The following is a 57,671-nucleotide window of genomic DNA, read 5'->3' as shown; positions in this document are numbered from 1 at the left end:
AATCAATCGATTGATTAAATGACAGAATTTGGACAGATTTATTTTTTTTTAGGCTCTATTTTTGGAAACAATTCGCAATAATTGAAGCATTTATTTATTTCGATTTTTTCGAAACCTGGAAATTAAAATTTAACACATTACAGAAAATAGTCCATGAGAAAAGTAACAACTCTCTTTTTTAGCATAAGCATTGGTTTGCTTTTAGCATCCTGCGGAAATGATGATGAGGCCAAAAAAGCTGCAGCAGCAGCCGCAGCTGGTCCACAAGCCTACCCAGTTTTTACTGTTAATGCACAAACAACAGAACTTAATTCAGATTACCCCGCAACTTTAGAAGGTATTCAGAATATAGATATCCGCCCAAAAGTTGATGGTTTTATTCAAAAAATACTGGTTGATGAAGGTTCGGTAGTTAAAAAAGGACAATTGTTATTTACCATCATGGCTCCGCAATATGAACAAGAGGTTAGAACGGCAAGGGCGGCAATTAGCAGTGCAGAAGCAGATGTAAATGCAGCACAATTGCAGGTAAATAAAACCCGACCTTTGGTTGAGAAAGACATCATTAGCAAATATGATTTAGATGCAGCTCAATTAACCCTTCAAAGTAGGAAAGCAGCTTTAGCGCAAGCAAGGGCAGCTTTAGCCAATGCAAGAGTAAATTTGGGTTATACATCAATTACCAGTCCTGTTGATGGCGTGGTTGGAAGCATTCCTTTTAGAACAGGTAGTTTGGTAAGTAGCTCTAGCACCGAACCATTAACTACGGTTTCAAATACATCAAAAGTTTATGCGTACTTCTCATTAAATGAAAAGCAGTTGTTAGATTTTTCTAAAACCTACAAAGGCAATACCTTAGCACAGCAAATGAAAAATATCCCAGCAGTTAGTTTACTACTTGCCGATGGAACAGTTTACGCTCAAAATGGAAAAATCGAATCGATTAATGGCCAAATAAATACAGCTACAGGCTCTGCGAGTTTACGTGCAACTTTTCCAAATCCAATCTCTCTACTAAAATCTGGTGCAAGTGCATCAGTACGAATTCCTCAAAAGGTTGAAAACGCAATTCTTGTTCCTCAAAGGTCAACGGTTGATTTACAAGGAAAGAAATTCGTTTATGTTGTAGGCGATTCGGCAAAAATTGTGAACACAGAAATAGAAATTATGGATTTGGCTAAGGATAAATTTTACGTGGTAACTAAAGGTTTAAAAGCTGGAGATAAGATTGTATTAGAAGGTTTTCAATCGCTAAAAGATGGTGTGAAAATTAAGCCACAAATAAAAAGTGCCGATTCTGTTTATGCTGAAATCAAAAAATAACAAAGCAAGCGAGCAATCGTAAAATTTGTTTAATCATCAACAATTATGTTTAAGAAATTTATAGAACGACCGGTACTTTCAACGGTTATATCCATCATCATCGTTATTCTCGGTGTTTTAGGTTTAGCTACGCTTCCGGTTTCACAATATCCAGAAATTGCGCCACCAACGGTGCAGGTTTCTACATCATACCAAGGTGCCAACGCCGATGTAGTAATGAGTAGCGTTGTTGTACCGCTAGAAGAACAAATAAATGGTGTAGAAGACATGACATACATGACTTCAACCGCTAGTAATGACGGTTCTGCATCAATCACCGTCAATTTTAAGTTGGGTACAAACCCTGATTTAGCGGCGGTTAACGTTCAGAATAGGGTTGCCAGAGCAACCAGCTTATTACCCGCTGAGGTTACAAAATCGGGGGTTATTACGGCTAAAAGACAAGCAAGTAATGTGTTAATTTTTGGTTTGTATAGTGATGATCCATCTTACGACCAGAAATTTTTGCAGAATTATGCGAACATCAACATCATTCCACAAATTAAACGTATTAGTGGTGTTGGTGATGCAAGTGCCTTCGGTACGCTTGATTATACCATGCGTTTATGGCTTAAGCCAGATGTTATGGCAACTTACGGTTTAGTACCGAGTGATGTTAATGCAGCATTAGCCGACCAAAACGTAGAAGCAGCACCAGGTCAGTTTGGTGAGCAGGGTAACCAGGCATTCCAATATACCTTAAAATATACGGGTAGATTAAAAGATGAAGCACAGTTTGGTAACATCATTATTAAAACTGCAGATAACGGACAAATTCTTCGTTTAAAAGATATTGCAAGGATAGAGTTAGGTGCACAAAGTTATGCCAGTTCAGTTAAATTTAATGGCAAACAAGCTTTAGGTATCGCTATCAATCAAACTGCTGGTTCGAATGCAAAAGAAGTAATAGAAAATTCGATTAAAACTTTAGATGAAGCTCAAAAATCTTTTCCAAAAGGCGTTCATTATTCTACTTTGGTTAACGTAAATGATTTCCTGGATGCATCAATCGAGAAAGTAATTCACACCCTAATCGAAGCATTCATTTTGGTGTTTTTGGTTGTATTTATCTTCTTACAGGATTTCCGGTCAACTCTAATTCCGGCAATTAGTGTTCCGGTGGCAATTATTGGTACGTTTTTCTTCCTCAGTCTATTTGGCTTTACCATAAACCTATTAACTTTATTCGCTTTAGTCCTCGCTATTGGTATTGTGGTGGATGATGCGATTGTTGTTGTGGAAGCCGTGCATGCAAAACTTGATGAAGGCTACACCGATGCCAAAAAAGCGACTGTTGATGCAATGGATGATATTAGCGGCGCCATTATTTCCATTACTTTGGTTATGGCTGCAGTATTTATCCCGGTAAGTTTTATTCAGGGTTCATCAGGAGTATTTTACAAGCAATTTGGTTTAACGCTTGCTATTTCCATCATTCTTTCTGCAATTAACGCATTAACTTTAAGTCCGGCTTTATGTGCTTTGTTTTTAAAACCGCATACCGAAGACCATGAGAAAAAGAAGAACTTTTTAAATCGTTTTTACGATGCTTTTAATACTTCTTTCGATGCAGTAACCAGAAAATACAAAAAATCGGTTGGTTTCTTATCTCATAAAAAATGGTTGGTGGGTTTAGGCATTGCATTCTTTGCCGTTTTATTGGTTTGGACAATGAATACTACACCAAAAGGCTTTGTACCCAATGAAGATTTAGGAACTATATATTCTGATATTTCCTTACCTGCGGGAACATCTCAAGAAGAAACCAACATCTTAATTGCACAAATTGATAGTATTGCCCACAAAATACCTGAAATAAAAAACACATTAAGAGTTGTTGGCCGAAGTCTTATTAGTGGTACAGGTAGTTCTTATGGTATGGTAATTTCACGATTATCGCCATGGGATGAGCGTAAACGCGATGTGAAAGCAATTATTGGTGAACTTTTTGCAAAAACTGCGAATATTAAAGGAGCCAAAATCATTTTCTTCGCACCTCCAACCATCCAGGGTTTTGGTACAAGTGGTGGTTTTGAATTCCAGTTGCAAGACAAAACTGGTGGTGATATTAAAAAGTTTAATGATATCGGTAACGGCTTTTTAGCCGCACTGAGCAAGCGACCAGAAATTCAATATGCTTCAACTTCATTTAACCCAAATTTCCCTCAATATCAAATTGATGTTAATGTTGCTAAGGTAAAACAAGCTGGCTTAACAGTTGCTGATGTTTTAGGTGTAATGCAAGGTTATTATGGTGGTGTTTATGCATCAAACTTTAACAAATTCGGAAAACAATACCGAGTTATGTATCAGGCAGATGCAGAATATCGTGCAAACGAACAAACTTTAACCCGGATTTTTGTTAGAAATGGTGCCGGTCAAATGGCTCCAGTTTCTGAATTTATTACCTTAACCAAGGTTTATGGTCCACAAGCGATATCTCGATTTAATCTATTCACTTCGATTGCTATAACTGGTAACCCAAATCCGGGTTTCAGTTCTGGTGATGCATTAAAAGCAGTACAGGAAGTTGCAGCACAAAGTTTACCAGCTGGTTATGGATATGAATTTTCAGGCCTGTCCCGCGAAGAGATAAGTGGTGGAAATCAAACTGTATTTATCTTTTTGCTTTGTATAATCTTTGTTTACTTCTTATTGGCTGCTCAATACGAAAGTTATATTTTGCCATTGGCTGTATTATTCTCACTTCCGATTGGTTTAGCTGGAGTTTTTGTATTTGATAAAATATTTGGCATTGATAACAACATCTATACACAAATTACCTTGATTATGCTTGTTGGTTTGCTCGCTAAAAACGCCATTTTAATCGTTGAATATGCGGTGGATAGACGAAAAAAAGGCATGAGCATTGTTAACGCTGCAATCGATGGAGCAACAGCACGTTTACGACCAATCTTAATGACATCCTTTGCCTTTATTTTAGGTTTACTTCCATTAATGTTGTCAACAGGTGTTGGTGCATCTGGTAATAAATCAATTGGTACTGGTGCAGTAGGTGGTATGCTTATAGGTACTTTGTTTGGCGTGTTCGTAATCCCGGCATTGTTTATCGTGTTCCAAAGTCTTCAAGAAAGAATTAGCAATAAATCGCCATTTGAAGAAGGTATAGAAAAGGAACAAACGCCAGAAGAATATGAATTAGCAACGGCTAATAATAAACATTAACTAAATCAAAACATGAAATTTCAATATAAGTATTCAATTTTTATTGGTCTTACCATACTTACTTTAAGTGCATGTGTTACTAAAAAATATGAACGCCCACAGCTAAATAGTGATGGTTTGTATAGAGATAATAACACAACGGATACAACTACCATGGCAAATTTGCAATGGAAAAATTTGTTTTCTGATACAACTTTACAATCACTCATTCAGCAAGGCCTCAATCAAAATTTAGATTTGAAGCAAGCCATTGAGCGTATAAAAATTGCTGAAGCCACTTTAATTCAAAGTCGCGGAGCTTTATTGCCTACCTTGCAAGCAGATGTGAATGTAACCGATAATAAAGCATCGGCTGCGGCACAAAACTTTCCTGCCGGGATAAACATTAACTTAGAAACACAAACTTATAGAGCACAGTTAAGCACTAGCTGGGAAGCAGATATTTGGGGTAAGTTGAGTAGTGCAAAACGTGGTGCATATGCAGCTTTATTACAGAGTGATGCTGCCAAAAGGGCGGTACAAACTCAGCTGATTGCAACCATTGCCAATAGCTATTATTCTTTATTAGCATTGGATAAACAATTGGCAATTACCGAGCAAACAATTAAAATTAGGATGCAGGATGTGGAGACAATGAAGGCTTTAAAAGAAGGTGCAATAGTAAATGGAGCTGCTGTTGTTCAAAGCGAAGCAAATTTATATGCTGCGCAGGTTACTTTGCCTGATTTAAAAAGAAGTATTAAAGAAGCAGAAAATGCATTGAGCATTGTTTTAGCACGTGCTCCGGGATTTATCAGCAGAACTACTTTAGATCAGCAATCGCCTTACACTAATTTACAAACTGGTGTTTCTGCACAGCTTTTGCAAAATCGCCCTGATGTTATCGCGGCAGAATATGGATTTAGATCTACATTCGAAAATACAAATTCTGCTAAAGCTTATTTTTATCCGGCATTAACTTTAACGGCCACAGGCGGATTATCGAGTTTGCAATTGAGGGATTTTTTCAGCCAATCTATCTTTTATAATTTAGTTGGTGGTTTAACTCAACCAATTTTTGCTAGAGGCGCTAATAAGGCGCGTTTAAAAACTGCAGAGGCTAATCAGCAAATTGCTTTTTATACTTTTCAGCAGGCGCTTTTAACCGGCGGACAAGAAGTTTCTAATGCTTTGTATGCTTATCAAACAGCAGCAGAAAAAGAAGAAACCCGAGCTAAACAAATCGCATCTTTAACCAAAGCTGTAGATTTTACTAAAGAATTATTGCGCTACAGTTCGGCAACAAATTATACCGATGTTTTAACATCAGAGCAAAGTTTGTTAACCGCACAATTGAATGGCATAAACGATAGATTGCAAAAACTACAATCTGTAGTAGAATTGTATCGTGCTTTAGGCGGTGGATGGAAATAAAAATTTTTAATTAGTAAAAAAGAAACAAGAAAGCCTATGAATCAAATTATTCATAGGCTTTCTTGTTGGGTATTATAGAAGTCTCTTCTTTCTAGCTAACCATAGTCTAAAAACTATCACATTTCATCGCTATTTTACCTAATTTTTTGATGTAACACTAAAATAGTGTAAGTTTAAAGTTTTTCGAGCTGCTAGCTTGCAAAAAATTTTAACTCAAACAATGTTACGCGTCGATAGCTCTAAAAACTGTAAAGTTGTTTACTCTTTGTGCAAGCATGAGTATTTAGGCTATTTAATTGAACCTCACGTGGTTCAGCTCAATCCTCAAGGCGATTTCTCTTTTACTTATCAAAGGATTTTTACGCACACCGCTGAAGAATTTAATGCTTGTTTAAGCGAAACGGATTATAAATTAATTAAAATTTTAGATGATATTGAACAAGATTCGCTCATCAAAAAACATTATAAAAAATTAATCAGACCAACAGAATTTTTCACAAAAGTTTTCGATGCAAAGTTTTACGAAAGTGTTCGACCAAAAATTGAAAAAAAACTTGCAGAAGCTTTAGAAATTTTAAAAGTTAAGGATGAACTTTATTTAATGGATAAAGATGGTTGGCCGGTAGAACGCAAAATAGAGCTTGCTTCTGAACCAGCATCTATCCTGTTCCATTTTAGAAGGAACGAAACAGAAACTCGATATTTTCCTACCATTAAATATCAAAATCTGCGCATCGAATTTATGTTTAAAGAGGCGCAAATTATCAGCAATAAACCTGCCTGGTTATTGCTTAATGGTGTTTTATACTTTTTCGACCAAGATATTGAAGGTAAAAAATTACAACCCTTTTTAGCCAAAAGATACATTGCAATACCCAAATCAACAGAGGCAACTTATTTTGAAAAATTTGTTGCCCCATTAATAGAAAAGCACCACGTTTATGCAGAAGGTTTTGAAATTAAGACCGAACAATACGAAGCCATTCCGGTGTTAAAAATTTTTTATGTTGATGGAGGATTATCACAAATACAGCTTTATTTTAAGTACGGTGAATACGTTTTCCCTTTAGAAAACGCACATAAAGTTACAGTTCGCCTAGAAAATAAGGATGACAACTACATTTTTCATCGTATAAAACGCTCTGCAGAATGGGAGAAAAAGCAATTAAACCTGTTGTTATCCCTCGGACTTAAAAAAGCAAGTGCTCTATTCAGTAACCTCGAAGTTTTAGCCGCAGAAGAAAATCCAAGTTATGCAGCAATAAATTGGGTAAATGAGCACATTGAAATTTTGGTAGCTTCGGGTTTTGAAATCGAACAAGCCACTGGTCAGAAACGATTTGTTTTTGGCGCCAGTAAAATAGATTTAGAAGTTAAAGAAAGTAACGATTGGTTTGATATCAATGCCGTGGTTTGGTTTGGAAAATACCAAATTCCGTTTCTTTCTTTAAAACAACATATACTGCATAAACGCAGAGAATTTATGCTTCCAGATGGTGAAGTAGCCATTATTCCTGATAAATGGTTTACGCAATATGGCAGTTTATTTAGTTTGGCAGAAGCTGGAAAAAATTTAAAACTGAAGAAACATCATATCGGCTTAATTAACGATTTAGCAGAAGACAGTTTAGCAAATGTAACTTTAGAACGCAAGCTTCAACGCCTAAATGATTTTGAAGATATTGCCGATACACAAATGCCTGTACATTTTAAAGGTAGTTTGCGTGATTATCAAAAAGCAGGTTACAACTGGTTTAGTTTTTTAAGAGAATATAACTTTGGTGGCTGCTTGGCAGATGATATGGGTTTAGGTAAAACCATTCAAACGCTGGCCATGTTGCAAAAGGTTAAAGAAGATGATCAATTAGCTGAAACGCAAACTACATCGTTAATTATAATGCCAACATCGCTAATTTACAACTGGTTAACCGAGGCAAAAAAATTTACACCAAAGCTTAAAATTTTAGCACATACAGGAACCAACAGAAATAAAGATGTTGCAAATTTTGCCAACTACGATATTGTTATCACAACTTATGGTGTTACGAGAGTTGATGTTGATGACTTGAAAAATTTCTATTTTAACTATGTTATTTTAGATGAAAGCCAGAACATTAAAAATCCTGCATCAAAATCGTTTAAAGCTGTTAGAAGTTTAAAATCAAGACATAGATTAATATTAAGTGGTACACCGGTAGAGAATTCTGTTGGCGATTTATGGTCGCAGCTTACTTTCTTAAACCCAGGTTTATTGGGTACGCAAGCATTTTTTTACGAGGAATATGTACAAGCCATTGAAAAGAAAAAAGATGAGGAGAAAGCTCGAAAACTTCAATCAATTATAAAGCCTTTTGTACTTAGAAGAACTAAAGAACAAGTTGCAGCCGAATTGCCACCAAAAACCGAACAGGTAATTTATTGCGATATGAGTGAAGACCAAGCTGCCTATTATGAGAAAACAAAATCGGCTTATCGAAACGATTTACTCCAAAGCATGGATGATGGAACTTTTAAGCAAAAACAAGTTCAATTATTGCAGGGTTTAACAGCTTTGCGTCAATTGGCAAATCATCCGGTTATGATTGATGGAAGCTATATCTCCGATTCAGGCAAATTCGAAAACGTAATTCATACTTTAGATAACGTGCTTAAGGGCGGACATAAAGTATTGGTTTTTTCGCAATTTGTAAAGCACTTGGATATTTTTAAAAAGCATTTTGAAGCAGAACACATTCCATTTGCATACTTAGATGGCTCAACCCGAAATCGTGGCGAAATCGTTTCTGAGTTTCAGCAGAATGAAGATTTAAAGGTTTTTTTAATCTCGATTAAAGCAGGTGGTGTTGGTTTAAATCTTACGCAAGCAGATTATGTTTTCATTTTAGACCCGTGGTGGAACCCGGCAGTTGAACAACAAGCAATTGATAGAACACATCGCATTGGGCAGGATAAAAAGGTGTTTATTTATAAATTTATTGCTAAAGATACCGTTGAAGAAAAAATTCTTGCCCTACAGAATAGAAAAAAAACTCTAGCCAATTCTTTAATCACCACAGAAGAAAGTTTCTTTAAATCGTTAAGCAAAGATGATATAAGAGATATTTTGAGGTAAGTTAGTGTGATGTAAGTAATTTGTTATTTATATCGAAAAAAGTTTACCACAGAAACAGAGGTTTTCGCAGAAAATAAATATTGTTAGCGCTAAGCTAAAAAGAGCTGCCACAGAAGCACAGATTTTCGCAGAAATTAAATACATTTAATACTCAAAATAAATTGCCACAGAAGCAAAGATTTCCGCAGAATTATCTTTGTGGAGAGGCAATTTACACATAATGAAGTACTCCCTATTAAATCAATAACATCCAGGTTTGAAATTTAATGATAATATATGAGTACAAATGATTGCGATTTCCCCTTAAAAAAAGAAACGGATTTAATAATTGGAGCAGCGATTGAGGTTCATCGAAACCTTGGCTGTGGATTTCTCGAAATCATTTACAAAGATGCCCTTTGCTTGGAATTGGATAGTAGAGGTTATTACTATGAAAGAGAAAAACTATACCCTGTTTATTACAAAGGTGAACGTTTAGCCCATCATTTCTACGCAGATTTAATAATATTTGATTCCGTTATCTTGGAAATAAAATCTAAAAGTGGAATTGCAAATGAAGATTTAGCACAAACATTGAATTATCTAAAATGCTCAGATTGTAAAGTAGGCTTAATATTAAACTTCGGGAAAGCAAGTTTAGAAATTAAAAGAGTTATTTTGTAGTTCATTTCTATCTGAGGTTAACGGTTTTTTTTCAATTACATACACCGTGAAAATCTGTGTTTCTGTGGCAAAAATATAATTCATTTTAACTTATTCATCATCTAACTAAACATTGATATTCCTGTGGTAAAAGTTTTTTCAATTACATATTCCGTGAAAATCTGTGCTTCTGTGGCAAAAGAAACAAGTATTTAGTATCTCTGCAAAGATCATTGTTCCGGCGGCAAAACAAAAGCAATCAATAACTTCAAAACTTTTTAATTAACGTAAAACTCATTTACTTTTAATCTGTTATACTATTAAATAAAGATTACTATCATGACAAACGAAGATTTAAACAACACAATACACAATGTGAAAGAAGCTTGGAAATACCCAGAGCTTTATCAAAATGTTAGTCGTACGGAACGTTGGCTTTCTGGTGCAACAGGCACCTATTTGTTGTATAAGGGTATCACAGGGCTGTTTTCTCATCCAGTTATTGGTTTAACAGGCGCTGCAATTGGTGCAGGTTTATTATACAGAGGCATTACAGGTTATTGCCCGGTTCGTGAGTTATCTCAACAAGAGGAAGAAGATTTAATTCCTGATGAAGTTGTTGTAACTGAAACGTATGTTGTTAACGATCCAATATAAAAATTTGCTCACTATATTTTGGTTTACTAATAAATCGGTTAACTTTAAATGTTAATCTTTAATTATGAGCAAATACGCGTTATTATTTATCCCGGCATTTTTTTCTGTGCAAGCAATGGCACAGGATAAAAAAATCGATCCGGCAAAAGATCCAAAAACTACTGAAGTTTGGGCTCCTGTACCAAAATCTGTAACACCAGGAAATTTACCTCAAGAAGCTCCTTCTGATGCTATTGTATTATTTAATGGTAGAAATCTAGATGCTTGGCATTCTGTAAAAGACCCTAGTAAACCTGCAGCCTGGACAGTTGATGATGGCTTTTTTACGGTAAAAAAAGGAACTGGTAACATAGAAACCAATAAAAAGTTTACCGATTACCAATTACACATGGAATGGAAAATTCCAGCAAATATTACTGGCGAAGGGCAAGCACGTGGTAACAGTGGTGTATTTTTAGCATCAACAGGTGGTGGCGATGAAGGTTATGAAATCCAGATTATGGATGCGTATAACAACAAAACCTATGTTAACGGGCAGACAGGTAGTGTTTACAAACAAGCAATACCGCTAGCCAATGCAAATAAAAAACCCGGAGAGTGGCAATATTATGATATCATCTGGAATGCTCCTCGATTTAATGAAGATGGAAGCTTATTAAAACCTGCAAGCGTTACGTTATTTTTAAATGGTGTTTTACTTCAAAATGGACTTGTTTTAAAAGGCGAAACCAGATACATTGGTGCACCACAATACAAAAAGCATGGTCCGGCATCTATTAAATTACAAGATCATGGTGACCCAAGCCCGGCTATAAGCTTTAGAAATATTTGGGTTAGAGAATTATAATCTAATTTAAAACATAAAAAAAACCTGCAATGCTAAGCGTTGCAGGTTTTTTTATTACTAATGCTTTTATTTCACCATCATATTTGTAGAAGGTTCAAATAAGCCTCTCTGCTAATCATTTCGGCACCCAAACTTAATAAATGATCGTTTGGTAGCTGACAATCAATCAAATCTACTCCAGATTTACTTAAATAAACCAAAGCAACTTTAGATGCATTACTAACATGGCTAAACATGCTTTCACCACAAAAAACATTGTTTATTTTTAAACCATATAAACCACCCACCAGTTTTTCATTAAGCCAAACTTCAACGCTGTGGGCAAAACCATTTTCGTGCAAATTTATATAGGCTTCCTGCATTTCATTGGTTATCCAGGTTCCATCCTGCCCTATTCGAGGTGTTGAAGCACAATTTTCTATAACCTTAACAAAAGCAGTATTTGTGGTAACCTTAAACATTCCTGAGATGATTACCTTCTTCATACTTTTGCTTATTTTAATTTTATCTGGATAAATTACACATCGTTGGTGCGGAGCATACCAAAGTATTGGATCATCTTCACTAAACCAGGGAAATATTCCGTTAGAATATGCTAAAAGCAATCTTTCCAAACTCAAATCTCCACCTACGGCAAGTAAACCATCTTCATCTGCCAAGGCAGGATTAGGGAAACTAAGTTCGTTATCTGGCAGTTGAAAAAACATCTTCAAAAGTACAAATTGTAACAAAGATTAAACCACGGCGTTTAAAATAAGTCATACTACTAAAATCATCATTATGAGTCCTAAAGATAATTTCTACAAAGTAAAACACCTTTACAACCGTGCTGGCTTTGGTATTTCTTATAACGATTTACATAAACTTAGTCGTAAAAACTTAGATAGAGTAGTTGATGGATTATTCAAAGAACCTAAGCAAAGCGATGAAATTACACTAATAGATAATGTTGCCTCTAAGCAACAACTTTTAATGCAAGCAGGCTTATATGCAAAGAAAGATTTAACGGATGAAGAAAAAAAACAGCGCCAAGAAATTGTTCGAATGCAGAACGAAAAAAGTCGCGATTTAAATATAGCCTGGGTAGAGAAAATGATTAATACGGAGCATCCGCTTCGCGAAAAAATGACCTTGTTTTGGCATGGTCATTTTGCCTGCAGAAGCAACAACCCAATGTTCGCACAACAGCTCAATAACATCCAAAGAAAAAATGCATTAGGAAGCTTTAAAACCTTACTACTTGAAGTATCGCAATCGCCGGCAATGCTTCAATATTTAAATAACCAGCAAAACCGAAAAGGAAAACCGAACGAAAATTTCGCTAGGGAACTGATGGAATTATTCACCTTAGGACGAGGTAATTATTCGGAACAGGACATAAAAGAATCAGCCCGTTCGTTTACCGGATGGATGTACGATAAAGATGGCTCATTTATCTTTCGACCAAATTTTCATGATGCAGGAACTAAAACCTTTTTTGGCAAAACAGGAAATTTTGATGGCGAAAACATCATCGATATCATTTTAGATAAGCCTGAAACTGCAGAATTTATATCGCGAAAGGTTTACAAATTTTTTGTAAACGATAACCCAAATGAAGCAAATATTAAAGAATTGGCAACACATTTTTTTAACTCTAAATATGATATTTCTGAGCTAATGAAAAAAATGTTTACTGCCGATTGGTTTTACAAATCTGAAAATATAGGTACAAAAATTAAATCGCCTGCCGAGTTTTTGGTTGGTTTAAGCAGAGAATTTTATGTTACTTATAATAAAACGCAGGTGCTAATTCAGCTGCAAAGTAGTTTGGGGCAATATCTATTTAACCCGCCAAATGTAGCGGGCTGGCCGGGCGGACAAAGCTGGATTGATAGCTCTTCGTTAATGTTAAGAATGCGCATTCCTTCTTTAGTTTTAAATGATGGTGAGATTGATTTTAGCGGAAAAGCTGACCCTGAAGATGAAGCTGTTATTGCACAAAGTAGAACGGCTACCATTAATGCAAACACTAAAATTAAACCAAAATCTTATGTAGATGCAAAAGCAGACTGGCCTAAATTTTTAGGCACACTTCCAAAAGGAATTAAGCCAGTAGAACTTGCCGAATTTTTACTTCAGCCAAAGCTAAATGAAAAAATAATAGGAATGATTGGTGATAATAAAGGTTTAAAAAGCACATCAGTTGAATTAACCAGCATGCCCGAATATCAACTTTGTTAATTTATTAAATAGTGATATACCATTAGAAGGAAATTTCTTTTCAAATAAGTTGACCTTCAATTAAAAATATAATAAGATGGATAGAAGAAGTTTTTTAAGAAATACAGGTTTTGTTGCAGCGGGTTCATTGTTTGTTCCTGCGTTTATGAAACCGCTTGAAGCAATGGCACTTGATGAATTGAGTTTGTATAAAAATTTAGTGGTTGTACAGCTTTCTGGTGGGAACGACGGGTTAAATACTGTTGTACCTTATGGCAACGACATTTACTATCAAAAAAGAAAAGGCATTGCCATTAAGCCCGAGCAAATTATAAAACTAAATGATATGCAAGGCTTAAACCCAAATATGGCCGCTTTGCAAGAAATTCACGACCAAGGATGGATGACCATAATAAATGATGTTGGCTATCCAAATCCGGATCGTTCTCATTTCCGCTCTATGGATATTTGGCAAACCGGAAGCGAAAGCAACCAGTTTTTATCAACTGGTTGGATTGGTCGCTATTTGGACAGCAACTGTCAAACCTGTAAATACCCGTACACCGCAATTGAGGTTGATGATTCGCTCTCGCTTGCCATGAAAGGACAAACTAAAAAAGGAATTGCTTTGAAGGATCCCGCAGCATTGTATCGCAATACAAACAATCCATTTTTTAAAGCAATGCTTCAAAATGATAAAGAACATTTAGATGAGGATAATTTGGGCTATTTGTATAAAACAATGATCGAAACATCGTCATCAGCAAATTATATTCAAAACACATCAAAAGTTTATCAAAATAAAGCTGTTTACCCACAATCTGGTTTTGCAAATCAACTGAAAACGGTTTCAAAATTCATTTCTTCAGGTTTAAAAACAAGAGTTTACTATGTTTCACTTAGTGGTTTTGATACCCATATAAATCAAATTCAGCAACAAGGAAATTTACTGAAACAATATAGTGAAGGTATGGCCGCTTTTCTGAAAGATTTGAAAACAAATAATAAATTAGAAGATACTTTAGTAGTTACCTTCTCAGAGTTTGGCAGAAGAGTTGAACAAAATGCAAGCAATGGAACAGACCATGGAACCGCTAATAATATGTTCATTTTCGGAGGCAGATTAAAGAAACAAGGAATATTTAATGCGGCACCAAATCTTAGCGATTTAGATACTGGTGATTTAAAATATCAATTGGATTTTAGACAAGTTTATGGAACCATTTTAGATAAATGGCTGGATGTTAATAATGCCGATATATTAACTAAAAAGTTTAATACTTTGGATTTTATTTAGGCTTTTAGCTTTTCCCGCAGATTTCCGCTAATAAAAACTCAGATTTTCACAGAAGCGTGGTGACGAGAATATCTGCGGGAAACAAAAGCAATCTCGCTATTTTCTTTTTAGCAGATATTTTGTATAGCTTGAATCCTTTCCATTCTGAACTTCTCTTATTAAAAAAATTTCATATCCATAATTCTTCATTTTATTTGCACAATCTAGTAAAGAATTAAATTCAAGCTTTTTCCCGTTGTCATCTCTAATTAACGCATCGTCACCATATTCGATTTTCTGCCCATATTCTAAAATTATTCCGGTTTTTCGGCTAAAATACTGTCGGTCAGCAGAAATTTCTATGTATGGAGTAGTAATGTCATTTAATTTAACTTTGTTAACATTTTGAGCTTTTGCGCTGGAAAAAGCAATGCACGCGACCGCAGTCGGTAGGAGAAGAAATTTTTTCATAATAAGGTTTTTTTGTGTGTACCCTAAATTATAAAATAATATTCTTTGCTCATTATATTGAAATGTAACAAAATCATCCTCACTCAATCTTAACCTAAAAAGCATCATGAATTTTTTAGGTAACATCATTTGGATTATTTTTGGAGGCATCTTTATTTTTTTTGAATACATAATAGTTGGTTTAATCCTTTGTCTTACCATAGTTGGTATTCCTTTTGGCATACAATGCTTTAAATTCGCAATCGCTGGTTTGGCTCCTTTTGGCGTTAAAATATCCGATACATCATCAAACACAGGCTGTCTATCCACAATAATGAACATCATTTGGATTTGTTGTGGAGGCATTTGGATATCATTAACTCATTTTATCTTCGGCATTTTATTGTGCATCACAATTGTAGGCATTCCTTTCGGCCGCCAGCATTTTAAACTGATGAATTTAGCCTTTACGCCTTTCGGAAAGTCGATATCATAAATAAGTCGAGTAAGATTTAAAAGCTCTGCATATAATCTTTTACGCATTAGATAAAACTTCTTTAATGATTGATTCGATTTAGCAATAGATTGTTACCATTACACCCAACCTGTAGAGAAACTCTACACTTTTGTTTTGCAAGTATATTTATAAACATTTGATAACTAATGTATTAAAGTTTTAGATGCCTTTGGCATCATTATGAAACAATAGCAAATACAATTAGACATTAAATTTTAAAAATCATACTATGAAAAAGTTCATTTTATCAGCTACATTCTTAGCGTTCGCAGGGTTCTCAGCAGTACAAGCAAGTGAAGTTAACACAATCGAAAATCCTGCAATTACCGCAGTTCAAGATAGCACGGTTAAAACACCAGTAAAATTAGAAGAATTGCCAGAGCCAGTTACAACGGCATTAAAATCTGATGCATATAAAGGCTGGACTGCAACAGAGGCATGGGCCGTAAAAGAAGGAACAAAGGAATATTACCTGATTAATGTTAAAAAAGAAGCCGAAACGGGTTCTGTGAAAATTGACAAAGATGGCAAGCCAGTTCAATAATCAATAAATTAACGCTTTCAATAGCATAATCAACAAATCACAATCTTGGGGGATTGTGACAGAACCAAAACTAAGAAACCATCATGATATCAATGCAAAATTTAATATCATGATGGTTTCAATTTCATCAAACCAAAATAATAGATAATGAAAAAATTAATTTTATCAGCTGCGTTTTTCGCTTTTGCCGGATTCTCAGCAGTACAAGCAAGTGAAGTAAATACAATAAAAAATACTGCGATTGTTGCAGTTCAAGATAGTGCAGTTAAAACCCCAGTAAAGTTAGAAGAATTACCAGCACCTGTAACAACAGCTTTAAAATCTGATGCTTACAAAGGCTGGACAGCAACCGAAGCTTGGTCTGTTAAAGAGGGCACAAAAGAATATTACCTTATCAATGTTAAAAAAGAGGCAGAAACGGGTTCTGTAAAAATTGATAAAGAAGGTAAACCAGTTCAATAAATCCCAAAAATACATCTACCTTACAAGAATGGCCAGACTTTGTCTGGCTTTTCTTATTTTTGTTGTATGGCGAAAATCCTGATTTTAGAAGATGACACAACTTTTGCTCAATTACTAGAAGGTTTTTTAACAAAAAACTACCATGAAGTTACGCTTGTAACCCACATTAAGCCTTCCCTAAAACTAATCGAAAATCAACAATTCGATTTGCTTTTGGTAGATTATCGATTGCCTGACGGAATAGGTTTTGAATTAATTACACATTCCCGTAATCTCGGTCACTCTACGCCAATCATCATCATGACGAGTTTTAATGATGTTCGAACGGCTGTTAAATCGATGCAAATGGGTGCTTTCGATTACATTACTAAGCCTGTAAATCCCGACGAGCTTTTAATGGTTATTAAAAGTTCTTTAACCAAAGGAGATGCTAAAAGCGTTAATACATTAGAAACTGAAACTGATTTTATAAAAGGAAAAAGTGCAACTTCTGATAGGCTATATGAACACATTGCATTGGTTGCACCTACTGATATGTCGGTAATTTTTCAGGGCGAAAGCGGAACAGGTAAAGAGTTTGCAGCAAGAACACTGCACCAACAGAGCAAGCGGGCTGATAAGCCTTTTATTGCAATTGATTGTGGTGCACTATCGAAAGATTTGGCAGCAAGTGAATTATTTGGACATGTGAAAGGTGCATTTACAGGTGCCTTAAACGACAAAAAAGGGCAATTTGAAGCTGCCGATGGTGGTACATTATTTCTTGATGAGGTAGGAAATTTAACTTATGAGGTTCAAATAAAATTACTTCGTGTTTTACAGGAAAGGATAATTCAGCCTTTAGGAAGCACAATACAAATACCTGTTGATGTTCGAATAATTACGGCTACAAATGATGATTTGTTAAGCAGTATCTCTGCTGGCGAATTTCGAGAGGATTTATATCATCGTTTAAACGAATTTAAAATCCAATTGCCGGCGCTTCGCGATAGAGGAAATGATTTAGAATTATTTATTAACCACTTTATTGATTTGTCCAACCGCAATTTAGATAGAAACGTTAAAGGCATTTCTGCAGAAGCAAAATCACTTCTATTAAACTACGATTGGCCTGGCAACTTACGTGAGCTTAGTAATGTAATTAAACGCATGGTTTTATTAACGCCAAATGATATTGCTCAAGTAAGTGCATTGCCCGATGAAATGATGATTTCTGTAAATCAACAAACATTACCCGGAAGTTCGTCAGATTTAAAAGCTGTTAACGAACAGAACGAAAAAAACATCATCACAGAAACATTAAATAAAGTAAAACACAATAAATCAAAAGCAGCTAAAATGCTTAATATTGATAGAAAAACCCTTTATGCAAAAATGGAGCGATATGGGATTGAATAAAATATCCTTGATATTCCTTCAAGCAAAATAATCGATACATTATAAGTGTTCTGCTTCAGGCTCCATTTCACCCAAAACAGAAATTAAACCATCTAATTTCTCTAATTGATTAAAAATTTCTTGTGTAATAGAATCATTTAAACCTTTTTCGGCAATATCCATTTCTAACAATCTAAATGCTGTAGCTAAAGTTTTAGAACCCATTTGGGCTGTTCGGCCTGCAAGGCGATGCACAATTAAACGACACTTATCTTTGTTTTGATTAGCAAGTTGGATTTTCAATTCAGCTGCATCATCAATACAATCTTGCTTAAATCTATTTAAAATTTTAGCTAACATTTGTTGGTCTCCAAAGGTCATTTTTTCGATAGATGATAAATCAAACTCGGGCAGCTCTACCAATATTTTCTTTTTATCAAATATGGATAGCAAATCGATAGTCCTGAATGGTTTCATAATCAATCCATCAAAACCTTCGCATAACACCATTTCCCTTTCTTCTGGTAAAACCTGGGCAGTAATGGCATAAAACTTAATATTTTCAGGAAGCTTTTTCTTCAAAATATGGCAAAGTTCCAAGCCTGTCATTTCAGGCAAGCGCATATCTATCAAAACATATTTTAAGTTAGGTAAGGGCTCTTCTTGTAGAATGTCAGCAACCTGACTAAAGCTTTTAAATGGAATGTTATTTTTCTCGAAAATTAATCCACATAATTCTAAAATTAGTTTATCATCATCAATTACCCATACACTTCCAGAATTTGTAATGGTGTAATGTTCAAAATCAATTGTATCATTAATAACCTCATCCGTGTATTCATATTTCAAATAAATGCTAAAAGTGGTTCCTTTGCCTGGTTTACTCTTAACATAAATTCTGCCGCATTGATTTTCTATTAGCGATTTCACAATTGTTAAACCCAAACCCGTTCCGGTTTGGTTTATTATGTATTTCTCTGGCGACTCGATCTGCTCAAACTCATTAAATATTTTTGTAATGTCTGTTTCAGCAAAGCCAATACCGGTATCTTGTATCGTAAAGTTAAAGTGCAAATCATCATCTTGTTTCTTACACACAACAGATAGCAGAATTTCACCTTTCAATGTAAACTTAACAGCATTACCCAGTAAATTAAATAGAACCTGCTTTAGCCTAAATGCATCGCCCTTTACAAATTCAATTGCTCCCAAATCCAAATCAGCAATAAGTTTAAGCGATTTTTGTTCGGCAAGCGGGCGCATAACGGAAACTACTTCATCTAAAACTTTTTTTATGCTAAAAACTTGGTTGTTAAAGCTAAACTCGCCAGAGATAATTCTATTGTAATCCAACACCTCGTTAACAATCTGAAGCAAATGAATAGAGGATTTATAAATTGCATCCACGTCTTTCTTCTTTGGATTATCTTGCTGAGAGATTAATTCGGCATAGCCTAAAATAGATTGTAAAGGCGTTCTAATTTCGTGGCTCATGTTAGATAAAAACCTTTGTTTCGCCTTTCCATGATATTCGGCTTCATCTTTTGCCAATTCTAGTTGTTTCCGATATTTATTGCTTTTGGTAATATCTGTTAATATCAAATACAACAAAATTACGGTTATTAAAAAGAAGGCAATTATTATCACTGTAATTTGCGTTATGCCATCATTTACAACTTGCTTAGCCTGAATACCGTTCAAATCAACCTGTGCAACTGCTTGTCCTTCAACCTCCCTTAAAATTTGCAGCATTTGGCTTGTTAAAGCATTACTCGCAGTAGATAATTCGGCCTCCCGTTTCAAAAATTTCTGACTTTTCTGCCGTTGTTCCAGTTCAATATTTTTTAAAGAGCCGGTCATGCTTTTCATCACGCTATCTTCGGCCCGGGCATTTAGTGTATCACGTTTAACCTTAAATTCTTCATTAATTATCTTGTAAACATCAGCTTTCTTTTTCCCAAAAAGTTTGCTCAAAAACCCTCTCGATTTTTCTGCATCTTCTGGAGCAACTGTGGTTGTTGAAGTTGTAGTTTCAGTAGTTAATACAGCACTATCCGTTTGCCTCGAACGGGTTGCAACCAATGCATTAAGCTTCTTAACTTCGTTAGAAAAAGATTTGGTATTAACCAGAGTTTCACGCACCTGGAGGTATGAAATAAATTGTTTATCGCGTTCTACAAGTAAGCTTCTTATTGATTTTATGCGAGAAAGCTGTAATGAATCATTGGCATAAAGCGCTTTTAAAGTATCTAAACTTGCTCTTAATTTTCTTGATTCTTTTAGAAAACTATTATTGCCTTGTTTACTAAAGGCTTCATCACGCTGTAATTGGTCTAGCCTTGCTATTTTATGAGATAAATCATTTACAATTCTAAGTCTGTCGTTTGGTGCAGAAATTTCTTCAACCGTATTTAGCATTCTGGTAAAGGCAAATTTGCTTATACCCCAAGCCAATAACAAAGCAAAACAGGCAAACACGAACCCAATTATTACCTTACTTTTTATTGCCCTGAAGAATTTTTTTTGAATTACAGCTGCCATTAATTAAAGAATGATTATATGTATTAACGAGTTTTTCGCCCAGAAGACATATATCTGTAGATAGAACAAATAACATACCAAGGAGATTTTCCATTATCATATCAAATTTACTCAAGGATCATTAGCATTTTTCTTTAATTTTAACCAAGCCAAAACTACATGAATCGTATAGATCGTCTTTTCGGAATATTAACTTTACTACAATCAAGGAAATATATTTCTGCGGAGAAAATTTCAGAAAGATTTAATATTAGCATTCGTACGGTTTATCGCGATGTTAAGGCTTTGCAGGAACAAGGAATCCCGGTAGGTTTTGAACAGCCCAAGGGTTATTTTTTGGTGCAAGTATATTTCTTACCACCAGTTTCTTTTAACATGGATGAGGCAAATGCATTGCTTCTTGTAGAGAGTTTAGTTAATGGTTTTGCAGATAATTCGATTCGAACACATTACACCGCAGCGCTAACAAAAGTAAAAGCAGTTTTAAAAACCAATCAAAAAGAGAAGCTGGAAAAGATGAACCAGCACATTAGATTACAAATTCCTGAACGTTTAAGGTTCAATTACGAATACCTTTCGCTTATTCAAAACGCCATAACCGAAAAGAATATAATAGAACTGGAATATAAAAATGCCAAAGACGAAACCAGCAAAAGAGAAGTTGAACCTATTGGTTTAATATTCTACGCTTTCAGTTGGCATTTAATTGCTTGGTGCCATTATCGAAATCAATACCGCGATTTTAACTTAACTCGAATTGTTTGTCTTAAGAATTACGAAAAGCCATTTTTAAAAACAGAACACATGCCGCTGAGTAACTATATGAGCATGTTACCTGTAAATTTTTAGGTTTATACAGCATTTAACCGGACCTGTTGATTTTAGAATCTTATTCTTAGCAAATTAATTATAGCTAAAAGTTAAATATTTTTTCTTCAAATTTCACGCTGCCATAGGGTTGTCACTCCGCCATATTTTCTTTGTAGAAACAAAATTCAAAACCATGAGTATAACCGACCTACTATTAATGGAAATAAATACAATGGAAAAATCTAATCAACAAAATATGGACATCATTAAAGCATTACTGAAAGAATTCGAAAGCGAATTTAACACCACTAAAAAATTTATCGCACTTGTGCCTGTCGATAAATTTGATTGGGCTCCACATGAAAAAAGCATGAAATTGAAATCGTTGGCTAGCCATATTGCCGAGTTACCAGAATGGGTAAATATGGCTTTCACAGCAGATGGGTTAGATTTTGCAACTGCACCTTACGAAGAAAAAAAAATCGAAAACACGGACGATCTAATGAAACTTTTGGAAACCAGCTATCAAAGTGGAAAAGCTGAATTGGAAAAAGCACAGCCAAGCTGTTTTGATGAACAATGGATTTTAAGAAATGGAGAACAGGTTTTGGGCGACTGGACCCGATACGAAATGATGCGAATAGCATTTAGCCAGATTATCCATCATAGAGCACAATTAGGCGTTTACTTAAGGTTATTAAACATCCCAATTCCTGGTAGTTATGGCCCAAGTGCCGACGACCAAAGTTTTTAATTATTCTTAACCACAAAAAAAACTTTAAGTATAGGTTCACCTTTGCTACAGAAGCACAGAGGTCTCAGAAGAAAAGATAAATTTTTTTTTTGTTAATCTGTGCTTCCGTGGCAATATATTTAAATCCATTTAACCATACACCCTTTTGGTTAATTAAGCAATTAATTCCGTAAAATTGCAGCATGAATAACAACTCTGCAACTCGTTTAAATAAATTTATCAGCGAAAGCGGATTATGCTCTCGCAGAGAGGCAGATAGATTTATCGAGAAAGGTACAGTTTTTATAAACGGTAAGCGGGCCAAAATTGGCGACCAGGTTTTGCCTGGAGATAAGGTTATGGTAAATGGCCACAACATCGAACCAAAAGAAGAATCGAATTTTATTTTATTGGCGTTTAATAAGCCAGTTGGAATAACCAGTACAACAGAGTCTAATATCAAAGATAATATTGTAGATTATGTAAATCATAGCGAACGTATTTTTCCAATCGGTCGATTGGATAAAGATTCTTCTGGTTTGATCTTTTTAACCAACAATGGTGATATTGTAAATAAAATATTAAGAGCTGGTAACAAACACGAAAAAGAATATTTGGTTACTGTTAACAAACCAATTACCGAAGATTTTATTTTCGAAATGGGCAATGGCGTGCCTATCTTAGGCGTTAATACGCGTAAATGTAAAGTTCGGCAGGTTGCTCCTTTTGTTTTTAATATTATTTTAATTCAGGGTTTAAACAGGCAAATTAGAAGAATGTGCGAACATTTTGGATATGAAGTTACCAAGTTAGAACGCACCAGAATTATGAATATTAACCTGAAAGGAATCCCTACAGGAGAATTTAGAGAACTTACTGATGAAGAAATGAACGGCATTATGAAAAGTGTCGAAAAATCATCTTCGGAAGCGGCTGCTAAGCCAAAAAACACCAAAAAGAAAACGAACTCTTGGGAAGAAATTTCGGAAAAAAAAAGTGAACAACCGAAAAAAGCCTTTAAACCATCAAAACCTGCACAAAAATCAACTGGAAAAAAAACACCTGGTCATTCATCTTCCAAACCGGCAAATAAAAATACATCCTCTAACCGAAATGCCAGACCAGTAAAAGGTAAATCTGCAGGGAAACCTAGTGGCAGACAAAAAGGAAGATAAGCCAATAAATTGTAAATTTCTGACTTTCAAAAGGTTGCTTTAAGCTAATATCTTTCAGCTTAAAAGCTTTTTAGTACCTTTGTATAAATTGTTTGGCAGCAAATAACTATAAATATGGAAGCATTAATTATCTACCCCGAAAATAAAGAGCAAATGGCTGCATTAAAAGCCGTTGCTAAAGCTTTGAAGGTTAAAACTAAAATAGAAAAAAGTTCGTATAATCCAGAATTTGTTAAAATGATTGAGATGGCTGAGAAAAGAGCAAATTTTAAAACTATTGATCCTAATGATGTATGGGGAAGTTTACGGTTGAAATAGAAGAATTAGCAGAAACTCATCTCCGAAAACATTACAAATCAGGCAATATTGCTAGCATTAAAAAAATTGAAAAGATTCTTTTAGAACTTACGGAAACACCTTATCAAGGTGTAGGCAATCCTGAGTTATTAAAACATGAATTAACGGGCTTTTGGGCTAGAAGAATAAACCAAAAAGATAGGATGGTTTATAGAGTTGATGAAAACATTGTTACTGTTTTCATTATTGCCGCAATGGGTCATTACAGTGATAAATAAAATGTTAGAGAAAACAGCAAAAAAAACCGATATCCGCTCATTAGATTTGCTACAGTTGCAACAGCTATTAATGGCTATGAAGCAACCTGCATTTAGAGCTAAGCAAATCTATCAATGGCTTTGGGAGAAATCGGCAACCAGTTTTGATGAAATGAGCAATCTTTCGAAAGATTTACGCAAATCATTAGATGAAAATTTTTCCATTAATGCTGTTCAGGTAAATAATTCTCAATTTAGTAACGATCATACCATAAAAAACACTTTTCGCCTTGCAGATGGAAATATTGTTGAAGGTGTTTTAATTCCTTTGGAAGACCGAATGACAGCATGCGTAAGTTCGCAAGTTGGCTGCAGTTTAACCTGTAAATTTTGTGCAACAGGTTATATGGATCGTAAGCGTAACTTAAATGCCGATGAAATTTACGACCAAGTTGTTTTAATTGATAAACAGGCCAAACAAAACTACAATAATCCGCTTACCAATATTGTGTATATGGGTATGGGCGAGCCGCTTTTAAATTATGCAAATGTGATGAAATCCATAGAACGCATTACTGCTCCAGATGGATTAAATATGAGCTATAAACGAATTACGGTTTCAACGGCTGGTATTGCAAAAATGATTAAAAAACTTGGCGATGATGGCGCAAAGTTTAATCTTGCGCTTTCGCTGCATGCTGCTGATGATAAAAAGCGTAACGAAATTATGCCCATTAACGAAGCAAATACTTTAAAAGCATTAGCTGATGCATTGAAATATTATTTTGCCAAAACCAAAAATCCGGTTACTTACGAATACATTGTTTTTAATCATTTCAATGATGAAATTTCTGATGCAATGGATTTAGCTAAGTTTTGCAAGCACATTCCCTGCAAAGTAAATTTAATAGAATATAACCCCATTTCTTTTGCTGATTTTACCAATGCCGAAGGCGATAAAATTGATGCCTTTTCAAACTATCTTAAATCTCAGGGAATTAATACCAACATTCGCCGTAGTCGCGGTAAAGATATTGATGCCGCTTGTGGCCAACTCGCTGTAAAAGAAGAAGCTCAAGCATAAGTTTCTTGCTCTTCTTTTTTCATCATTAAGGCATATAATTTTGAATAAGCCGGTAAACACATTATATTTATTTAGCAAAACAGCTCGATAAAATATTGTTCATGAAGGCAAATATTAGTTCTACATTTAAACATTGGGGCAATGATTTAATTGGATTGCTATTCCCAAACTTTTGTAATGCCTGTGGAATTCCACTCTTTAAAAACGAAAAGATTATCTGTACTAAATGTTTGTACGATTTACCTTTTACAGATTACCACATCCATCCTGAAAATCGGGTTGCTAAACAGCTATGGGGAAGGTTGCCTTTAAATGCAGCAATGGCAATGCTTTATTTTAGAAAAGGTGCCAAAGTTCAAAATTTAATTCACAGCTTAAAATACAATAGCAAAACAGATGTTGGCATATATTTAGGCAATCTGCTTGGAGAAAGATTAAAAAACAGTCCGCTTTATAATGATGTAGATTTAATTGTTCCTGTTCCATTGCATCATAAAAAACTACGGCTAAGAGGCTACAACCAGAGCAGTTACATTGCAGAGGGAATAGCAGAAAAAATGGATGTTTTATTTGATGAGTCCACTCTAATTAGGGCGATTTCTACTGAAAGTCAAACCAAAAAAAGTAGGTATAACCGATATGAAAATATGAAGTCGGTTTTTAAAACCAATAAAGTCCAAAGCATCATCGGCAAACACATTTTATTGGTTGATGATGTGATTACCACAGGTGCCACACTCGAAGCATGTGCCAATGTACTTATTGAAAGCGGTGCTACTAAAGTTAGTATTGCCGCTTTGGCTTTCGCCGAATAATTTTCTCATATTTGATACATGCGGTCATTTTACTATAGCTTAATTACCTTAATAATACTTGTTTCAGGTTGCCGTAAAGATGAACGCATTTCTACGGATGTAAACACCAAACTTACAATATCCAACACCAGCATTTTATTCGATACTATTTTCACTTCCATTGGTTCAACTACAAAAAATATTAAAATTCTAAATAAAAATAACGAAGCATTAAATATTTCCGAAATCAAACTTTCTGGCGGAGCGTCCTCTCCTTTTGCATTAAATATTAACGGGCTAAATTTATCCTCAAGAAATAATTTAATTTTAAACGGTAAAGATTCGCTTAATATATTTGTCAAGGTTACCATCAATCCAGATGCTAAAACCACACCCTTTCTGGTTCAAGATTCGATAATAATTTCATCCAACGGTAACCGACAGACCATTCAACTTTTAGCTTATGGGCAAAATGCGGTCTTTATTAATAATGGAATCATAAATACGAATACTACCTGGAATAAAAATCTGCCATATATCATTAATGGCACAATTAACATTCTGAACGGAGCAACATTAACCATCCAGCCGGGAGCTAAAATCTATTTCCATAAAGATGCGGAGATGAACATTGAGGGATTTTTGAATGCAAGTGGCAATTATGCCGAACCAATTTTATTTTGCAGCGATAGATTAGAAACCATTTACAGCAATGAACCAGGACAATGGAAAGGCATTTACATCAATAAAACTGGCAATGGCTTAATAAAGAACGCTACTATAAAAAATGCATCGGTAGGCATAACCTCCGATTCACTTTCAGTAAATTCTTCATCCAAACTTATTGTAAGCAATTGCGTTATCAAAAACATGCAGGTAGCTGCATACGTAGGCAACCATTCTGAACTCTTAGCTTTTAATAATTTATTTTACAATTGTGGCAACTACTTAATTTACGCTATTGGAGGCGGTAATTACAACATTAAACAAAATACTTTTGCAGGTTTTAATCCTAACTTTCCACGGAAGACAGCAGCATTAACTTTTTCTGATTACCTGAATAACAAGGCTTACAACAAACTTCAAATCGAATTAGCAAACAATATTATTTGGGGTAGTTTAAACAATGAATTGGATATTATGAAGAAAACTTCGGCTATTGTTCAACTAAATATTTTTAACAACTTGATTAAAACGAGCAGCTCAAGTTATAACCAAAACGGAAATCTCATCAATTCTGATCCTTTATTTAATTCATTTAGTTTAGAAAATTATAATGTTTCAGCTTCAAGCGTTGCCATTAAAAAAGGGATTGATTTATCTAAGGACCAATATTTTACCACATATTTAAGTGTAGATTTAAATAACAAACCTAGAGTTTTCCCTTCAACAATCGGTTGTTTCGAAAATTAATTTGTCTTTTCTTAAATGATTTAAAACAATTAATTACCGAATGAGTTTATATAAGTGAGAGCGTTAATTTAGATGGTAAGGGTCGATATTTCTTCAAAAGAATATCGGCCCTTTACTTTTTAAAATAAGATTTCTAGGATTTAGGGATTTTAGGATAATATTTTGAGAAAGAGCAAAGATGCTAGAAGTAAAATCCAAATGTAATAAGGTATAAAAAAAAGAGCCTTACAAATAATCGCAAGGCTCCTTATAATCTTAAAAAGATAGATTATTTGTAAAGTGGAAAAGCACTTACTAAGTTAATAACCTCTGCTTTAACAGCACTTAAATTCGCTTCATCTTCTGGGTTAGTTAAAACCTGATCAATTAAATCAACAATTTTAGCCATTTCAGCTTCTTTTAAGCCGCGTGTTGTAATTGCAGCTGTACCAACTCTAATACCAGAAGTTACAAATGGAGATTTATCATCAAACGGCACCATATTTTTGTTAACCGTAATTTCTGCTTTTTCTAATGCATTTTCTGCAACCTTGCCAGTAATGTTTTTATTGCGCAAATCAATCAACATTAAATGATTGTCCGTACCGCCAGAAATGATACCATAACCTTTGGCTACAAAAGCTTTTGCCATTGCTTGTGCATTGGCAGCAACTTGTTTTATGTAATCTCCATATTCATCGCTTAAAGCCTCGCCAAAAGCAATGGCTTTAGCAGCAATAATGTGCTCTAACGGACCACCTTGTGTGCCTGGAAAAACAGCCATATCTAATAGGTTGCTCATCATGCGTGGCTCACCTTTAGGAGTTTTTAATCCCCAAGGATTTTCGAAATCTTGTCCCATCATAATCATACCACCACGCGGACCACGTAAAGTTTTATGTGTTGTAGTAGTTACAATATGACAATGTGGAAGCGGGTTTGCCAACAATCCTTTTGCAATCAAACCTGCCGGATGAGAAATATCAGCCAAAACCAATGCACCAATTTTATCAGCAACCGAACGGATGAAAGCATAATCCCATTCGCGAGAATAAGCAGAAGCACCACAAATAATTAACTTCGGCTTTTCAGCAAGTGCAACTTCTTCTAATTTTTTATAGTCAATTAAACCAGTTTCTCTATCTACACCATAAAAAAATGGGTGATACAATTTCCCAGAAAAGTTTACTGGAGAACCATGCGTTAAATGTCCACCGTGAGATAAATCGAAACCTAAAATTTTATCACCAGGTTGGATAACAGCAAGCATAACCGCAGCATTTGCCTGTGCACCTGAGTGAGGTTGTACATTTACCCATGCTGCACCAAATAATTGTTTAGCCCTATCAATAGCGATTTGCTCCACTACATCTACCACTTGGCAGCCACCGTAATAGCGTTTTCCAGGTAAGCCTTCAGCATATTTATTGGTTAATACGGAGCCTGCAGCTTCCATAACCTGCTTGCTTACAAAGTTTTCTGATGCAATAAGCTCTAAACCATGCTCTTGGCGGTCTAATTCCTTATCAATAAGTTCAAAAATTTGGTTATCGCGTTTCATCCTTATATAGGTTTGTTATTTTTTGTGGCAAAAGTAAGAAAATTGAAGCTAATTAAGGCCCTATTAAGCTGTTGCTTTTACATTAAAGTTATTAAAGCCGCTTCCAATGGTTATCTCCACGATTTGTTGTTGAAGCATTTCTAAAATCGCTAAAAAATTGTAAACGAAATGCACTTTATTTTCAGAGTTTTTCATCACCAAAGCAAAATCAATCTGCTCATTAATGTTTAATAAATTGGCAATAAAATGCTTCTGCTGTTCAATGGTGTAAGGATATTGAATAACCGTATGCTTTACTTCCTGACTACGAATTTCATATTTCTGTATGGTTCTTTGATAAACCATCAATAGCTTGTATAAATCCAGCGATAACAATTCGTCCTGATGGGTAGATGATTCTGCGGCTAAAGACAAATCATATTCAATGTTTCCTCTCCGCTCTTGTTGCATTCTCGATTCTTCAAAAACTTTAAGTTCTTCGGCAACAGACTTAAATTGTTTGTAGGCAATCAGTCGGGCAATTAAATCTTGTTCAGGATTTAGTTCATTCCCCGCCTCATCAATTTCTATCCTTGGTAAAAGCATTTTCGATTTAATGCGCATCAAAGTTGCTGCAACCAATATAAACTCGCTTGCGACCTCTACATTTAACGCCAATAGCTGGTGAATGTAAGCCAGAAAATCATTTGTAATCTTCGAGATTTCAATATCCTGAATATTCAGTTCATCACGCTCTATAAAAAATAACAACAAATCGAACGGACCTTCAAAAACCGGAAGTTTGATTTCAAAATTTTGTGCCTGCATCGCTATAGCAAACATAATAAAAAATGAATATCTGTTTTTTTAAATATGATTAAAAGCTTAAAAATCATTTAGAAAATGAATGTTTCTACCTTTTGGCAGACTTTAGTCCTGCTTTACGTTTCAAGTCCGCACTCGTATCTCGCTTGCGGGCTTTACACTGCAATCAGGTTTAAAAACAAAGGCTTGTCCACCATGCAAACCCTTAAAATGGAACACAGCTTTTTTAGTTTTTTGGACAAACATTGCGCTGTAAAAAAATATAAACCTCTCGGCATATATAAACCAGTTTAAAATTATTCTGGAAATGAACATTCAGTGCTTTTGGCGATTCGCAGTCTTGCTTTACATCTCAAGCCCAATGAAAAATTGGGGCTTTTCATTTCAATCAGGTTTAAAAACAAAAGATTGTGCACCATGCAAACCATTAAAATGGAACACAGCTTTTGCAAACTAGCCCCGGTTGCAGCGAGCACGTAGCAACAGCCATTTCGGCTGTTAGCGTAGTAAAGCGTAAAACGGGAACAAATTTAGTTTCTTGCATAAGCCTTGCGCTTCTGAATAAAATATCACATTCAGTTAAGATGACTAACGATTTGAAAATGCTATTTGGAGGTTGTGATTACAGGTTTACAAACAAAGGTTTTGCACCATGCAAACCCTTAAAATGGAACACAGCTTTTGAAAACTAGCCCCGGTTGCAGCGAGCACGTAGCAACAGCCATTTCGGCTGTTAGCGCAGTAAAGCGTAAAACGGGAGCAAATTTAGTTTCTTGCACCATCCTTGCGCTGCAAAAAAAAGTATAGACCTCTCGGCATATATAAACCAGTTTAAAATTATTTTGGAAATGAACATTTAGTGCTTTTGGCGGTTTGCAGTCCTGCTTTACGTTTCAAGTCCGCACTCGTACCTCGCTTGCGGGCTTTACACTGCAATCAGGTTTACAAACAAAAGATTGTACAGCATGCAAACCATTAAAATGGAACACTACATTTGCAAATTAGCCCCGGTTGCAGCGAGCACGTAGCAACAGCCATTTCGGCTGTTAGCGTAGTAAAGCGTAAAACGGGAACGCATTTAATGTTCTGCACTAACCCTGCGCTTCTAAACAAAAATATGCCAATTCAATTACGATTAATAACGATTTCAAAATGCGATTTGGAGGTTGTTGTTATTACATTTTTTTTAAAAAAATTAGCACAAAATTACCTTTCTTTGTATCTTGTTTCTTTTCCAAAATACCGAATGCAAGTAAAAGCTGGTCCCCTATTATCTAAAATAAACTATCCTGCTGATTTAAAGCAATATAGCGAAGCTGACTTAGAGCAAATAAGCCAGGAATTACGTCAATACATTATCGATGTGGTAAGTGTTAACGGTGGTCACTTCGGCGCTAGTTTAGGCGTTGTTGAATTAACTGTGGCACTACATTACGCCCTTAACACACCTTACGATAAATTGGTTTGGGATGTTGGTCATCAAGCCTACGGACATAAAATTTTAACTGGCCGCCGCGAACTTTTCCATACAAACCGTATTTATAAAGGTATAAGTGGTTTCCCGAAAATTAGCGAGAGCGAATACGATACTTTCGGTGTAGGGCACTCTTCAACCTCTATATCGGCAGCACTTGGTATGGCAGTTGCTTCTCAAATTAAAGGAGAAAAAGACAGGCAGCATGTTGCCGTAATTGGCGATGGCGCAATGACAGCTGGTTTGGCTTTTGAAGGCTTGAACCATGCGGGAATCGAAAACAGCAATGTTTTAGTTATTTTGAATGATAACTGCATGTCCATCGACCCAAATGTTGGAGCGCTAAAAGAATATTTAACAAACATTACAACCTCAAAATCTTACAATCGCTTTCGCGATGATATTTCAAACGTACTTGCCGGTCTTTCAAAACTTGGACCTAACGCACATAAGTATGTTAAAAAGATAGAAAAAAGTATTAAGGGAACATTGCTTAAACAAAGCAATTTGTTCGAATCTTTAAATTTCAGGTATTTCGGTCCTGTTGATGGTCACGACGTTAAGCGTTTGGCAGCAATAATTAAAGATTTGAAAGATATTCCTGGACCAAAATTACTGCATTGTGTTACCGTAAAAGGTAAAGGCTTTGCTTTGGCAGAGAAAGATCAAACCAAATGGCATGCACCAGGTTTGTTTGATAAAATAACCGGAGAAATTAAAAAAAGTGTTCAAGATAAACCGCAGGCACCAAAATACCAGGATGTTTTTGGACACACTATGGTTGAACTTGCTGAAGCCAATGATAAAATTGTAGGCATAACACCTGCAATGCCATCAGGCTCATCATTAAACATTATGATGAAAGCAATGCCAACCCGTGCTTTTGATGTAGGCATTGCAGAGCAACACGCCGTAACTTTTTCTGCCGGATTAGCAGCACAAGGTTTGGTACCTTTTTGCAACATCTACTCTAGCTTTATGCAAAGGGCTTACGATCAGGTAATTCATGATGTGGCTATTCAAAAATTAAACGTAGTTTTTTGTTTAGATAGAGCTGGTTTAGCTGGTGCTGATGGCGCAACGCATCATGGTGCTTATGATATTGCTTTTATGCGATGCATTCCGAATTTAGTGGTTTCATCACCAATGAATGAGGAAGAACTCCGAAACCTCATGTTTACTGCCCAGCAGGAAAATGCAGGTCCTTTTGTAATTCGTTACCCACGTGGAAACGGGGTTATGCCCGACTGGAAAAGACCTTTTAAAACGCTAGAGATTGGAAAAGGTAGAAAAATTTGCGATGGTGAGGAAGTTGCACTTTTAACAATTGGGCATGTTGGTAATTTCGCTGTTGAAGCAAGAGCAGAATTAAATAGCGAAGGCATTTACCCTGCACATTACGATTTACGCTTTGTTAAACCACTGGATGAGCAAATGCTTCACGAAGTATTCTCGAAATACAAACATATCATTACTGTAGAAGATGGCACCTTGCAAGGTGGTGTTGGCTCGGCCATTTTAGAATTCATGGCCGATAATAGTTACAATGCAAATGTGATTCGTTTGGGCATTCCTGACCAGTTTATTGATCATGGTGAACAAGCAGAGCTTTGGGCAGAATGTGGTTATGATAAAGCATCAATAATTGAAGCCGTAAGAAAGGTTGCTATTAAGCGCACAACAAATACAATGGTTGGATAACTTCAAAATCCTACATAATAAAAAACGCCATCTGATGTTAAAACCAGATGGCGTTTCATTTTACTATTATTATCGCTTAAAAATCGGTATAAAGATTCCTGAATGAACTTCTTAAGCCGAAAGTAATTAAAGCCGTATTATTTGTTCCTATAGCGTTGCTTTCTTTCCTATAAATCGCTCCCAATTCTAAACGCAAATTATACCTTGGATTGATAATATATGCCGCTCTAGCTTCTGCGTAATATAAATCAGTTCGCAAACCTTGCGTTGTATAATTACCGAGTTGTTTGGCAGGCTCCAAATAGTTGATAAATATATTCTTACCAAAATCCTGTCCATTTAAATCTAAACCATATTTGGCGTACATTAATTGTCCGGTAAAATCAAATCGTTTATAAGAGTAATTTGCAATACCAACCAATTCTCTAAAATTAGCACCAAATGGATGTGCCAATGGCTCACCTTGAGCAGCATAATTTACAATATTTGTTCTGCCAGTATAAGTGTATGGTTTTGCGGTATTGTATTCCAAAAGGTAATTTAAATTTTCAACCTTAAAAACATCTGCCCCACGTATCCCCAATTGCCAGCCATATTTATTTCTTGAACTTCCATTACTGGAAAAGAAATTTTTAGCCTCAAACTCATCTAAAGAAAATTGTCCATAAACAGTAATTTGCTTATGCAATTCGTATTTAGCAGTTAAGCCAAGTAGAGAATTATCTGGCGATCCACTTGATGCCTCTACCGGACGAAGAAATATGATTGGATTAGCATAACCCCAATCGAAACCTCTTTCATTGCCTAAATCATCTGTTTCTCCCCATATAATCGAATCAAAAAAACCAAGTGATAACCTATTATTTACATTCCAATCTAGATAATGAAACACACCACCCTTTTTTCTATTGCCGGCTTCGTAAGATAGTTTTGGCGAATTAGGATCTTGCATCGCCGCCCACATCGCCATGTATTGTACATTACCTAAATTTCCTGTTAATTTTAAGAAAGGATACGGAGCTGAGTTATCAGATAATAACATCGAACGATATCCATCACCAATAAAATTCTTATCGTAACCAACCGCAACATTTAAATATTTAATTGGTGTATAAGAAATTAATGCTGTAACGTACGACCAATCTAAAGAGGTTTTTCCTGCGTTTGCACCATAATCTCTATTGTAGGCTTGGCCCGGAACAGCTTTTTTACTTGTGGCATAATTAGTATAATATTTTGCAAACTGACCCTGGTTCTCAAAACCACTTGTATAAAAAGAGAATTTTTTACCAATTGTACCGCCAACTTGATATCCTCTGGTGTTTAACCAAGTATTTTGCTTACCAGAAAAATCTTTACCAATTTGGAAATCAGGCAAGAAATCAGCATAAAATGTATATTCAGAGTTTTGATAATCAATCAAATGCTCATTAAAAATTTTTCTTGCAACCCACGATTGTCTTGATGAATCTACGCCAACACTTAAAAGCTGCTTACCATGCTCAACCAATAAACTGTCGTCAATGAAAAAGGGTCTTAAACTACTATGAAAGCGTGTTTGTGGATTATAAACTTCTCTATTTAGTTTTTGATAGAATTGATATGACTGAGGTTGATATTGCGATTGCGCCATTACAGAACCAACAGCACCCATAAAAAACAAAAAAGGTAAAAGTTTCTTCATTAACATAGTTTTTTTATTAAAATGATTTCGCAAAGGACGGAAAATAATTTGATTTGCCAGATGATTTGTAAAATTCTTATACAAATCAGCGTAATATAATCTTACTAGTGTGCCTTATTATGCCCTGCAAGAACCTGCCAAATGGTTAAAAAGGTAATCTTTAAATCAAGCAATAGCGACCAATTTTCGAGGTACCAAATATCTGCTTCAACCCTTTCTTCCATCGAGCCATCCTCTTTAGTTTCTCCTCGCAGCCCATTAACCTGTGCCCAGCCAGTAATTCCAGGTAAAAGGAAGTGACGCACCATAAATTGATCTATCAAAGCAGAATATTCAGCAGTATGTTGTAACATGTGTGGTCGCGGACCAACTACCGACATTTCTCCAAATAACACGTTAAAAAACTGTGGCATTTCATCGATGCTCTTTTTACGCATAAATGCGCCAATTTTTGTAACCCTGCTATCAAAAGCACTTGCCTGCTTTGTATCGGCCTCACCATTAACATACATGCTCCTAAACTTTAAGCAATAGAAAGAGTGGTTATCCTTACCTGATCTAAGTTGTTTAAAGAAAACAGGACCTTTTGATTCCAATTTAATTAAAATTGCCATGATAGGAACCAGCCAACTCATCACAAAAACGATGATTAAAGAAGAAAATACGACGTCAAAAATACGCTTTACTACCTGGTTACTAAAAATTTCTAAAGGTTCAGTTCTTGGGCTTAATACGGGTAAATGCCCATACAACTGCACCATTACGTTCTTTTTAAAATAATCTTTAACATCGGGCACAAGTTTAAAACGAATCATTGCCTTATCAGCCTGTCGCATTAAAACATCAATCTTTTTTAATGCTCTATCTGGCAAGGCGCAATAAATTTCTTTAATATTGCTTTCTTTAACGTAATTAATACACTCATCAACACTCCCAATAACATGGCTTTGAGCACGTTTTTCTGGCGCATCGTCAAAAAAGCCAACAACCTTATAACCCAAATGTGTATTTTTTTCCAAATGATTTTTTAAATCCAAACCTAACGGGCCGGCGCCAACAATTACAACCTTTTTATAGTTGATGAGTTTGGCTCTGCTAGAACGACGTAAAAGCAAAAACACCACCTTCCCTGCTAAAAATAGTGGTGCAAAAAGCAATCCTGTATAAATTAATAACCGATAAGAAACACTGAAATCTTTAAGATAAACGACAAGAAGAAATATTATCGTTCCAAAAAGTAATAAACTCCATAATGCTTGTTTGATGGTTGGAATTGCATCCTTAACAAACATATCCTGATATAACTTTGTGATTTGAGTAACATTAAACCAAACAAAGTTGATAAGTAAAATATGAAGGAAATTGATACCACGACCATCGAACATTCCGAAGGTGCCGTTTGCCAGAACATAGCCAAAGTAACCAGCCATGTTAACTAGAAAAAGATCAATTAAAATACTTATCGTCTTAAAATAAGTACTATTACTTTCAATCATTAATTGTGTAAAATTTTGCCAAATATAGTCAGCTTGTTTACAATATGGATAATTTGCTTGTAATCGCGATAATTTTTTTGCGCTAAAAGTCAATTCCGCTCGCGTAGCACAAAAAACAAGCCAATACGCCAAGCTTTGTAAAAACGATTAAAAGCAGAGATTGTATTTTATTTATTATAAATTTGCCAAACATCTGCCAGAAAGTTTTGAAGCAAGTTTTAACAAGTTTTATAAGTAGTTTAAGAGAAACTAAAATTGTTTCCAATTTTTTAAATCTGAGCAGTATTCAGATTTCTAATACCTTACTTATACTTTTAATGTATCCCATCATTACCCGAATTATAGGTATAACAGATTTGGGTTTAGTAATGTTGGCAAATACATTTTCCGGCCTTGCGGGCATCATCATTAATTACGGCACAAACCAATCGGGTATTAGAGATATAGCCACACACAGCCACGACAAAAAAGGACTAAATAATGTATTTAACAATACCATTTGGATTCGTTTGTTAATCTTTGCGGTCTATATAATCTTTGTAATTTGCTTGCATTGGGCAAATATCCGGTACTACACCTATATTATTTTATCCATCCCCTTGGTATTTGCGGAGGTATTAAATCCGCTCTTCTTTTTTTTAGGATTAGAAAAATTAAGACTATACAATATTGCTAATCTAATATCCAAAGTTGTTATAATTGCTGCGGTAGTATTTTTTATAAAAGGACCTGAAGATTCTGAATGGGTTAATTTTATTATGGGCATGGCAACAATGCTGGCTTATGGCACTTTGATGTTCTACGTTTTAGCTAAATACAACTTATCGTTTCGTTTTCCGCAAAATGCTGAGTTGAAAAAAATAACGATAGACAATTTTTTCTTAACGATAAATAACATCTCCGTTCATTTGCAACAATCTTTAATGATATTTTCGCTAGCCAAATGGGGCGACCCTTTATGGCTGGGTGCATATTCTTTATGTGATAAAGTAATTGGTTCATCACGTTTGCTACTCATATCAGTTTCAAATGCAATTTATCCAAAAGCCGCACAACTTTATAAAGATGGAATTGGCGCTTGGAAAGCCTACAAAATTAAAATGAAGAGGCTTGTAACCCTAATGTTCTTCGCATTATCTTTGGGTTTATTCATTTTACCAGGGTTTGTGATACAGATTTTATCTGGAGAACACAATCAAACAGCGATAGATTTTTTAAGAATAATGGCCTTCGTACCAACCCTTGCTGCACTAAACGTATTAAACGTTTTAGATTTATTGCTTAAAAACGATACGCTTTCTATATTTAGAATAGCCTTAATTTTACTTGCAATTTCTGCATTTGTGGCTTGGATTTTAGTTACCCAAGGCTTACAACAGTGGTTTGGTATTTATGCCATAATTATAGAAGGAAGCGCTTTGCTGATGTATGAGTATGTAATCAAAAAATCATCTACAAAGTATGTGTAAAAAGGTAGCTATAATATTGCTTAATTGGAACACACCAGATTATACAGCTAGTTGTATCTCATCAATAATGAAATATTGCTCAGCTGATGATTATGATTTGATAATTGCAGACAATGGCTCTACAGATGGTTCGCTAGCTAGTCTAAAAGCTAAATTTCCTCAACACATCTACATTGATAATAAAATAAACTTAGGCTTTGCCGGAGGAAATAATACTGCCTTAAAATATAGTATAGATAAGAGCTATGAATTTTCAATGCTTTTAAATAATGATACCGAAACGGAGGAGGATTTTATAAGCCCATTATTAAACCATTTATACCAAAACGAAGGTGTAGTAGCAGTACAGCCTGCTATCTACTACTTAAGCAATAAAGAACAGCTTTGGAATGGAGGTTCATATTTTAATCCATATTTGGGCATAACATATTCTAATAACAAAAAAAGCAGACAGCAACTAAATACACCAGAGAAAGTTGATTGGCTAACAGGATGCTGCTTATTGGTTAGAAACGAAGCGTTAAAAAAAATTGGCCTGTTAAACGAACGGTTTTTTCTTTACTATGAAGATGTAGAATTTTCATTTCGTTTGAAGGCAGAATGCGGAGATTTGCATTATTTTCCGAAAACTAAAATATATCACGAAGCAGGCGTTTCAGGAAAATTTAAAAGTGCAAACCCTGAAGGAACATTAAGCCCAATAATACATTACTATCTTAGCAGAAACAAGATTTGGTTTTTGAGGAAATATGCAAACCCATTATTTACTATATTAATCTTCTTAATTAACACGTTTTATTATGGAGCAGTTTTTTGCTACTTAATTATCCGGGGTAGAAATAAGAAAGTAAAGTATTTATACAAGGGAATAAAAGAAGGGTTGTTTACATCTAAAAGCATGATTTGGCCATGATGATAATATTCCCTATAATTTACATTTTCGCATTTGTACTTGCACTTTCGGATGTTGTAAATGGTAAGAAAGATGGCTTTTTAATATTCCTGATTTTTGGGCTATCTATTTACACAACTGTATTATCAATAACATTTATGCTTGGTTTCAAGAGCATGATTGTTTACCTCCAATCTTTTAAAGAAATTTTTATTGTTCTTATACTTGGAATGAGTATTTGGAACCTGAAGACCAAAATTAAACTGCATGTAATTGATTATTTGATTTTAGCTTTTTTTGGTTATACTTTGCTATATGTTTTATTACCTATTGGAGAACAAGGATTTATTCCTCGTTTTCTGGCCTTTAAAACGCTATCATTTTTTGTTCTTGTCTACGCATGTGGAAGACTTTTCAAGCCCAAAGAGATTTACCTCAGCAAATATTTTCATTATATTTTATTATTATCAATAGCTGCGGCAGTTGTTATGCTAACTGAGATTATAGGAAACCAGCATTTGCAAGCCAGCACGGGCTATGCAGATTATAATTTTTATCTTTTTAACTTTGAGCCGAGTGGAAATTATGGCCTCACCTGGACTTTCGAATCTGAGGGTGGATACAAACGTTTTGCCAGTTTCTTTGCTAATCCTTTAGAATTTGCATCAGCAACAATTGTTGCGATTTCTGTACTTGCTGCACTTTATACTAACGATAAATATAAAATAAAGCTTGATTCTTTTGGATATATTTCATTGAGCGCTACATTAGCCTGCATAATCTTTGCCTTCTCCAGATCCGCATTTATTAGTTATTTTATCTTGCTCTATGTTTATTCTTTAATTACAAAGAGAAAACTAATAACAAATACCATTCATATTTGTGGCGTAATAGTGGTGTTATATATAATCTATTTGTTTACTAAAGAGCAAGATCAGAATGATGGTATCCAAATGGTTATTATCAATACACTTAATTTTAGTAATCCGTCCAGTGTTGGTCACTTGGTAGAATGGATTCAAGGTGCCTTAGCAATTATAGCTAATCCATTAGGGTTAGGTTTAGGCTCTTCCGGACGCATAGGCGGCTCATTAGGAGAAAACATTGGGGGAGAAAATCAATTCATAATTATTGGTGTTCAAGCTGGAGTGATAGCACTTCTATTATATTTAATCATTTACATCCTATTAATAAAGAATGGTTTAAAGTGGTTTTACAGATTGAATGGAAAGGAAAAAAAAATATGCTTGGTTATCACCCTAATTAAGGTTGGTTTAATAATTCCAGCATTAACATCCGAAACAGAATCTTCTTCTTACATATCATATCTTACTTGGTTTTTTTCTGGCTTATTTGTCAGCATCATTTCAACTAAAGTAGCGGTAAGTGAATCCAAATCAAATATAATTGATGGAGAGCATTTTCAATAATCCAGTGTTTCCGCAAATATCCTTATGCCACCATCAATGAGAATAACTTACAATTACTTTCATTTATAGAGAATTATCGAAACTTCAATCAATCATTAATCTCAAGAATCGGCAGCTAATATAATTTTATTACCTTTGATTGCATTAATGCGGCGAAATACACGCTTTGCTATTACTATGATTAATATTACCTGTCCCGTCTGCTTCGATAACAAAACTAATTCGCATCCAATTATTTTTAACGTTAAGGCAGATTCTGAAGAAAATTATCAAATCAGGAAGTGTCAAAATTGTGGCCACATTTACACATATTTCGAGCATGATATAGATATTGCAAGCTACTATGATGAAAAAGATTATACAGTAAAGGATACTAAAGAAACTATCTTTTTTAAAATCCAGAAGTTGGAGTATAATTCTGTTCTAGATAAAATAAAAAAAACGTCACCATTACCCGCTACATTGTTAGATTTTGGAGCGGGAAAAGGTCTCTTTCTTAAATTTGCTTCAGAAAAAGGCTATGCTGTTAAAGGGATTGAAAGCTCAGTACCTCGCGCTAACTATGCGAGAACCCATTTTAACTTAGATATAAACACCGATTATTATACTAGTGGTACCGTATTCGACAAAAAGTTTGATGTATTAACTTTATTTCATGTTTTAGAACATATACATCTTTCTGATAATTTATTACAAAACCTGATTAATAATAACTTAAAAAAGAATGGAACTCTTGTTATAGAAGTACCAAACTTTAATAGCTTGCAATCCAACTGGAGCGGGAACAGATGGCTTCACCTTGATGTTCCAAGACACATAAGTCATTTCACACCGCAGCTTTTAAAAAATGTAATTTCTAAATGCGGCTGTGAGGTTCAAAGCGAATCTTACTTCTCCTTACATTTAGGGATTATAGGCATGGTTCAAACTATTTTCAGTTGGTTTGGCTACAAAGGATTTTTAATTGCAGATTTAAAAGGAAAGAAAACAATTGGTTTACTAACCGCTTTATTAGTTACAATTCCAATTGCAATTGGATTAGAAGTTTTGTCAACCTTTTTTAAAAAAGGTGGCGTTATAAGATATTACGCCATCAAAAAGATATAATTGCTTTGCATGATTAAGCTCAAGCAAAGTAACCATAAGTTGGAAAAAAGAAATAAATGAAGATTGCAATAATAGGCTCAAGAGGCTATCCTTATGTTTATGGAGGCTTTGAAACCTTCGTAAAAGAATTAAGTGAAAGATTAGTAAAGCAGGATGTTGAAGTTCATGTTTACTGCCAAAGAAATTTGTTCCCCGTTCAACCTGCCCAGGTTAATGGAATTTATCTACACTATATTCCAACACTACCTCAAAAATCACTAAATCAAATCATTCACTCTTTTCTTTCAATATTTCATGCAACATTTAGTAAAGCTGATGTGCTGCTAGTGGTAAACCTTGCCGCCGGACCAATGGGATGGATCCCGAAATTAACAGGTAAAAAAACGATAATAAATGTTGATGGTTTGGAATGGCTAAGACCTAAGTGGAAAGGGTTAGGTGCAAAGTATTTTTATTTTGCAGCAAAAATTGCTACCAAATTGTTTGATAAAATAATTACGGATGCTGAAGGGATGAGGCAGGTATATTTGCAAGAGTTTAAAAAAGATTCTACAGTTATTGCTTATGGAGCCCCTAAGTTTGTGGCAGCACAACCTCATCTTATCGAACGTTTACAATTAAAGCCAAATGATTATTATTTAATCGTTGGCAGGCTTATTCCTGATAATAATGCAGATTTAATCATTAAAGGGTTTTTAAAATCAAAATCAAATAAAAAACTAGTTGTAGTAGGCGATGTACCATATTCAGACCGTTATGCAACCGGATTAAAGGAATTACAAAACGATCGTTTGATTTTTCCTGGTTATGTTAAAGATCAGGAAGAACTAATGGCGATATATCAAAATGCTTTTGCTTACATACACGGACATAAGTTTGGAGGTACTAACCCGGCAATGTTAAAAGCCATGTCTAACAATTGTGCAATATTAGCTTTGAATACCGTGTTTAATAGAGAAATGTTGAACGATGGCGAATATGGCTTATTTTTCGATGAAGATGAAAACGATATTGCAATCGCGGTGGAAGACTTAGAAAATCAGCCTGAAATTGTGCAAAATCTAAAAAGAAAGGTCAGTTCTGGTTTAACAGATAAATATAATTGGGATTGTGTAACTCAAAAATATAAAACCGAAATGTTAAGCCTACTCAAGTAATCAACAATCGACATGCAACAAAATGAGAATTAAATTGAATTTAAACTTTTTCTAAAATGGCAAAAACTATTGTTGTAGGAGTTGATGTTCGTGACTTAAAAATAGCTAAAACAGGTACTAAAACTTATCTTGAAGAGATTTGCAAAGAGTTCAAGAAAGGAAAGGAAGGTTTTCGATTTCATTTTTTTGATAGTCCAATTCCTGTCTACAGAGGTCGTAATAAATTAGCTAAACTAATAGAACATTTCCATTTTTTTGTCTGGAAACAAATAATGCTCCCATTAATTGCTTTTACACATGGCTGCGACATTGTTTTTTGCACAGACTTCTTTGTTCCTTACATGCGTCTGAATTTTAAAACAGTTCCTGTATTTCATGATGCATTTTTTTGGGAATATCCTGAACACTATAATAAATATTGGCTAAAAATATTCCATATGTTTGGAGTTAATGCTGCTAAAAAATCTAGATACATAATTACCCCAACCCATTATGCGAAAAAGAGATTGTTAGATTTCTCATCAATACCGGCTGACAAAATTATCTGTATTGGCGAGGCACCTAAAACATTAATTCAAAATAAAGAACTATCAACAGGAGCAATTAATCTAAAGACTAAAAAGTATTTTTTGCATATAGGTACTTTCGAAAAAAGAAAAAATCTTGACCTCTTAGTGGAGGCTTTACACATTTTAAGATTAAAAGGCTTTACAGAATTTTCATTAATTTTATGCGGTCAAATCAGCCCAAAAAATGACATGGACGGAAGTGAAAAGTTATTAAATACCATCGATAAATACAATTTGAGAGAATATGTGCTAATGCCGGGTTACGTAAGCGACAAAGATTTATCATGGTACTACAAACATGCAGAATTATATCTTTTCCCTTCTATTAACGAGGGTTTTGGCTTACCAATTCTTGAGGCATTTCAAAATGATTTACCGGTATTAGTAGCAAATAACACCTGCTTGCCTGAGGTAGGCGGCGATGCAGTAATTTCCTTCAACCCTTATGATGTGCAGGATTTGGTTTCCAAAATACAGCATGTAATTACAAACCCGGAAATTAGGTTACAGCTTATTGAATTAGGAAAAAGAAGATTATCATTTTTTTCATGGTCTAAAACAGCCAATGAATTAACCGAAATTTTTAAAAGGATCAATAATTGATATGATCTAACTTTAGTGCGATATTATTTATTGTAGTTAAATGGTTTGGCAAATCTTTATTATGAAAAAAAATACTTTAGGATAATTTGATGAATATACTAGTACTAGGTGCGTCATCAGACATGTATGGTGGGAGCAAAATACTTTCCATTGTAGTAAAAATTTTAGCTGAAGGAAACCATAAACCTATTGTTGTGCTCTCTGAAACAGGAGAGCTAGTTGATGAGTTAAGAAGGTTAAATGTTGAAGTAAGAATCATACGTTTAGGAATTCTTAGAAGAAAATACCTTTCTGTAGCCGGAATTATTAATCGAATTCAAGTTACAGGTAGTGCATGGAAAGCCCTAAATAAAATTGTTGTTGAAGACAAAATAGACTTAGTATATTCTAATACAACTGGCGTTTTTATTGGTGCGTTTTTAGCAAAGAAAAGAGACCTCAAGCACATTTGGCATGTACATGAAATAATTGCCAAGCCAATAGCTTTTACAAAAGTGATGGGTTATTTACTTAACAGGTACAGTGATAAAATAATTGTCGTATCAGAATCAGTAAAAGCGCATTGGGCAAAATATATCAAGAATAGAGAAATAAATAGGATTTATAATGGCATTGATACTTCTTCTTACGGAAAAAATGCCGGGACTTTAAGACAAGAACTAAATATCAATGAAACAGATGTTATCATTGGAATGATAGGTAGGGTTAACAATTGGAAAGGTCAGGATTATTTTATAGACATTGCTAAAATCATTTTAAAAACTTTACCCAATACAAAATTTATTATAGCAGGTGATGCTTTTCCAGGTAATGAACATTTTGTAGATAAGTTAGTAAATCGTATTAAAAAGGAATTACCCTCTGATGCGCTACATTACATAGGCTATAGAACAGACATTCCTAACATACTCAATGCCCTAGATATATTCGTACTCCCATCAATATTGCCGGATCCGTTTCCTACTGTGATTTTAGAAGCTATGGCAAGTGCAAAACCTGTCGTTGCAACAAATCATGGTGGAGCTACTGAGATGGTATTAGACGGTGAGTCTGGAATCTTAATCCCATTTAACGATGCTAATTTATCCGCAACTAAAATTTTAGACCTGGTTTTAGATAAGCACAAAATTTCCAATATGGGAAAACTTGGGAAAAAACGAATAGATAGCTTGTTTTCACTAGAGATGTTTAAAAAATCTATCTTAAATATATTTGATGAACTTTCTTAATAGTTTAAATCACAACACAGCAATAAACAGCTAAACCTGCGTTTAAATTAAGCAATAATGTAATTATCAGATTGTAATAATTTAAATACTTTATATTTGCGGTTATAAAAAAATAAAATACGATTCATGCGCTTTAAATATATCTTTTGTGCCTTGCTTTTTGGTTTTTCTTTATTGTTTACAAACCTGTCGGCACAAACCATTTCTACTGATAACCTCAGCAAGGTTAAAGTTGAACAACTATCTGATGCTCAAATATTAGAGATATCCAAAAGATTTGAAGAATCAGGCATTTCAGAAGCTGATGCAATTAAATTATTAACTGCAAAAGGAATGGATCCAGCAGAAGTTGATAAATACAAAGAGCGCCTCGAGCAGGTAAAATCTGGAGGAAAGACAGCCAAAAACACAAACCCGGCGCCACAGTCTACACAACCTAAAACACCATCTGTTAGAGATACAACCAGATTCTCAGACCCAAAACCCATAAAAAAAAGTAGCCCAATTTATGGTTATGAATTTTTTAGCAATCCAAACCTTAAATTCGAACCTAATATTCGCATTGCTACACCTAAAAGTTATGTGTTAGGTCCTGATGATGAATTAACCATTATGCTAACCGGCTTAAACGAAAGCACAACAAATGCAAAAGTAAGTCCGGAAGGAAGTGTGAAAATTCCGTATGCTGGTTTAGTGTACGTTAATGGTTTGAGTATCGAACAGGCAACTTCACAAATCAGATCTAAAATGGTTAAAGCCTATCCGGCTTTAGCATCAGGACAAACGAAACTAACCGTTAATTTAGGTACAGTAAGAAGCATTAGGGTAACTATAATTGGCGATGTTGCTACACCTGGAACTTATACCGTTTCTTCTTTATCCACGCTATTTAATGCCTTATATCAAAGTGGCGGACCAACGTATCGTGGTTCGTTAAGAAGAATAGAACTCATTAGAAATAATAAAGTAATTCAGGTTGTTGATTTATATAACTTCCTCCAAAGGGGCATTCAAACTGATAATGTAAGTTTACGCGATCAGGATGTGATTAGAATTCCTGTTTACACCACTCGTGTTGCTATCGATGGTTCTGTAAAACGCCCTGGAATTTACGAATTAAAACCATCTGAAACCCTGAGCGATTTGGTAACCTACGCTGGCGGTTTCAGTGATTTAGCTTATAGAGCGATTGCAAAGGTTACACAAGTAGGCGAAAAAGAAAGAAGCGTAAAAGATATCCCTTCAGATATGTTCGACCGCTATACCCTTAAAAATGCCGATTCGGTTTACTTTGGAGCAATCTTGGAAAGGTTTTCAAATCGTGTGGTTATAGATGGTGCAGTTTACCGCCCAGGCACATTCGAATTAAATCAGGGCATTAGCCTTAAATCTTTAATCGCTAAAGCAGATGGATTAAGAGATGATGCCGTAATGGGTAATGGTTACATCAAAAGAATAAAGCCAGATTTAGAAAAGGAAATGATTTCGTTCAATCTGGGCAACATCATGTCTGGAAAAGATCAGGATATCAATCTGGTTCGTGAAGATTCCGTGTTTATCATGTCAACCAAAGATTTAAGAGATGAAAGTTCTATTAGCATTGGTGGCTACGTTAGGGCACCTGGAACATTCCAATACAGAAAAGGCATGAGTGTAGCTGATGTGGTAAGTATGGCAAAAGGATTTCAGAACGATGCAGCAAATCATAGAATAGAAATCTCGAGATTGGTTAGAGATTTAACAGATACACTTTCAAATAAGTTGGTTACCATAATTACTTTAAATCTCGATTCTGCATTATCTACATGGAGCGGTAATTTCTTATTAGAACCACTTGATTACATTTATGTACCACGGTTAGTTAACTATCGTTCAATTGGAAATGTTAAAATCCGAGGAGAAGTTTTATTTCCCGGCGATTATGCGCAGCAACGAAGAGACGAAACAGGTATTGAATTTATTAAACGTGCTGGCGGCATAACGCCTATGGGTTCATTAGAAAATACTCAGGTTTATAGAAACGGATTAAGAGTAGATATGGATTTAACCGGAAAAAGAAAGAAACAAGGTAAAGACGCAACAGTTTTAATTCCAGGCGATAGCCTTTTTATCCCCAAAAATGTTCCTTTTGTTGAGGTAACGGGTTCGGTAAATAATCCACAATTATTAAGGTACGTAAACTCTAATTTTAAATATTATGTTGATGCTGCTGGTGGCATCACAGAAAGTGCGAGATTGAAAGGTGCTTACATAAAATACGCAAACGGCATTAATGCACCAGTTAAAAGTTTCTTGTTTATAAAGAATTATCCAAAAGTTACTGCCGGAAGCCAGATTGTAGTACCAGAAAAAACGGGTAAAAATAAACTAGGCTTTGCAGAAATAACAACAATTGCATCCGCACTAACAGGCATCGTAAGTTTAATCGCCATCCTATTTAAATAATATGCAATCTGCTGAAGATAAAACCAAATATATAGATAGAGAAGAAGAATTTTCTTTTACAAATATGATAAATTCCCGTAAGAAGGATTTTGCTTACTTATGGAAGTATAAAATTAGTATTCTAATTATTGGTTTAATTGGTGGTGCAATGGGCATTGCCTTGGCTTACTTTTGGCCGGTAACATATACTGCAAAACTAACTTTTGTAGTAGAAGAAGGAAAATCTGGTGGTGGAGGGATATTATCTTCATTGGCAGGTCAGATGGGTTTTGATATTGGTGGCTTAACAGGCGGAACTAGTGGCGTTTTGGCTGGCGATAATGTTTTGCAATTATTAACCAGTCAGAAAATGGTTAAGCAAACGCTTTTAACACCTTTAGATAGTAATGGCAAATATACGCTTGCAGATAAATATGCAGATGCATATAAACTTCGAGAAGACTGGAAAGATTTAAAAGACAACCCCAAAAGAGAAGCAATCATGTTTCCGGCTGATACAAAAAAATATTCCCGTTTGCAGGATAGTTTATTGCAGGAAATCATCACTAAGTTGACTGAAAAAGAACTTGCTGTTAGCAAACCGGATAAAAAGCTTGGTTTTTTTGCGCTAACGACCACAATGAAAAACGAGCAGCTGGCGACTTTGGTTTGTAAAAGACTTATAGATGAAGCGACCCTTTTTTACACGCAAACCAAAACAAAGCGGTTAAGAATTAATGTAGATAGATTCCAAAGCCGTGCGGATAGTATTGGTAAGTTATTAAACAGAAAAACCTATGCAGCGGCTGGCGCAAACGCGATAATGTTAGATGCCAATCCTGCTTACGCTACAATTGGAGTTGGTGCCGAACTGCAAGAACGCGACAAAAGAGTTTTGCAAACCATCTATTCAGAAATTATTAAGAACCTCGAAGTGAGCAGATCGATGTTGATGCAGGAAACACCTACATTTCAGATTGTAGATGAACCAGAAATGCCATTAAAGAAAAACAGAATGCGCTATGCTACAGGTATAGCCATTGGCGGATTATTGTTCGGTGCTCTCTATTGCTTATTACTTTTAATTCGTAGAAAAGCATAACCAAACCGCCTTGGATATATGATTATCCTAAAGCAATCTTTAAATTTCTCATCTTGAGCTTGTCGAATGACTTTCTTGAACCTTTACCTTCAGAATACTTAGAATTAAGCATTAAGATTAGTACATACATTTCTTAATGCCTCAATGTTTAAAAATACGTTTCGCAGGAACATTAACCTTTCAGTCTTCTTATTGTCATCCTGAGCATGTAAAAGGATTTTTCTTTAAAAGATTTAAATTAAGAATATATGGAATATTATCTTTCTTAATACCTTAATGTTTTAACATGTTTCGCATGAAGATTAATAGTTTAGTTTTTCATCAGGTCATCCTGAGCATTTAGAAGGACTTCTCTTTAAAAGATTTATTTTAAGAATATATGAAACATAATTTTAAGAATCACGCTTAGCTTTCTTAATTCCTTAATGTTTTAAGATAATTCGCATGAATATTAATCTTTTAGAGCTTCTTCCATTATGTCATACTGAGCTTGTCGAAGGATATCCTCAGGGATTTCATTAAAAACTAGACGGAATAAATTTACAACACATTACTTATTTCTTGTATTGCTATTAATGTTTGTTTAACCTAAATATCCAGATACGACTCAGCCTTAACTCAACCTTGATCTTCATCTTGATCTCAACCTTAACCTTAATCTCAGCCTTAACCTTAATCTCACCTTGACCTTAATCTCAACCTTGATCTCAGCCTTGACCTCAATCTTAACCTTAATCTCAGCCTTAACCTTAATGCCAACCTCACCTAAAACCTAAATGCTACACCCAGTTCTCCATGAAAATTAAATACATCGTTGTTTGGAATATAATATTGCATAGCGGTAAAATCTTTTTGTCTCCATTGGTAATTTAAAGATTTAATACCCTGAAGCTTGGCATTAAAAAGCAAGTTTTTATAGTTCCACTCACCCTGTGCCCCGAAAGCAAAATCTACCCAACTTCTACTTCCACCCTTTGCATTACCAAAACCAGCTGAATCATAAAAATCCCTGTTATGTTCGTAACGCTCAAAGCTTAAGCCTAATTTTTTCATTCCCTTTACCCAACTCAAATCAATGGATTGAACATTACCGCCAGTTCCACTACCAGCGCCTAAAACTTCTCCATTATTGGTATAACCTTGCCGTGCTTCTCCATGATAATAAAAACTACCAGCACCTCTCAACAGCAAGCCATCAATGGTTTGCGAAAGTTGAGTTACCTCAGCATTAACCTGGATAAATTCATCCGTTTTTCCTTTTAAAGGAACCAATTTCCGTAATCCAAAGATGTAAGCCCTTGAATGGTCAGGTGAGCCTATAAAATCTCTAAAATTAAAGGAATTATCATTTAAGCCATATTCAAAGTAAATCTCAGCATGTGCTTTTGTAAATAGCCATCTGGCATATAATGATGTCCTCTGATCTCTTGCCAAACCATCATCACCACCTCCATTATCTATGTTTGTTTTTTGGAATGGAATAAAAAATGGAATATAATCTGCAACACCATCTAAATCAGGTCCGTACGACATAAATGTACGAGTAAAACCCAAAAACAATCCTGGTATCCATTTGGGTTGATAATTAACATTCAAGCCCGCAAGATACCTCCAATCACTTCTTGGCTTAGAATATACATTGGCTCCAGTTGATAGATTTGTTACACTTAAAGGAGAAAAGCCCGATTCTTCTAATCGCCCACCAATTATCTGAGCCTCAAAAGAACCAATATAAGTTTTTACAGGCCTTACTGTATTTAAGGTAACATGTTTAAAACCTGCTGCATTGTTACTCATCATCAAGCTATTCTTAACACCTGGTCCCCACCAAATATTCTCATTTGATAATCCTAAAGATGCCGGACCAACAGTTAAGCGAATACTGCTTTGTCCCCACGATAGTTTTTGATAGGAAGAGTTTCCAAAACGTTCTGGCGCATCAATAAGATTGTAGTTTCCACCATAATAAGCACTAAGTTCTGCATCACTACGGTTCTCACCAAAACTCTCAAAAGGCGAATTCTGAGCATATACAAACTCAGGTTTTAATTGGATACTCAAGGGACCAAATTTCGCGAAGAAGCCTCCAGATAACATAGTTTGATATCCTTTTGCAGGTATCATTGCTCCATCATTCCATCCATAAGGATGATGAGAATTGAATTGTTGCTGCCACGAAAATGGCAATATTTGAAAAACACCTTTGCCATTGGCAAATTGAATCGGTCCTGAGGATTGAAGCCACGAATCTGATTTCAATGTTCCTTCGGGGTCAAAAATGTTGTCTGTTTTTAAAGCTTCTGCAGATAATGGACGTACACTAAAAGAGATGGAAGAATCCAGTTTCCCTAACAATTGTGCCCTTCGGTAATATTCTTCAATAACTGGTGTGCCAACTGGAATAGTCTGCGCTGATAAATGTAAAGAGCAGCTACCTATAATGGCGATAAATATAAATTGATATATATATTTCATATTTTATGCCTAAAACCGATAAGTTACCCCTGCTTGAATTTGTAAATTGAATGCATCCTTTCCGGGAGTCATGTAAGGTTGGCCAGGATTTTGAAGTAAATACCATTGGTAATTCAACGATTGGATGCCTTGAAGTTTAGCATTGAAAATAAAATTTTTGTAATCCCATTCCCCACTTGCCGCGACGCTTAAATCCGTCCAATGCCTCCTAAAATCTCTCGAATCAACAAAAGCATAATAATAAAAATCGTTATTATGTACAAATCGCTCCACCTGTAAACCCAAACGTTTCAACCCTTTTACCCAACTCACTTCAACAGATTGCAAATTGCCACCCGGACCGATTCCCGCACCCAAAACTTCTCCTCTATTGGTATATCCCTGTCTGATGTTTTTACTGGTGTACCAACTCTCTAAATTTAATACTTTAGCTATATCCGTTTCTTGCATCTGAGTTACCTCTGCACTTACCATTAAGCTTTCGTTCTGCCTTTTACCAAAAGGAAACAATTTGCGAACACCAAAAATATAGGCTCTGGAAACATTAGGTTCTAATTGCAAATCCTTACTGTCACCAGAATAATTATTCCGTCCGTATTCGAAATAAACCTCTGCCTTTTCTTCGGGCCACAGCCACCTCATAAAATAAGAATTTCTTTGATCTCTTTTATTAATGGCTTCTGCTGCCATACTTTGTTTCTTTGACGAGAAGAAAGGAAAATAATCTCCAAAAGAATTCATGCTCGAACCATAGCTTTGAGAGCTTCTGGTTAAACCAATGAAAAAGCCTGGAATAATTTTAGGCTGATACGTTAATACCAAGCCCGCCAAATACCTCCAACCATTATATTTCGGAACAAATAGCGATTCTCCAAAATATTCCCGCTCTGGTTCTAAAACTCCATAGCCCGAATTTTCCAATCTGCCTGCTATAACCTGTCCTTCGAAAGAACCTACAGGTGTCGAAATTGGCTTGCGGGTATTTAGTGTTAAATGTTTAAAACCAGGAGCCGTATTGCTCATCAAAAGCGAATTCCGCATCCCTGGTCCCCACCATAAATTTTCAGTAGATAATCCAAAAGACATAGCCTTGTAATTAACTCGAATGCTGCTTTGCCCCCAATATGCCTGAGTTATGGCATTATTTCCAAATCGGGCAGGCAAATCTATATTATTGTAAAAATCGTAGTATCGGGCAGCAATTACATCAAAGTGATCTTTATCAAACGTATCAAATTCACCATTGGCTGCCAAAACTAGTTCTGGCTTGAATTGGATAGACAGCCAGCCATATTCTGCATAGATACCAGCACTGGCTACCGTTTGTAAGCCTTTCGCGGGTAGCATTGCGCCATCATTCCAACCGTAAGGATGATGAGAATTTACCTGCATTTGCAAACTCAATGGCAATAACTGCCATTTAAACTTACCATCTTTGGAAGTACCACGACTATCTGCATTTAAAAGGTTATATCTTTTTTCAGTAGAATCAGGATAAAAGCCATCCTTTTGTTTAAATCCACTTAAAGGTATAAGCGGCCTAACGGTAAATGAAATTGACGAATCTAGCTGTCCAGAAAGTTGTTTTCTGCGGTAGGCATCCTCCAAAGCCATCGAACCAACAGGTAGCGATTGACTTTTAGCAACGTAATTAGAAAATATCAGGAAAAGGGAAATGAGTAAAATTATTTTTTTCATAAACTGATTGCTTTTACCCTAATGTTATCAACAGACCAGCTTTCATCACATTTTTTATCTGCCGTATTGGTTTGTACCAATTGGTCTCTAAACTGCATTAGCGCAGACGAATTCGAATGCTCAATGGTTTTTGTAATTCGATATAGGGTAGTTCCACCAATTTTGCCCTGCAAATTACAAACACCTGGTAAATTTGGATTCACAGCACCCGATTTGGGGTTATGGTTGTAATTTGGGTAATCTTGCGGATAAGATTGTGGCGGACAGAAACCCGAATTATCGCAATCCTCGTTAGAGAACGTTGTATTCACATATAAGTTTCCATCAACAATAAACTTCCAGATATCGGGGCCATCAATACCAATACCGGTCTTATTACCAGCCCAACTATCGTGGATATATAAATCAAAAGAAACCTCAATCAACTTGTGCTTTGGCAAATTATCCAATTGTAAATCAAAACCACCTGAATTGTAGCGCCCGATAACATTAGAGCCGTTATAAGCTTCGATTACGCCAGATGTGATGTCACTGAGATTTCTGGATTCAAAGTCGTTAAAATACACTTCCGCTTCATTTTCGACATTCTTTGAGCAGGAAGAGAAAAGACTAAGCAGTAGTAAAGAATAAATAAGTTTTTTCATAGTAAGAATTTAGATTCCGCTTAAGCCTGGTGATCCAATTCTTCAAAAATTGAATTTTTGCTTTTAAATTCCGGAACCAATTTTTTCATGTTGATAACAACTTGCCTGTCATTATTAGATTTGGCTGACAAAATAAGCCTGTTTATCTCCTCACCAATATCGTTAAATACATATTCCCTAACTTTACCAATCATAATTTTTTGATGGTGGGTAGGCATAGTATTTTCATTGTCATTTAGCAATTCTTCGTATAATTTTTCTCCTGGTCTTAACCCCGAATACTCAATTTTAACATCAACATTAGGTTCTAAACCGGCTAGTCGAATCATCTTCTTGGCCAATTCAACAATCTTTACCGATTTACCCATATCGAAAATAAAAATTTCACCACCCATACCCATACAACCAGCTTCTAAAACCAATCGGCAAGCTTCGGGTATCGTCATAAAATAACGCGTAATTTCCGGATGGGTAACGGTTACTGGTCCACCCTTTTCAATCTGTTGTTTAAACCTCGGTATTACCGAACCATTTGAACCCAAAACGTTACCAAAACGAGTAGTAATAAACTTAGTAATTGGTTTTACTTCCAGCTCATTAATATAACTTAAACCATTGCTGAAAATAAATTTATCGGTACTTAAGGAATTGTTTAACGATTGGACATAAATTTCGGCAATACGCTTAGAAGCGCCCATCACATTGGTTGGGTTTACCGCCTTATCGGTAGAAATCATAACAAATTTCTGCACACCGTATTTAACAGCTTTATCAGCAATGGTTTTGGTACCCAAAACATTCGCCTTAATGGCTTCAGCTGGGTTATCTTCCATTAATGGAACATGTTTGTAGGCAGCCGCATGATATACGTAATGTGGCTTGTACGTATCAAACAAAACATCCATACGCTGCTCATCCCTAACATCACCAATAAAGGCATGGAAATTTTTACTTCTGTTATTCTCTTCTAATTCTAGGTACAATTCATGAAGGGCAGATTCGGCCTGGTCGCAGATTATAATTAAGCCGACATCAAATTTAGATAGCTGGCGAACAATTTCACTACCAATAGAACCAGCGGCCCCTGTAATCAAAATTCTTTTTCTATCGAGCATTTTGCCAATACCATCGATGTCTATATCAATTGATTTACGGTTTAATAAATCTTCAATATTCAATTTTTGAATTTGTGCAGGTTGTAATTTACCATTAGTCCAAACATCTGGCGGAGGAATGTTTAAGATTTTGATATCATTTTCCAGACACATATCGATAACATAATCTTTCCTATCTTCTGGAATAGTATAGGATGCAAAAATGATTTCATCCAATTCATGTTTTTGAATCAAATCTTTCAAATTCTTAGCATCAAGGATTTTTACACCATCGATGGTTTTTCCTACTTTCCGCTCATCATCATCAACAAAGGCTACAATATTTTTATTTACACTTCCATCATGGTCGAAGGTTCTTTTCGTAGCCAAACCTGCTTCGCCTGCGCCATAAATAATCACCTTCCGCTTATCTAATTTTAGATTTTTGATGTATAGAAAAAAGTATTTTATTAAAACCCTATAGGTAATTAAAAGCAAAAAACTTGCTAAACCATTGGTAATTAGCACTGTATTTGGAACTAATGATGACCTTAAGAAAGTAATTACAATTAAGTTTAGTACAAAGAAGGTTCCGTTGGTAATGATTACCGAAAATAGAATTCTAAATGAATCCTGAGCACTTGTATACCTTATAATGCCCGCGTAAGTCTTAATATTTAGAAATACAGCAATGTTAATAATACCTAAAATCAGCATATTTCTGGCCATTTCTTGAACATCTACAGCGGTTAAATCGAGGTTAAACCTTAAACTATAGGCCAATACCATCGAAAAGGTACAGATGATGATGTCCAGCAGGAATATGATCCAGCGAGGAACAATATTAATTTGTGTAAACAAAATTCAATAGGCTTTAATTCTTGTAAAGGTAAATATAAAAATTATATCATTAAATTTATATTTCTTTACTTACACAAGAGTATTCAATTAAGATGCCAACATTAATCCAAATATGTGATCCTGAGCGTAGGTGATAACATGATAAACCGTCATTGCGAGGCCTTGGCATGAGCGAGCCGTGGCAATCTATACCCTCACACCGTGCCTACCTTAGAGAGGGAGCTATCGGCAATTCTGAACTTAGATTCACTTAAATGCCTTAGGTGGTTAAATTAACCTTTCATCCTGAGCATGTTGAAGGAAACATCTTAACCTTAACCTCAAACTCAACCTTACTTAGATTTTCTTTAATGCCTTAAGTGGTTAAATTAAATCTGCCATCCTGAGCATATTCGAACCAAATCATAACTCCCGTCATTCCAAGTCTTGGCTTGAGCGAGCCGTGGCAATCTATAACCTCACCCCCCGCCCTCTCCTTTAAGAGAGGGAGCTATCGACAATTCTGAACTTATATTTTCTTAGATGTCTTAGGTGGTTAAATTAAACCTGCCATCCTTAGCATATTTGAACCAGATCATAACTCCCGTCATTGCGAGGCCTTGACTTGAGCGAGCCGTGGCAATCTATATCCTCACCCCTTGCCCTCTCCTTTAAGAGAGGGAGCTATTGACAATTCTGAACTTAGATTTTCTTAAATGACTTAGGTGGTTAAAAACATGCCATCTTGAGCTTGTCGAAGAACCAACCTCAAACTCAACCTTAGCCTTAACCTCAATCTTACTTAAATTTCCTTAAATGTCTTAATGGTTAAATTAAACCTGCCATCTTTAGCATATTCGAACCAAATCATAACTCCCGTCATTGCGAGGCTTGGGCAAGAGCTACCGTGGCAATCTATAACCTCACCCCTTGCCCTCTCCTTAAAGAGAGGGAGCTAATGCGATATTTATAAACTCCGCAGACCAGTCATCCTGAGCTTGTCGAAGGAAATATCTCAACCTCAGCATCATCCTTAACCTTAACCTTAGCCTCAACCTTACTTAGATTTTCTTAAATGTCTTAATGGTTAAATTAAACCTGCCATCCTTAGCATATTCGAACCAGATCATAACTCCCGTCATTGCGAGGCCTTGACTTGAGCGAGCCGTGGCATTCTATAACCTCACCTTTTGCCCTCTCCTTAAAGAAAGGAAGCTATCGGCAATTCTGAACTTAAATTTTCTTAAATGCCTTAGATGGTTAAATTAAACCTTTCATCCTGAGCTTGTCGAAGGATCAACCTCAAAACTCAACCTTAGCCTAACCTCAACCTCACTTAGATTTTCTTAAATGCCCTTAGATGGTTAAATTAAACCTGTCATCCTTAGCATATTCGAACAAGATCATAACTCCCGTCATTGCGAGGCCTTGACTTGAGCGAGCCGTGGCAGTCTAATCCACAGACCTTTCATCCTGAGCTTGTCGAAGGACCAACCTCATCCTTAACCTTAGCCTCAACCTTACTTAGATTTTCTTAAATGTCTTAGGTGGTTAATTTAAACCTGCCATCCTTAGCATATTCGAACCAGATCATAACTCCCGTCATTGCGAGGCCTGGACTTGAGCGAGCCGTGGCAATCTAATCCACAGACCTGTCATCCTGAGCTTGTCGAAGGACCAACCTCATTCTTAACCTTAGCCTCAACCTTACTTAGATTTTCTTAAATGTCTTAGGTGGTTAATTTAAACCTGCCATCCTTAGCATATTCGAACCAGATCATAACTCCCGTCATTGCGAGGCCTTGACTTGAGCGAGCCGTGGCAATCTAATCCACAGACCTGTCATCCTGAGCTTGTCGAAGGACCAACCTCAAACTCTCAACCTTAGCCTCAATCTCAGCCTCAACCTACCCCCCCATTAACCGCTTTTTCCCCTCCATCCCAAACCGCACAATTAAAAACAGTATGGCAAATAGCAAGGCAAAACCAACAGCTACGGCGTAAGAATCTTGTATAAAAGCAAGTATCAACACATTTACTAGGAACTGAACCATAAAATATAATCCCGAAACCACCAAGTGCGACCACTTCCGCTCATTAGCCAAGAACTGATAAAAATGACTTCTGTGGGCTTCGAAAATGTTTTCTTTCCTCACTAAACGAAATACAATCGTAACTACCGCATCCATACCATAAACCAGCAATAATAAGATATAATTGAAATTCTGTGTTTTTAATATCAATTGCCCAATAAAAAAAACAATTAAGATGGCAATACTTACACTTCCTACATCTCCGGCAAAGCACTTAGCCTTATGCCTGAAATTGAAGAAATTAAATACCAGTAGGGATAGTGCAACCACAATCAGAAATTCGGAAGAAGTAAAGCCAACAACATATTCATTTATGTACAATAAAGTACCAATGGCTAATAAGCTGTATGAACCTGTTATACCATTTATACCATCCATAAAATTATAGGCATTTATAGTGCCGATAACGAAGATTAATGCAACGGGAATCCAAAACCAATCCAATTCGAAAAGACCCCACTGGTAGAACATCAATAAAACCGAAATTAAATGAATGCTTAGCCTAACTTTATTGTTTAGCGTAAAAACGTCGTCTAAAAAACTAATGGCAGTAATTAAAACCAGGCCTAAAATAAACCATGGATATTGAAAGCCAAATATAAAAAAGAAAGATATCGCCGCTAAGCTAAAAATTATACCTCCACCGCGTATGGTCACTGCAGTATGCGAACTTCTTGCGTTTGGTTTATCGATAATATTAAAATGATCTGCTATTTTGAAGTAGAGTAATTCTATAAGAAAAAAAAAGCCGAAAAAAAGTAAGTAGTGAAGTGTCATTAATATTGAATAATTGCTATTTAATTCTTACACATAAATGAGCTGAATTTTATACGATATATATATGTGTCCATCAAATGATTGAGTAGATATGCTTCTAACGATTAATATAAATTCTTTAATCAGAAGCTTTTATTGACTTCCAAAATTAATCTCTTAACGATTGTATTTATTGAAATCTTTGTGTTCTATTTTTGCCAAAGCCTCTTCAGGCAATG

Annotated in this window: 43 protein-coding genes; 31 read left to right on the top strand and 12 right to left on the bottom strand. The window is 35.3% G+C overall.

Translation table 11 applies throughout. The features are described from left to right. Window positions 1-153 precede the first annotated feature (153 nt). From ACFOWA_RS18205 to ACFOWA_RS18175, 7 genes are all read left to right on the top strand, one after another. Window positions 154-1,323: an efflux RND transporter periplasmic adaptor subunit gene (locus ACFOWA_RS18205; protein ID WP_378987980.1), complete on the top strand. Its 1,170-nt coding sequence runs from the start codon at window positions 154-156 to the stop codon at window positions 1,321-1,323. A 45-nt stretch (window positions 1,324-1,368) separates the two neighbouring features. After that, on the top strand, window positions 1,369-4,548 hold the full coding sequence (locus tag ACFOWA_RS18200) for an efflux RND transporter permease subunit (protein WP_378987977.1): 3,180 nt from the start codon (window positions 1,369-1,371) through the stop codon (window positions 4,546-4,548). Between the two features lie 12 nt (window positions 4,549-4,560). After that, window positions 4,561-5,961, top strand: coding sequence for an efflux transporter outer membrane subunit (locus tag ACFOWA_RS18195; RefSeq protein WP_378987974.1), 1,401 nt, complete (start codon window positions 4,561-4,563; stop codon window positions 5,959-5,961). Between the two features lie 220 nt (window positions 5,962-6,181). After that, window positions 6,182-9,073, top strand: coding sequence for a DEAD/DEAH box helicase (locus ACFOWA_RS18190; RefSeq protein WP_378987971.1), 2,892 nt, complete (start codon window positions 6,182-6,184; stop codon window positions 9,071-9,073). Between the two features lie 276 nt (window positions 9,074-9,349). After that, window positions 9,350-9,736: a GxxExxY protein gene (locus ACFOWA_RS18185; RefSeq protein ID WP_378987968.1), complete on the top strand. Its 387-nt coding sequence runs from the start codon at window positions 9,350-9,352 to the stop codon at window positions 9,734-9,736. Between the two features lie 318 nt (window positions 9,737-10,054). Beyond that, entirely contained in the window at window positions 10,055-10,372 is a 318-nt protein-coding gene (locus ACFOWA_RS18180; protein ID WP_378987965.1) for a YgaP family membrane protein, read from the top strand. Window positions 10,373-10,436: 64 nt separating this feature from the next. After that, window positions 10,437-11,219: a 3-keto-disaccharide hydrolase gene (locus ACFOWA_RS18175; protein ID WP_378987962.1), complete on the top strand. Its 783-nt coding sequence runs from the start codon at window positions 10,437-10,439 to the stop codon at window positions 11,217-11,219. Window positions 11,220-11,296: 77 nt separating this feature from the next. Here ACFOWA_RS18175 and aat read toward each other — a convergent pair whose 3' ends face one another. Further along, complete coding sequence (aat, locus tag ACFOWA_RS18170; protein WP_378987959.1) at window positions 11,297-11,926, bottom strand: leucyl/phenylalanyl-tRNA--protein transferase; 630 nt, start codon at window positions 11,924-11,926, stop codon at window positions 11,297-11,299. A 73-nt stretch (window positions 11,927-11,999) separates the two neighbouring features. On the opposite strand from aat, the gene ACFOWA_RS18165 reads away from it, so the two are divergent. Then, window positions 12,000-13,442 carry a DUF1800 domain-containing protein gene (locus ACFOWA_RS18165; RefSeq protein WP_378987956.1) on the top strand — a complete coding sequence of 481 codons (1,443 nt, stop codon included), beginning with the start codon at window positions 12,000-12,002 and terminating at the stop codon, window positions 13,440-13,442. 76 nt (window positions 13,443-13,518) lie between these two features. Next, window positions 13,519-14,718 (top strand): DUF1501 domain-containing protein, encoded by a 1,200-nt coding sequence (locus tag ACFOWA_RS18160; RefSeq protein WP_378987953.1) that lies wholly within the window; start codon window positions 13,519-13,521, stop codon window positions 14,716-14,718. A gap of 96 nt (window positions 14,719-14,814) precedes the next feature. Here ACFOWA_RS18160 and ACFOWA_RS18155 read toward each other — a convergent pair whose 3' ends face one another. Next, window positions 14,815-15,168 carry a hypothetical protein gene (locus ACFOWA_RS18155; protein ID WP_378987950.1) on the bottom strand — a complete coding sequence of 118 codons (354 nt, stop codon included), beginning with the start codon at window positions 15,166-15,168 and terminating at the stop codon, window positions 14,815-14,817. Window positions 15,169-15,274: 106 nt separating this feature from the next. Between ACFOWA_RS18155 and ACFOWA_RS18150 the strand changes: the two genes are divergently transcribed. The 4 genes from ACFOWA_RS18150 to ACFOWA_RS18135 all read left to right on the top strand — a co-directional run bounded on the left by ACFOWA_RS18150 (window position 15,275) and on the right by ACFOWA_RS18135 (window position 18,068). After that, window positions 15,275-15,643: a YccF domain-containing protein gene (locus tag ACFOWA_RS18150; RefSeq protein WP_378987947.1), complete on the top strand. Its 369-nt coding sequence runs from the start codon at window positions 15,275-15,277 to the stop codon at window positions 15,641-15,643. Between the two features lie 250 nt (window positions 15,644-15,893). Continuing rightward, complete coding sequence (locus ACFOWA_RS18145; protein ID WP_378987944.1) at window positions 15,894-16,208, top strand: hypothetical protein; 315 nt, start codon at window positions 15,894-15,896, stop codon at window positions 16,206-16,208. A gap of 147 nt (window positions 16,209-16,355) precedes the next feature. Beyond that, window positions 16,356-16,670: a hypothetical protein gene (locus ACFOWA_RS18140; protein ID WP_378987941.1), complete on the top strand. Its 315-nt coding sequence runs from the start codon at window positions 16,356-16,358 to the stop codon at window positions 16,668-16,670. A gap of 66 nt (window positions 16,671-16,736) precedes the next feature. After that, window positions 16,737-18,068, top strand: coding sequence for a sigma-54-dependent transcriptional regulator (locus tag ACFOWA_RS18135; protein WP_378987938.1), 1,332 nt, complete (start codon window positions 16,737-16,739; stop codon window positions 18,066-18,068). A gap of 39 nt (window positions 18,069-18,107) precedes the next feature. Here ACFOWA_RS18135 and ACFOWA_RS18130 read toward each other — a convergent pair whose 3' ends face one another. Beyond that, window positions 18,108-20,588, bottom strand: a complete 2,481-nt coding sequence (locus tag ACFOWA_RS18130) for a hybrid sensor histidine kinase/response regulator (protein ID WP_378987935.1) — start codon at window positions 20,586-20,588, stop codon at window positions 18,108-18,110. 159 nt (window positions 20,589-20,747) lie between these two features. Here ACFOWA_RS18130 and ACFOWA_RS18125 point away from each other — a divergent pair, with 159 nt between their 5' ends. From ACFOWA_RS18125 to ACFOWA_RS18090, 8 genes are all read left to right on the top strand, one after another. After that, a complete protein-coding gene (locus ACFOWA_RS18125) occupies window positions 20,748-21,437 on the top strand; it encodes a helix-turn-helix transcriptional regulator (RefSeq protein WP_378987932.1) in 690 nt (229 codons plus the stop codon). 154 nt (window positions 21,438-21,591) lie between these two features. Further along, window positions 21,592-22,152, top strand: coding sequence for a DinB family protein (locus tag ACFOWA_RS18120; protein WP_378987929.1), 561 nt, complete (start codon window positions 21,592-21,594; stop codon window positions 22,150-22,152). A 182-nt stretch (window positions 22,153-22,334) separates the two neighbouring features. Next, window positions 22,335-23,306 carry a 23S rRNA pseudouridine(2604) synthase RluF gene (gene rluF / locus ACFOWA_RS18115; protein ID WP_378987926.1) on the top strand — a complete coding sequence of 324 codons (972 nt, stop codon included), beginning with the start codon at window positions 22,335-22,337 and terminating at the stop codon, window positions 23,304-23,306. Between the two features lie 114 nt (window positions 23,307-23,420). Continuing rightward, window positions 23,421-23,624, top strand: a complete 204-nt coding sequence (locus tag ACFOWA_RS18110) for a DUF2683 family protein (protein WP_378987923.1) — start codon at window positions 23,421-23,423, stop codon at window positions 23,622-23,624. Continuing rightward, a complete protein-coding gene (locus tag ACFOWA_RS18105; RefSeq protein WP_378987920.1) occupies window positions 23,600-23,881 on the top strand; it encodes a Txe/YoeB family addiction module toxin in 282 nt (93 codons plus the stop codon). Before ACFOWA_RS18110 ends, ACFOWA_RS18105 begins: the two co-directional genes overlap by 25 nt. A 1-nt stretch (window position 23,882) precedes the next feature. Beyond that, a complete protein-coding gene (gene rlmN / locus ACFOWA_RS18100; RefSeq protein WP_378987917.1) occupies window positions 23,883-24,944 on the top strand; it encodes a 23S rRNA (adenine(2503)-C(2))-methyltransferase RlmN in 1,062 nt (353 codons plus the stop codon). Between the two features lie 101 nt (window positions 24,945-25,045). Beyond that, complete coding sequence (locus ACFOWA_RS18095) at window positions 25,046-25,759, top strand: ComF family protein (RefSeq protein WP_378987914.1); 714 nt, start codon at window positions 25,046-25,048, stop codon at window positions 25,757-25,759. Between the two features lie 18 nt (window positions 25,760-25,777). After that, window positions 25,778-27,151: a right-handed parallel beta-helix repeat-containing protein gene (locus tag ACFOWA_RS18090; RefSeq protein WP_378987912.1), complete on the top strand. Its 1,374-nt coding sequence runs from the start codon at window positions 25,778-25,780 to the stop codon at window positions 27,149-27,151. A gap of 268 nt (window positions 27,152-27,419) precedes the next feature. Here ACFOWA_RS18090 and glyA read toward each other — a convergent pair whose 3' ends face one another. Next, window positions 27,420-28,691, bottom strand: coding sequence for a serine hydroxymethyltransferase (glyA, locus tag ACFOWA_RS18085; RefSeq protein WP_378987909.1), 1,272 nt, complete (start codon window positions 28,689-28,691; stop codon window positions 27,420-27,422). A 63-nt stretch (window positions 28,692-28,754) separates the two neighbouring features. After that, window positions 28,755-29,498: a segregation and condensation protein A gene (locus ACFOWA_RS18080; protein WP_378988921.1), complete on the bottom strand. Its 744-nt coding sequence runs from the start codon at window positions 29,496-29,498 to the stop codon at window positions 28,755-28,757. 1,243 nt (window positions 29,499-30,741) lie between these two features. Here ACFOWA_RS18080 and dxs point away from each other — a divergent pair. Beyond that, window positions 30,742-32,670: a 1-deoxy-D-xylulose-5-phosphate synthase gene (gene dxs / locus ACFOWA_RS18075; protein WP_378988919.1), complete on the top strand. Its 1,929-nt coding sequence runs from the start codon at window positions 30,742-30,744 to the stop codon at window positions 32,668-32,670. Window positions 32,671-32,746: 76 nt separating this feature from the next. Here the strand turns inward: dxs and ACFOWA_RS18070 are convergent, their stop codons facing one another. Further along, the gene (locus tag ACFOWA_RS18070; RefSeq protein WP_378987906.1) at window positions 32,747-34,354 is read right to left on the bottom strand and encodes a gliding motility protein RemB; all 1,608 of its coding nucleotides are present in this window, start codon (window positions 34,352-34,354) and stop codon (window positions 32,747-32,749) included. Window positions 34,355-34,458: 104 nt separating this feature from the next. Further along, the gene (locus ACFOWA_RS18065) at window positions 34,459-35,850 is read right to left on the bottom strand and encodes an undecaprenyl-phosphate glucose phosphotransferase (RefSeq protein ID WP_378987903.1); all 1,392 of its coding nucleotides are present in this window, start codon (window positions 35,848-35,850) and stop codon (window positions 34,459-34,461) included. A 182-nt stretch (window positions 35,851-36,032) separates the two neighbouring features. On the opposite strand from ACFOWA_RS18065, the gene ACFOWA_RS18060 reads away from it, so the two are divergent. From ACFOWA_RS18060 to ACFOWA_RS18020, 9 genes are all read left to right on the top strand, one after another. After that, the gene (locus ACFOWA_RS18060) at window positions 36,033-37,319 is read left to right on the top strand and encodes an oligosaccharide flippase family protein (RefSeq protein WP_378987900.1); all 1,287 of its coding nucleotides are present in this window, start codon (window positions 36,033-36,035) and stop codon (window positions 37,317-37,319) included. Further along, window positions 37,312-38,232 (top strand): glycosyltransferase family 2 protein, encoded by a 921-nt coding sequence (locus ACFOWA_RS18055; protein ID WP_378987897.1) that lies wholly within the window; start codon window positions 37,312-37,314, stop codon window positions 38,230-38,232. Before ACFOWA_RS18060 ends, ACFOWA_RS18055 begins: the two co-directional genes overlap by 8 nt. Then, window positions 38,229-39,641 (top strand): O-antigen ligase family protein, encoded by a 1,413-nt coding sequence (locus ACFOWA_RS18050; protein WP_378987894.1) that lies wholly within the window; start codon window positions 38,229-38,231, stop codon window positions 39,639-39,641. The genes ACFOWA_RS18055 and ACFOWA_RS18050 overlap by 4 nt, the downstream gene beginning before the upstream one ends. A 177-nt stretch (window positions 39,642-39,818) precedes the next feature. Further along, entirely contained in the window at window positions 39,819-40,748 is a 930-nt protein-coding gene (locus ACFOWA_RS18045) for a class I SAM-dependent methyltransferase (protein WP_378987891.1), read from the top strand. A 56-nt stretch (window positions 40,749-40,804) separates the two neighbouring features. Then, window positions 40,805-41,905, top strand: a complete 1,101-nt coding sequence (locus tag ACFOWA_RS18040) for a DUF1972 domain-containing protein (RefSeq protein ID WP_378987888.1) — start codon at window positions 40,805-40,807, stop codon at window positions 41,903-41,905. A gap of 56 nt (window positions 41,906-41,961) precedes the next feature. Then, complete coding sequence (locus ACFOWA_RS18035; RefSeq protein WP_378987886.1) at window positions 41,962-43,077, top strand: glycosyltransferase family 4 protein; 1,116 nt, start codon at window positions 41,962-41,964, stop codon at window positions 43,075-43,077. Window positions 43,078-43,166: 89 nt separating this feature from the next. Further along, window positions 43,167-44,306, top strand: coding sequence for a glycosyltransferase family 4 protein (locus ACFOWA_RS18030; RefSeq protein WP_378987883.1), 1,140 nt, complete (start codon window positions 43,167-43,169; stop codon window positions 44,304-44,306). A 126-nt stretch (window positions 44,307-44,432) separates the two neighbouring features. Continuing rightward, window positions 44,433-46,751, top strand: coding sequence for an SLBB domain-containing protein (locus ACFOWA_RS18025; RefSeq protein ID WP_378987880.1), 2,319 nt, complete (start codon window positions 44,433-44,435; stop codon window positions 46,749-46,751). 1 nt (window position 46,752) lies between these two features. Further along, on the top strand, window positions 46,753-47,832 hold the full coding sequence (locus ACFOWA_RS18020; protein WP_378987877.1) for a hypothetical protein: 1,080 nt from the start codon (window positions 46,753-46,755) through the stop codon (window positions 47,830-47,832). Between the two features lie 765 nt (window positions 47,833-48,597). Here ACFOWA_RS18020 and ACFOWA_RS18015 read toward each other — a convergent pair. The 5 genes from ACFOWA_RS18015 to ACFOWA_RS17995 form a co-directional block, all read right to left on the bottom strand. After that, window positions 48,598-50,307 carry a capsule assembly Wzi family protein gene (locus ACFOWA_RS18015; protein WP_378987874.1) on the bottom strand — a complete coding sequence of 570 codons (1,710 nt, stop codon included), beginning with the start codon at window positions 50,305-50,307 and terminating at the stop codon, window positions 48,598-48,600. A 9-nt stretch (window positions 50,308-50,316) separates the two neighbouring features. Continuing rightward, complete coding sequence (locus ACFOWA_RS18010; protein WP_378987871.1) at window positions 50,317-52,005, bottom strand: capsule assembly Wzi family protein; 1,689 nt, start codon at window positions 52,003-52,005, stop codon at window positions 50,317-50,319. After that, complete coding sequence (locus ACFOWA_RS18005) at window positions 52,002-52,649, bottom strand: hypothetical protein (protein ID WP_378987868.1); 648 nt, start codon at window positions 52,647-52,649, stop codon at window positions 52,002-52,004. The genes ACFOWA_RS18010 and ACFOWA_RS18005 overlap by 4 nt, the downstream gene beginning before the upstream one ends. A gap of 20 nt (window positions 52,650-52,669) precedes the next feature. Next, window positions 52,670-54,604 carry a polysaccharide biosynthesis protein gene (locus ACFOWA_RS18000; protein ID WP_378987865.1) on the bottom strand — a complete coding sequence of 645 codons (1,935 nt, stop codon included), beginning with the start codon at window positions 54,602-54,604 and terminating at the stop codon, window positions 52,670-52,672. A gap of 1,886 nt (window positions 54,605-56,490) precedes the next feature. Beyond that, entirely contained in the window at window positions 56,491-57,453 is a 963-nt protein-coding gene (locus tag ACFOWA_RS17995) for an MraY family glycosyltransferase (RefSeq protein WP_378987863.1), read from the bottom strand. Window positions 57,454-57,671 lie beyond the last annotated feature (218 nt).

It is taken from the genome of Pedobacter lithocola, from assembly GCF_042650845.1.
GTDB lineage: Bacteria > Bacteroidota > Bacteroidia > Sphingobacteriales > Sphingobacteriaceae > Pedobacter > Pedobacter lithocola.
This window is presented reverse-complemented; position numbering and strand designations above follow the sequence as displayed.

What these genes read in the sequence shown, in the direction of transcription:
- ACFOWA_RS18205 (WP_378987980.1), top strand. Translation starts at nt 154, where the DNA reads ATGAGAAAAGTAACAACTCTCTTTTTTAGCATAAGCATTGGTTTGCTT.
- ACFOWA_RS18200 (WP_378987977.1), top strand. Translation starts at nt 1,369, where the DNA reads ATGTTTAAGAAATTTATAGAACGACCGGTACTTTCAACGGTTATATCC.
- ACFOWA_RS18195 (WP_378987974.1), top strand. Translation starts at nt 4,561, where the DNA reads ATGAAATTTCAATATAAGTATTCAATTTTTATTGGTCTTACCATACTT.
- ACFOWA_RS18190 (WP_378987971.1), top strand. Translation starts at nt 6,182, where the DNA reads ATGTTACGCGTCGATAGCTCTAAAAACTGTAAAGTTGTTTACTCTTTG.
- ACFOWA_RS18185 (WP_378987968.1), top strand. Translation starts at nt 9,350, where the DNA reads ATGAGTACAAATGATTGCGATTTCCCCTTAAAAAAAGAAACGGATTTA.
- ACFOWA_RS18180 (WP_378987965.1), top strand. Translation starts at nt 10,055, where the DNA reads ATGACAAACGAAGATTTAAACAACACAATACACAATGTGAAAGAAGCT.
- ACFOWA_RS18175 (WP_378987962.1), top strand. Translation starts at nt 10,437, where the DNA reads ATGAGCAAATACGCGTTATTATTTATCCCGGCATTTTTTTCTGTGCAA.
- aat (WP_378987959.1), bottom strand. Translation starts at nt 11,926, where the DNA reads ATGTTTTTTCAACTGCCAGATAACGAACTTAGTTTCCCTAATCCTGCC.
- ACFOWA_RS18165 (WP_378987956.1), top strand. Translation starts at nt 12,000, where the DNA reads ATGAGTCCTAAAGATAATTTCTACAAAGTAAAACACCTTTACAACCGT.
- ACFOWA_RS18160 (WP_378987953.1), top strand. Translation starts at nt 13,519, where the DNA reads ATGGATAGAAGAAGTTTTTTAAGAAATACAGGTTTTGTTGCAGCGGGT.
- ACFOWA_RS18155 (WP_378987950.1), bottom strand. Translation starts at nt 15,168, where the DNA reads ATGAAAAAATTTCTTCTCCTACCGACTGCGGTCGCGTGCATTGCTTTT.
- ACFOWA_RS18150 (WP_378987947.1), top strand. Translation starts at nt 15,275, where the DNA reads ATGAATTTTTTAGGTAACATCATTTGGATTATTTTTGGAGGCATCTTT.
- ACFOWA_RS18145 (WP_378987944.1), top strand. Translation starts at nt 15,894, where the DNA reads ATGAAAAAGTTCATTTTATCAGCTACATTCTTAGCGTTCGCAGGGTTC.
- ACFOWA_RS18140 (WP_378987941.1), top strand. Translation starts at nt 16,356, where the DNA reads ATGAAAAAATTAATTTTATCAGCTGCGTTTTTCGCTTTTGCCGGATTC.
- ACFOWA_RS18135 (WP_378987938.1), top strand. Translation starts at nt 16,737, where the DNA reads ATGGCGAAAATCCTGATTTTAGAAGATGACACAACTTTTGCTCAATTA.
- ACFOWA_RS18130 (WP_378987935.1), bottom strand. Translation starts at nt 20,588, where the DNA reads ATGGCAGCTGTAATTCAAAAAAAATTCTTCAGGGCAATAAAAAGTAAG.
- ACFOWA_RS18125 (WP_378987932.1), top strand. Translation starts at nt 20,748, where the DNA reads ATGAATCGTATAGATCGTCTTTTCGGAATATTAACTTTACTACAATCA.
- ACFOWA_RS18120 (WP_378987929.1), top strand. Translation starts at nt 21,592, where the DNA reads ATGAGTATAACCGACCTACTATTAATGGAAATAAATACAATGGAAAAA.
- rluF (WP_378987926.1), top strand. Translation starts at nt 22,335, where the DNA reads ATGAATAACAACTCTGCAACTCGTTTAAATAAATTTATCAGCGAAAGC.
- ACFOWA_RS18110 (WP_378987923.1), top strand. Translation starts at nt 23,421, where the DNA reads ATGGAAGCATTAATTATCTACCCCGAAAATAAAGAGCAAATGGCTGCA.
- ACFOWA_RS18105 (WP_378987920.1), top strand. Translation starts at nt 23,600, where the DNA reads ATGGGGAAGTTTACGGTTGAAATAGAAGAATTAGCAGAAACTCATCTC.
- rlmN (WP_378987917.1), top strand. Translation starts at nt 23,883, where the DNA reads ATGTTAGAGAAAACAGCAAAAAAAACCGATATCCGCTCATTAGATTTG.
- ACFOWA_RS18095 (WP_378987914.1), top strand. Translation starts at nt 25,046, where the DNA reads ATGAAGGCAAATATTAGTTCTACATTTAAACATTGGGGCAATGATTTA.
- ACFOWA_RS18090 (WP_378987912.1), top strand. Translation starts at nt 25,778, where the DNA reads ATGCGGTCATTTTACTATAGCTTAATTACCTTAATAATACTTGTTTCA.
- glyA (WP_378987909.1), bottom strand. Translation starts at nt 28,691, where the DNA reads ATGAAACGCGATAACCAAATTTTTGAACTTATTGATAAGGAATTAGAC.
- ACFOWA_RS18080 (WP_378988921.1), bottom strand. Translation starts at nt 29,498, where the DNA reads ATGCAGGCACAAAATTTTGAAATCAAACTTCCGGTTTTTGAAGGTCCG.
- dxs (WP_378988919.1), top strand. Translation starts at nt 30,742, where the DNA reads ATGCAAGTAAAAGCTGGTCCCCTATTATCTAAAATAAACTATCCTGCT.
- ACFOWA_RS18070 (WP_378987906.1), bottom strand. Translation starts at nt 34,354, where the DNA reads ATGAAGAAACTTTTACCTTTTTTGTTTTTTATGGGTGCTGTTGGTTCT.
- ACFOWA_RS18065 (WP_378987903.1), bottom strand. Translation starts at nt 35,850, where the DNA reads ATGATTGAAAGTAATAGTACTTATTTTAAGACGATAAGTATTTTAATT.
- ACFOWA_RS18055 (WP_378987897.1), top strand. Translation starts at nt 37,312, where the DNA reads ATGTGTAAAAAGGTAGCTATAATATTGCTTAATTGGAACACACCAGAT.
- ACFOWA_RS18050 (WP_378987894.1), top strand. Translation starts at nt 38,229, where the DNA reads ATGATGATAATATTCCCTATAATTTACATTTTCGCATTTGTACTTGCA.
- ACFOWA_RS18045 (WP_378987891.1), top strand. Translation starts at nt 39,819, where the DNA reads ATGATTAATATTACCTGTCCCGTCTGCTTCGATAACAAAACTAATTCG.
- ACFOWA_RS18040 (WP_378987888.1), top strand. Translation starts at nt 40,805, where the DNA reads ATGAAGATTGCAATAATAGGCTCAAGAGGCTATCCTTATGTTTATGGA.
- ACFOWA_RS18035 (WP_378987886.1), top strand. Translation starts at nt 41,962, where the DNA reads ATGGCAAAAACTATTGTTGTAGGAGTTGATGTTCGTGACTTAAAAATA.
- ACFOWA_RS18030 (WP_378987883.1), top strand. Translation starts at nt 43,167, where the DNA reads ATGAATATACTAGTACTAGGTGCGTCATCAGACATGTATGGTGGGAGC.
- ACFOWA_RS18025 (WP_378987880.1), top strand. Translation starts at nt 44,433, where the DNA reads ATGCGCTTTAAATATATCTTTTGTGCCTTGCTTTTTGGTTTTTCTTTA.
- ACFOWA_RS18020 (WP_378987877.1), top strand. Translation starts at nt 46,753, where the DNA reads ATGCAATCTGCTGAAGATAAAACCAAATATATAGATAGAGAAGAAGAA.
- ACFOWA_RS18015 (WP_378987874.1), bottom strand. Translation starts at nt 50,307, where the DNA reads ATGAAATATATATATCAATTTATATTTATCGCCATTATAGGTAGCTGC.
- ACFOWA_RS18010 (WP_378987871.1), bottom strand. Translation starts at nt 52,005, where the DNA reads ATGAAAAAAATAATTTTACTCATTTCCCTTTTCCTGATATTTTCTAAT.
- ACFOWA_RS18005 (WP_378987868.1), bottom strand. Translation starts at nt 52,649, where the DNA reads ATGAAAAAACTTATTTATTCTTTACTACTGCTTAGTCTTTTCTCTTCC.
- ACFOWA_RS17995 (WP_378987863.1), bottom strand. Translation starts at nt 57,453, where the DNA reads ATGACACTTCACTACTTACTTTTTTTCGGCTTTTTTTTTCTTATAGAA.